This window comes from Parasutterella secunda, from assembly GCF_024733725.1.
Taxonomy (GTDB): domain Bacteria; phylum Pseudomonadota; class Gammaproteobacteria; order Burkholderiales; family Burkholderiaceae_F; genus Aphodousia; species Aphodousia faecalis.
In genome coordinates this window covers 57672-115342 of the sequence record NZ_JANRHP010000002.1, presented here as the reverse complement: position 1 = coordinate 115342, position 57671 = coordinate 57672, and the positions used below count along the sequence as shown (strand labels likewise).

The window sequence follows — 57671 nt, the reverse complement described above, 5'->3', positions numbered from 1 at the left end:
ACTGCGAAACTGGTTTTACGCCAACAAAACATAGACAGATTGACCTTCAAGGTTTACCAAGAAAGGAAACTATGATGAAGAAGATGCGCATTGCCATTACGGCCGATACGTTGCCACAAATTTCCCACGTCATCAATCACAAACTCGCTCCTTTTGCACCGCGTCAGTTGGTGGAGGTGATTGACGAGCTCGGCGCGATTCCCATCATTCTTGCTGATGTTCATAACGCTACTCCGGAAGACTTTGTTGACCTTTTTGATGGTTTGATTATTCCGGGTGGGCCTGATGTGGATCCGAGATTTTTCGGTCAGCAACCTGTTCGTGCACTCGGCCGCACAAACTACAAACGCGATGTTTTCGAGCTCGGCATGGCCAAAGCCGCCCATGCTGCAGGTAAGCCCATGCTCGGCATCTGTCGCGGTTGCCAAGTGATCAATATCGCTTTCGGAGGAACTGTTTGGCAAGATTTGACGACTCAGTGCTCCGATTCTTATATCCAACACTCACAATTAGCGCTTGGGAACTACCCAGTGCACGAAGTACGCCTGACCGAAGGTTCTTCTTTATTTGAAACGCTTGGGGAAACGGCTCAGGTTAATTCACGCCATCATCAGGCCGTCAAAGATCTGGGCAAGGGACTGAAGGTTACAGCCGTCGCCCACGATGGAGTCATTGAAGGTATAGAGGGCACGGAGGGTGCATCTATCGTTGCCGTGCAATGGCATCCAGAAAATATGTGGCCGGATCACGAAGAAATGAAGCGAATTTTCAGCGATTTCCTTGCCCGCGTCAAAGAAAGCGTTCAATAATCTGCGAGGGACGCCGTCACCCTCTTCTCAATCGGCGGCACATCGATTATTGCACTTTATTTCTGACTAATTTGGGAGTGTTGTCAAAGTCTTCTTTAGACCTATTCGACACTCCTTATTTCTTTGCAAAAAGGCCTGTTTTTTTTGAGTTAGAAATTTTTTTGTTTAAATAAAAAGGGATTACAGCGTCCCTTCTGATAACGGGACTTCTGTAACCCCTTTCTCAAACTTTGCTAACTTTAGCCGTTCTGACTAGACCATAAACAAAGCCAATACGAAAACAGCAATCGTGCAACCCGGTGCGGTGCGTTTGACGACGTCCATCGGGTTAGCCATAGCGATACCGGCGACAACAACCATAGCACCAGCGATCGGACTCATCGTACGACCCAAAGCACCCGTTAAGAAGGCTAGGGCACCTAGAGCTTTAACTTCCATGCCAAATTCAGGAGCATGCGGCGTCACAGCTTCGTTGAAGGCCATCGTGGCAGCGTCACCGGAACCAGTAATCGTACCCATGATCCACGGACCAAGGGAACCGCCCCAACGGGCGATGTCATTTGAATGCTTCAATACGTCAACGAACGTATCAATCAAACCGGTAGCACGCAAACCGGCAGCGAACACACCAGCGGCGATGATGATACCCATCACATCAGCGTAGCCTTGACCCATACCGTTGAAGAATTTCTTGGAGAATTCTTGAGGATTGGTACGGTCCATAGCATAAGCGACCAACAAAGTAATGACGGCACCCAAGACCATGGCTTGAGCCACACCCATCTTGATAGCGGGAACCCAAACGTTACCAACAACGAGGATCGTGATCGGGATGAGCGTCATGATTGCCTTTAGAACACTGGGCTTAAAGCCGTCATCATCTGTTTGAGCAACAGCTTGAGCTGTCTCAGTCTTGCTACCCTTATGGTCTCCCAAAACCAGGCAAACCAGAAGGATACCGACAACAACGATCGAAGCGGAAATAATAGACCATACAGCATGGAAGCCAATGAATTCCATGACTTCGATGTTGGCCATAGCTGCTACGAACGCATTGTGGGATGTGCCGGGAGAAAGGAAAGAGCCAATCGTACCGCCCATCACAGCGGCTGCGGCAGCGGCAGGTTTAATACCGGCTCGCAACATCACCGGAATCAAAGTAGAACCAACAGCAGCAGCACAACCGGCAGCAGACGGAAGAGCAATGTTAATGAAGAAGGTCACGATCGTGCAGATCGGGATCAGGAGAACACCCAAACCGCGGATCGGAGAAGCTAAATAGTGAACAAGACTGCGGTCGCATTGGGTGTAACTGGCAATAAAAGCAAAACCCATCGAAGAGCAGATGTTCATCACCAACGAATTGTTGGTCATAGACTTAGCAAACGAATTCAAGGCACTAATTGGATCCAAGGACACCAAGCAAAGCACAAAACCAGCGGTAAAAAGCACCAAACGCGTTTCATAGCGTTTAATCAAAGCGTAAACCGTCACAATCGTAACGGCTACAGCCAACCATTCAAGTAAAGACATGGGAAATTTCCTTGTATAGGGTTAAAAGCACGTGAGAGTACTACTCTTAATGGCAATTTTCTCACGGTGCTAAGTATCCTACTCTTTAGGCTTTCTGCCCACAGGAAAATCCCTGAACTAAAACCTGCCTCCGTTTGCCCCCTGTGATACTCTCAGCAGTCATTTGAAAGAGTCACTTATCAAAGAGGTGGAGAAAGAGGGAAAAACATGAAATAATTGAACATTTTCCAAAACTTAACAAACAAAATACAAAGGAGCACACAGTGCCCTCATTGAAAAAAATTGCATTGGCCACTTCACTCTCCCTGGCCGCTGTTGCCGCTCATGCCGGCTTTCTCGACAGTTTCGTCGAAACCCTTCCCGGTGCTGTCTCCCCCTATCCGGACGCAGGCTTTGTCGGCAATCAGTTAAATGGTATGCATGACATTATCGAACACGGTCGTACTGGTCTTTTAGTTCCGGCCTATACCAATCATCCCCGCTGGGACTACGACAACCGTGATGAAGAAAACGCCTATCCGTTTGGGGCTGGTATTTCCCGAGGCATCATCGATGAACACGGTAATGAACGCTTAATGTATATGATGCTTTTCCGCGATTCCCATTATGAGTTTGAACCCATTATGGGCTACGCTTGGGTCGCCCGTTTTCCCATTGCCAATTCCGGCTTTCATTTGGGAGCGGGTTACACTGCTGGTCTAACCTTCCGTCAAGACTACAACTGGTTGCCGATTCCAGTTCCGCTTCCTCTTGTCAGTGCCGGCACTGATTGGTTTAATGTGTACGCCACGTACATTCCGGTTTCTAACGTCTTTTTCTTCTTCTCCAAGATTGAATTTGACGATCAGTCTCGACGCTTCTCCCCGTGGCCCGATAGTGTTGCATCAGCGTGGTCTAACACAACCGAACTTTACGCACAGGGCTCTTGGGTAAAAACGGACCTCTCTGACGGAGGCGGCGACGTGCCGGGCGGATTCACATTAGACTCCGACTCCGGCTATAAGTTTGGTATTCGCCATTTCATGGATCGCCACTGGGCTTGGGATTTAAGCTATCAAAGAAGCGAACATGATTTAAATGCTCCGGGTAAAACGGTTAATAAATACCGCCTGACCAATACCAACTTAATGCTTCAGTACCACTTTGAAGTGTTGGATGCCATGCGCATGCATGTCGGCGCCGGTGCTGCTTATTCTGAATTGAAAGCAAAAGACGGCGGTGACTACAAAGAACACAGCATCAATCCTGTTGTTCAAACGGGCTTTACCTGGGCGGTTACGGATCATCTGCGTGTAATGGGTGACATGACCGTTAACTTCCCGCACTTCCACAATGTGGAAATTAATGAAAACGAAGCCCTTGACGGACGTTTCAAGCCTGCCAACACGAGCTTTAACTTAGGTGTGGGTTACGCCTTTTAAGGATTAGAAATGGATACGAATGATTCATTATTTGAACGCGCCCGTCAAAGCATTCCGGGCGGCGTGAATTCTCCCGTCAGAGCCTTTGGCTCAGTCGGCGGTTCTCCCCGATTTATGAAAAAAGCCCAGGGGCCCTACATGTGGGACGAGGACGGCAAACGCTACATTGATTACATCGGATCATGGGGCCCTATGATTTTGGGACACAACAACCCTGAAGTCATTAAAGCAGTACACGAAGCCGTCGATATGGGCCTGACATTCGGCTGCGCTACCCAACGAGAAATTTTAATTGCCGAAGAAATTAAAAAATTAATTCCCTCTATTGAGGAAGTGCGTTTAGTAAGTTCTGGCACTGAAGCGGGCATGAGCGCCATTCGCCTTGCACGCGGCTTTACGGGACGCAATAAAATTATTAAATTTGAGGGCTGCTACCACGGCCACAGCGATAGCCTTTTAGTAAAGGCCGGCTCCGGTATGCTCACGTTCGGCAACCCGAGTTCTGCGGGCGTTCCCGCCGGTGTAACGGAACACACGCTTGTTCTCGAATACAACAATCCCTCTCAGCTTGAAGATGCTTTTAAGCGTTACGGAGACGACATCGCCTGTGTAATCGTGGAGGCGGTAGCCGGCAATATGAATATGGTTCCGGGCAAACTGGAATTCATTCAAACCATGCGGAAGCTTTGTACTCAATACGGTGCGCTCTTGATTGTCGATGAGGTCATGACTGGCTTTAGAGTCGCATTGGGCGGAGCTCAAAGTCTCTACAACGTGACTCCTGATATCACAATGTTTGGTAAAGTCATTGGCGGCGGCATGCCCGTGGCAGCCTTTGGCGGCAGACGCGATGTCATGGAAAAGATTGCCCCCTGCGGTCCCGTCTATCAGGCTGGCACACTCTCCGGGAACCCTGTTGCAGTTGCGTGCGGTCTAGCCACTTTGAAACATATTCAACAGCCGGGTTTCTACGATCGGCTCTCTGCTCAGACATCTCGTTTAATTGAAGGTTTGAAAGCTGCTGCCAACCAAGTCGGCGTAACCTTCTCGGCTCGAAGTGTCGGTGGTATGTTCGGACTTTATTTCTTGGATAAGTGTCCCGAAGGTTTTGCAGACGTAATGAAGTCTGACACCAAACGCTTCAATGTGTTCTTCCATAGCATGTTGGATCAAGGGGTTTATTTCGCACCTTCTGTTTTTGAAGCAGGTTTTGTTTCCATCACCCATAGTGATGAGGTGATTGACGAAACCGTTAAAGCAGCTAAGGTGGCCTTCGAAAAAGTGGCCAGTATTTAAATTTCTTTTTCCTCTCTTATTAAGCCGAAAGACTGAAATGTTTTTCGGCTTTTTTCGTCATGCAAAAACAACTGTATCGGAGTAACCTGCTCAAAACAGCCAAGAGGACTATATGCGAAAGATTTTTCTATTTGCCTTTGTTTTTATCAGTTCATTTCTGACAAGTGTCGCCTTTGCCCACCACTATGGTTACAACCATCATAACGGTCGTTATTACGACGATAGCGGCCGTTACGAAGGACGTATCGATAACGGTCGCTTTTATGATCATAGCGGTCGATATCAAGGCAGAGTGGATGCTAATGGCCGCCGCTATGACAGCAGCGGTCGCTATCAGGGACGTATGGATTCTTCCGGACGAATTTACGACAGCTCCGGACGCTACCAGGGACGAATCGATGCCAACGGTCGCCACTATGACCACTCCGGCAGATATTTAGGTCGAGAAGACGCCAACGGTCGCTTTTATGACAACACCGGTCGTTATCAGGGACAAATTCGTTAGACACGGGAAATTTCCCACAATTGCCACTTTTTTAAGCAATGAGTTAACTCTCTGTTCCACTTGAGTTTTCTTACAAAAATATGAAAGTTATTCACAATTTCTGTGGATAACTTTCATAAATCAAAATTCTGCAAAAAGTGGGAAAGCCCTCATTGATTTTTGGCTAAAAACAATAAAACTCAAAATAATGAGGGTTATTTTTCAATATAAGTGGGACTTTATTGCACTTTTGGAAGCGGCTTGATATAGCCCTCTGTCCCAAAAAGTGGAATCGCAGAGAGGGAATGATGGAAACTGCCGCTTGTTTCTTTGGTGGAGTAAGCAACATATAGAAGCGTCTGAGATTCTGCATCATAGATACGGCGAATCTTCATATTTTTCAGCAACACGCTCTTTGAGCGCTTAAAGATTACTTCTCCCGATTTACTTTTATCAATAGCCTCAATCATCTGGCGTGTGATAGGGCCCGTTCGGTGGCATTCAATGGAATTGTTGGACGGATCGCTCAATGACAAATTTGCCTCTATGCTAGCCACATGACAGGTCACCCCTGTCACCACAGGATCGGTAAAGCGATTAATTTTGATGTCTTTAAACGTAAAAATACCTAACGAAACATCGCCGACATCCTCTTCGCCGCAACCGGTTAAACCCACCAATGCGGCGGCAAGGACCAATAAACATTTACCTTTTGTTAATTTCATTGCCATCCCCAAAAATCTACTTTTGTCGAAAAATATTACTCGAAAAAGACACAATTACCAAAAAGGCCGCAAGCATTAATAAGGCAGTAGAAAGACTAGTGACTTTTGCAATGAATCCAATAAGTGCCGGGCCTGTCAAAAGTCCTGCATAACCTAAAGTTGTCACAGCAGCAAGCGCCAAACTCATTGGCATTTTGTTTTGATCCGCTGTACTGGCAAAGGCAATCGGAATGACGTTGGCCAATCCTAGTCCCAACGCAAAAAAGAGTACGACAACAAGCCAAACGTGAGGTAATAGGACACACCCCGTTAACATGAGAGCACCAATCAGACAACCATATCGCACACAATTTCTGGGACCTGCATACGCAATTAATTTATCCCCAATGAGACGCATAAGAGTCATGGCCGTAGAGAAAGCTGCAAAGGCAAAACCAGCGTTTTCAATCGCAGCCGACTTTTCTTCGACCAAGAAAACACCACCCCAGTCAAGCACGGCCCCTTCTACCATAAAAAGCAAAAAACAAATTAACCCCAACCAAAGCACGAAACCTCTTGGCCAAACAAAAGATTGGGATACACCTTGAGCTTTACCTGCGTCAGGTAGAAGGGAATTGACCGAGAATCCCCAAATAATGATACAAATCAGCAGCCAAACGCCTGCGGCATAAAGTAATCCAATCCCGACATTGAGAAGAGTTGCCATCGCTAAAGCACCAACCACGCTTCCCAGTGAATACAGAGCGTGAAACCCGGCAATCAGGCGTTTTTCGCTTCGACGATCTACTTCAACAGCGTGTACATTCATCGAAACATCAATGGCACCAAATACCATACCAAAGACAAACAAAAGTGCCGCTGTGAGCAATGTGTTTGAAGAGAAAACGACGCCATAGAGGAGAAACGGAACGATGAAAAACGCTTTGTTTAACAAAAACTTGGCACCTCGTTTAGCAACAATGCCACCACACAGTGGCATCACAACGAGCGCGCCCAGGCCCACGCAGAGCAGTACCATTCCTAAATGAGCTTCATCCAGGCCAAGACTAACTTTCACAAAGGGGACCATGGCGGCCCAAATTGCCATCAAGAATCCGGCTAGAAAAAAGGCCACTCGCGTGGCTGTATTTTCTGGCGGAATAGCGCTTAAGTACTCTCTGATCGTTTGACTTTGCTTCATGGACAATAAGGACTCTTTTTGATAGAAAAAACAGACGAATTGTCGCCTATTTGTAGCCTTTTTACAAAAAAGGGGGTGTTACAAAAGTCCCATTATAGGAAGGGATTGAGTAAACACCTCTTAATTTGTTATAAAAATCGCTTACTCATTGAAAACTTGAGATAAAAAAGCACGCATTGAGAATCGAACTCACTACGTGCTGTGGTAAAAGTGTTCTTGCAGGAACTTTTACCATCAGTCATTTTAAAGTGATGGTGTTCAATTGTCCTATTCCTTCCCTTTACTGGTGGAGGAGTTACACAAATCTGATTCTTTCTTAGACTTTTTAGACTCATCCAGAGTATAGACCGATCATTTCCCTGACAAAATCGAATAAGTAAGAGAAGGAAATTTCAATCGAAGGGGCTAGTTGAGCGCTTTTTAAATACAAAACAAAAGAGGCGCTACTCAAGCCTGGGAATTAGACTTTGTGCCCCCCCCTAAAGTCAATCCAAACTATTTCAACCAAGACGGCTTTTTAAATTCTTCTGAAATGATCCCGTCCGACATCGTATAACCTTGCAAGCTGCCCGCCCTGCTTTGGATACAAAGGTAACGCAAAGCGCTGTCGTCTGCAGCCTTTAAACAACGCTCACCTTTGGGATCTACTCGCAAACAGTCTCCTTCAGAAATAAGGAATTCTTCACCGTCGACGAATAAGGATCCCTTTCCTGACAAAACAATATAAAGCTCCTCATTATTTGTGTGGGCATGCACAAAAGGGATGCTTACCCCAGCGGGCAGATTATTTATCGAGACTTCGGTTCCAGTCAACGATAAGAGTTCGTGAAGTTCTGTACGGCTAGCCGTCATATCCACATGTTGTAATTTTGCATTCTTCATTTTCTTCTCCTTTAGTTCGATATCGAACTTTTAATAAAAACAAAAGCTGGTATCAGTTGATCAATCCGTCAATCAACACATTTTTTAAGTAATCTTTCCAACGTCTTGATTTCTTCTTCAGTCAGATTCTCTGTTACGAGTTGGTTGAGCCCCTCAGAAATTTCCTCGAAAATAGGTTCTAACTCAAGGCCTTTTTCCGTCAGAGAAACTAAAATTCCGCGACTATCCTTAGGATCACATTCTTTTCGAACATATCCCGCTTTTTCTAACTTATCCACTAAAACTGTTACGGTGGATTTACTACGCTTGACACTGCGAGCCAAATCCCCCATGTTGCATGTGCCTTTAGTAAAAAGCTGAACCATGACATCTCCGTGACTAGGAACAATTCCCTTTAGTCCGGCTCTCTCCAGCGACGCAAGAATATAAGCGTTACCTTTGGCACGAAGCTTCGCAGCATCGGAAAAAATAGATAAATACGACTTCATAATTTTCCTTTAGTTCGATATCGAACTATATTAAATAAATCAATTGCTGTCAAACTCCTTTCTGCTCAAAAAGAAAGGACACCAACTTAAACGACTTTCCGTTTGCTTGGTGTCCTTTATGTTTTTACCGTTCTAAATTACTTCTTAGGGGTCGCAGTAATGGACGGTTCTTCGCCTTGTTCAAAAACAATATTGGCACGGCCTACGATAAGGGGATCCACGGGACCGATCACATTTTCGTTTTTGTTAGTGTAAGGCAAGAGGTGTAACACGTAACGCATCGCATTAAGACGTGCGCGTTTTTTATCATCACTCTTTACGACAATCCAGGGGCACTCCACCGTATCGGTGTTCAAGAACATCATTTCTTTAGCACGTGTGTAATCATCCCACTTTGACAATGATGCGACATCAATCGGAGACAATTTCCAGCGCTTTAACGGGTGAATTTTCCGTTCTTTGAAGCGACGGCGCTGTTCATCACGGCTCACTGAGAACCAGAACTTAATAATGTAGATGCCGTTATGAACAAGATTGCGTTCAAATTCAGGGCACTCTTTCATGAAGCGGTCATATTGCTGCTCATTACAAAAACCCATCACTCGTTCAACACCGGCGCGGTTGTACCAAGAACGGTCAAAAAGAACCATTTCTCCACGTGTCGGAAGATGTTCAACGTAGCGTTGAAAATACCATTGCCCCAATTCGCGTTCATTCGGCTTTTCCAAAGCTACAACGCGAGCGCCACGAGGATTCATGTGTTCCATGAAGCGCTTAATGGTGCCGCCTTTACCGGCTGCATCTCGGCCTTCAAAAAGAATAACCACGCGCTGCCCGGTTTCCTTAACCCAAGCCTGCAACTTCAACAATTCCACTTGAAGGGCAAACTTTTCCTTTTCGTACGTTTTGCGATTAAGACGATTTTTGTATGGATAGACTCCGGTGCGCCAATCTTTAACCAAAATATCGTCGGGATTATCCACTCGCGAACTGGTTGCCGCGTAATTTAGACGTTCTTGACGAAGCAAAAGACGTAGCAAGCGAATGCGATCTGCGGGTGCTTCGCCTTTGAGAATAGTCCCCAATGCTTCCAATTCTTTTTGATCAGCGGCTTCCGTTGTTTCATCGGTCACAATACCTTGCACTTCATCAGTCGCACGAGCGTGAGAAACATCGCCTCTGGAAACAAGTTGGCTTCGATAAGGACCACGTTTGGACTTAACTGTGTTTTTCGAATTTTCGGTCATGATTTATGATCCTAAGAAAAAAGAGAATGTCTATTTATTGTGCTCCAGGAACAAAATAGTATCAATAAATAGTATCCATAATTGCAAAGTTATCAAAACGTTTTGGGGCGGTTAAACCGCCCCAAATGAACAGAAGTGTGTAGATAGAATTAAGGAATCATTCCGACACTAAAAACAGAGCAGATGATCGTGACAACAACGATCCCGCAAACATTAAGCCAAAAGCCTGCGCGAATCATCTCAGCAATACGAATGCGCCCAGTCCCGAAAATAATGGCATTAGGCGGAGTACCGACAGGCATCATGAACGCAAGCGATGCGCCGAACGTTGTTGCCACCAAAAGCGCTTCAGGATGCATACCAATAGAATCGGCAACGGCCGCAACCAAAGGCATCATGGTTGCAGCAAGCGCTGTATTGGAGGTAAATTCGGAAGCAAAAACCGTTAGCGTTGTAAGACCGCTGATTGCAGCAACTTCAGGTAGCGATGATAAGAACGTTGCTTGCGCTCCGATAATATCCGCCAAGCCTGTCTTTTGAATCGCAGCGGCCATAGACAAACCACCGCCAAATAACAACAAGACATCCCAAGCAACTGTATCGCTCGCACTGGACCAATCCAAAGCGTGTACTCCACGCTTATAGTCAACAGGGATAATGAACAAAATAATCCCAGCTCCCATTGCGATAACCGTATCAGACAATGCTTTAAATGGTGTCATATCTCCAATCTGAATGCCGCGAATCACAGGACCAAAACACCACAGTAGAGCCGCCGTCACAAAAACCGTCAAGACAATTTTTTCACCACGAGACATTGGTCCTAATTTGGAATACTCGTGCATAACCCAATCTTTTCCACCGGGCAATTCGCTCACCAATTCCCTGAATAAAACCTTTGTCATTAACAGCTGAGTTGCAACAATCATCACAACAACAATGGGAAAAGCAATAAGCATCCAATCAATAAAGCTCACGGGGACGTTATAGGTTTGTTCAACAAAGCGCGCAAAAATACCGTTGGGCGGCGTGCCAATCAATGTTAGAACACCGCCTAAACTGGCTCCATAAGCGACAGCCAATAAGACACAGACGCCGAAATTGTGCTCGGCACGGTCTATCGGTAAGTCTTCTCGGGTTGAACGAACGACTTTCAGCACGGCCAGAGCAATCGGAACCATCATGGCTGCCGTTGCCGTATTACTCACCCAGGCGGAAATAAACGATGTTGAGAGCAAAAGTCCCAAAATGATCTGCTGAGGCTTGGTTCCGACGATGCGAATCGTTAACAATGCAATACGACGGTCCAAGTGCCAACGAGCTATGCCCGCTGCAATTAAAAACCCACCTAAAAATAAGAAAATGGTGCCGTTTGCATACTCTTTGAGCGTATCTGACGATCCCATCACGCCAAAGAGCGGGAAAAGCACTATAGGCAAAAGGGAGGTAACAGCAATCGGAACAGCTTCGGTAAACCACCAAATGGCCATCCACAACACAATAGCTGCACACGCACGCGCCGCATGAGAAAAGGTTTCAGAGACCCCCGCTGAGGTTATGTATTGCTCAGGAAGGATAAAGTAAAACAGCAATGCAACCAACGGACCGAGAATTAACGGAATAAGTTTGGATTTGTTGCTGATGGCGCCAATTTCAATACTGGATTCATGGTGCTTCATAAAGGAGCTCCTTTCTTGATTCGTCCAACGGGCGGATCACTGATGGTGCCAGAGATGCCAGTTTGATTTGTAGAAACAAGATCTTTTGTTAAGATCGTTATTAATTTTGATGTTAATCAAATTTAAAAACCAGATCAAGCGATTTTGAATATTTTTTATAATTTTTCTCAATCAAAATAAGGAATTTTTCTTAGAGGAATAAAGAAACAAATAATTGAAAATAACGACAAAAAAAGAACAAATCGGCTCCATTTAGGCGAGATACAAAATGTATTCTCATCCTAGGTTAGAATGGAATAGGTTGTGAAAGAAAGGATTTCAAATGGCAGAAAAATTAATCGTTGGTATGGCGGGATTCGGTACTGTAGGCAGTTCTGTCTACCAAGTCTTAAAACGAAACGCTGCGCTAATTCATGCGAGAGCAGGCAAACAGATTGAAATTAAACGGGTAGTTTGCAGAAAAACTGATAAGGTCATCTTACAAACACAGGGAAACGTCATTGCCAGCAACGATTTGAATTCAATCATTGATGATCCTTCAATTTCTGTTGTCATTGAAGTAATGGGAGGCATTGAACCCGCTAAAACCTTTATTTTGAATGCCTTAAAAAATGGAAAAGATGTTATTACCGCCAATAAGGCTCTTTTAGCTACTCATGGCGATGAAATCTTTGAAGAAGCTCGAAAGCAAAATCGCTCCGTTTTCTTTGAAGCCTCGGTTGCCGGTGGCATTCCTGTTATCAAAGCATTACGAGAAGGACTTGCCGGTAATCAAATTTCCAAAGTTAGCGGAATTCTTAACGGCACCGGTAACTATATTTTGAGCGCGATGCACAAAACGCCTCTTTCTTTTGCAGAAGCATTAAAAAACGCACAGCAGTTAGGTTATGCAGAGGCAGATCCGACTTTTGATATCGAAGGATTGGACACTGGGCATAAATTGTCAATTTTGACTTCATTGGCCTTCGGTGTTCCCTTTCACTTTGATATTACGGCTGTTGAAGGGATCAAAGGAATTTCTTCTTTCGACATTCAATTCGCTCAAAAGCTCGGTTTTGTCGTTAAACTACTGGCTACTGTAGAGAAAATCAATGATCGTCTCTCTTTTCAGGTTGCACCAACATTAATTTCTCAAAACAGCATTCTGGCTCAAGTCAGTGATGCTATGAACGCGGTTGAAATAGTAGGCGACGCTGTTGGCAAAACCCTCTTTTACGGAGCAGGCGCCGGAGGCGAAGCTACCGCCAGTGCGGTTCTTGCCGACGTTACAGATATTGCCAAAGGACATAAAAGCATTGTCAAACCAGACTCTGCCACTGTTGTGACTTTTCTGGATAACAATGAAAAAAGAAATAAGAACTACATTCGATTTAACTCCAGCAGCTTGAATGACTTAACAAATCATGTTTTGCCCACGCTGGAAAAACATCAAATTGTCGTTGAAAAAATTGAGGAGATTAATGAGAACCTCGTTCTTTTGACTCAAGAAATTGACGAAAAAACTTTACAAAAAGCCTTGACGGAACTTTCTCAAACATATTGCAATCAGCTTTCATTTACACGTTTTCGCTTGGCAAAAAGCGTAAATTAACTTCAATTTATCTCAAAAAGAGGCGAAACTTCATGTATCGCCTCTTTTCTGTTCTCTTTTTCTTGCTAAACAAAGTCAGTGATTTTCGTCTCATTTCTAAGCACGGATCCAAAAGGAAACTCATGTTTTTTGAGAGTCATTTATTGATGAGTCAACAAATTTTGTGCAGATATTGATTTGACCTTTTGTTGGAATAGTTCTATCCTATATCCGACATATGTCGAATATTACGGACGTGAAAAACCATGCCAAGACCCAGTCGATGCCGACGAATATGCTCAGAACCTGTTTTTAGAGCGTTTAATTCCGAAGGAAAAAGCGATCCTATTACTCTCTTTGTTGATGAGTATGAAGTGATTCGTTTAGTGGATTACGAAAAAAGAACACATGAACAATGTGCTCAGCAAATGCAAATTTCGAGAACTACCGTTACCGAAATTTATGAAAAGGCCCGATTCAAAGTCGCAGATGCGATCGTAAATGGCAGACCTTTATTGATTGGTGGCGGTCACTACAGAATTTGCAATGGATTAGCTGAACACACTTGCCCTGGTCGTTGCCGTTGTAGACATGGGAAACAACATCAAGTCAATCAATTTCTCCAAGGAGCCAATACTATGAAAATTGCGATCCCCATCAAAAACGAAAATATTTACCAACATTTCGGTATGGCAGCTGCATTTAAGATTTACGATGTAGAAAATGGTCAAGTCGCTTCAACCAAAGTTGAACAGACTAACGGACGCGGACATGGTGCCATGCTCGACATTCTTCTTGCTGAGAATGTGAATTGCGTCATTTGCGGCGGTATTGGTGATGGTGCCATGCAAGCGCTGAAACAAGCCGACATTAAGCTTTATGCCGGTATTGACGGTGTAGCTGACGAAGCCGTCACATCCCTTTTAGCCGGAAATCTTCAAAGTAATTTGGAAGCGGCCTGCAGCAAACACCAGCATGCCCATCATGGACAATGTCAGCATGACAATTGCGGTCAACATGGCGATTGTCACTGTGACTGTGGGAAATAATCAGTTTTGAAATAGTTCTTGCTTGAATCCGATCTGATGCTCAATTTTCAGATCGGATACAAAAAAAGCACGTTAAAAACGTGCCATTCTTTTAATTGGTGCCCGGGGAGAGACTCGAACTCTCACGGCTCATCACCGGTGGATTTTGAATCCACTGCGTCTACCATTCCGCCACCCGGGCATTTCAAATTGTCATCACTTACTACTGGTGCGCGATACAGGGTTCGAACCTGTGACCCCTGCCGTGTGAAGGCAGTGCTCTACCGCTGAGCTAACCGCGCGCTTGAACAAGCGAGGATTGGAATTATACCGAGCTTCTCAGGCTTGTCAAGAAAAATTACTAAAAAATTTTTCTTGATGGTGCAAAAGCCGATCAAGGCATAGCTTACCGAACTAAAGAAGTCGTTCAATTCCTTGTTCTGCAACGCTTTTCAGATAGTTTTTTGCCAACCCTTTCCCTGGAATAACAACTTCAGGAGAAATTTCACAAAGAGGAACTAAAACAAAAGCCCGCTCATGCATTCGAGGATGCGGAAGCGTTAAAAACTCGCTTTGTCTCACTTCATCCTCAAAAAGCAATAAATCCAAGTCCATTGTACGGGGAGCGTTATGAATACCTACCGGCCGTACACGCCCAAACTCTTTTTCGATTTCAAGCAATCGATGCAATAGTTGCTCAGCGGTCAACTCTGTTTTAATTTCGATGACCGCATTAATGTAATCGGGGCCGCTCGAGTCAATCGGTGTCGTTTTATAAAACGAAGACGTTTTAATCACAGCAACTTCATCTTCTTCATTGATTCGATCAATAACATCTTTTAAAGCTTGCTGAGCTTGTCCAAGATTAGCTCCCAAAGCAACATAGGCCTTTGCCATCATTAATCCTCAATCTGAATTTTCTTACGGCGAATGGCAGGACGGCGACGGCGTTTAGGCCGGGCCGCTTTAGTGTTCTGCGAGAGTTCTTCGTCATCAATGAGGTCAATCATGCCATCGCTACCGGCTGTACCGCTTAAATCGCGCACAAGCTGCCAACTATCAGCCTCGAGCAGCAATTGTTTTTTAATTTGGGCCTTACTGGGTCGCTTCGGTTCGCCTTTTCTCGGTTTTCGCGCCTGGGCGTTCGCAGTAGCTTGCTCGCGAATCATCTCTAGGCGCGTTGCTTCGTCAACCTCTTGGAATTTAGTCCACCAGTTCACAATCGCAGGATCAACGTATTCCAACTGACTTCTTAAGAGCATAAAGTCGTACCCGGCACGAAACTTTGGAATATTCAAAAGCCCCATTGCCGACTTTGTTCCACGGCGCAGCAATTTAATTTGTAGAACCCAAATTGTCAGAATGTCCTCTACAAAGCGCTTTTGAATAGCCAGCTTCTCGCACTGCTTATCAAGGACATAGCGGCCTGCTTCAATCATGGCCTGTATTTGACTCTCACCACGTGAAATACGCTCTTCAAAGTGACGATACGTTAGGGGCCACAACAATGTCGCAAAGAGAAACGACGGAGAAACCTTTTTACCGATTGCAATCCGCTCGTCGGTCCGCTTCATCGCGAGCATTAAAAAGCGTTCCCCTTTTTGCTCTTTTAGTGCCACTTCTAAGAGAGGAATTACATTACGGTATAGCCCCAACTGTCGCAATTTTTCCGTACAGTCAATGGCGCGGCCGCAAGTAAGCAATTTCACGGCTTCATCAAACAAACGAGCCTCAGGCACATTGGCTAAAAGCGGCGCCAGCCGACTGATTGGCTCAAGCGTCGCTTCATCAATTTTGAACTGCAATTTAGAGGCAATGCGAACCGCACGGAGCATGCGAACCGGATCTTCCCGATAGCGGTCTTCCGGATCTCCGATCATTCTCACGACACCATCCAAGATGTCACGCATGCCATTGTGGTAGTCAATGAGTTCTTCAGTCGTGGGGTTGTAATAAAGCGCATTAACAGTGAAGTCGCGTCTTGCCGCATCCTCCCACATTTCCCCGAAAACATTGTCGGAAATTACGCGTCCGAATTTATCTTTTCTAACTCCAGCGCCTTCTAATGCGCGAAATGTTGAGCACTCGATTTTTTCCCGGCCAAACATGACGTGCACAAGCCTAAAGCGCTTACCGATGATGATGGCACGCTTTTGACAACGCTTGACTTGTTCGGGCGTTGCATCGGTTACAACGTCGAAATCTTTCGGAGTAACGCCAAGCAAAAGATCGCGAACAGCGCCACCAACCACATAAGCTTCGTAGCCCGCCCGCTGCAGATTTCGCACCGTTCGCATTGCTTCCAGACTGACTAACCGCCTATCAATTCCGTGTTCATCACGGCCAATAATCCGCGGGGTTTTTACGTAGTGTTCTGGTTCTTTTTTTGTTTTTGAAGAAGAAAATAATTCCTTAGTGTAGGCAATAATGTTTTTAAACATTGTTCGTCCTTGAAAGGCGGCGACTTCCGAAATCAAGGGCTCAGGCTCGATCAAAGAGCTTTAAAACAGCCCAACCGCTTTTTTGCGCTTTTTCTTTTAATTGGGGATCCGGATTGGTCGCGACCACATGACCATGAAAAGATTCGACGAATTGTAGCAAGGGAAGGTCAGTTATGGAGTCAGTGTATACAACACTGTCGGAAAGTTCAGTCAAAGGCATGCCAAGCTTTTGACAAAATTCTTTTAGTCGATCAATTTTATGCTGGCCGTAACAAAAACCGCCCTCAAACTCTCCCGTGAATTCACCTCGAGAGTCAACAACCGGCCTTGTTGCCAATAAATGTTCAATTCCAAAAAGCTGAGCGACTGTCTCGGAAACAAAGGCTTGAGTGCCGGTTGCTAATACCGGAACGTAACCCTCAAGACGCATAGCCTCAACGACATTTTTAGCGGCTGAGGTGACATTAGGTTTAACGACCTCTTCAACAAATCGTTCTCTTAACCTTTCGATATTCTGACGGGAAAAACGTGATAAAAGCGCCATATGAAAGTGCATGAAGGGTTCAACTTGAAACCGGCCGCAGCGATAGTCTTCGAGATAACGTTTTGATAAAGCCAATTCTTCAGAGAGATCAGCGCCGCTTTTACTTGCCAAAAAATCAACCCACACCACACCGACATCAATGGGCATGAGTGTCCCGTCCATATCAAAAATTGCCAGTTTCAAAGGTTTTCTCCATGTTTGGTAAGCCAGGCTTTTAACGCCGGAATCGTTACCGTGGCTTTCTTCTTGGCCAACAGTTCCCGATCCATTTCATTGAGTAGTTGTGACAGCGTTTTAATATCCCGCGGCAAATAATTTTTCATCCAGTTTTCCGCCTCTGCCGTCACCTCTATTCCGCGTTCCTTGGCTTGAGCCGCGAGCGCTTTCCACATATCCCCTTCAAGAGGTTTGATATGGAAAACCGCTCCCCAAGTTAAACGTGTGCAGATATCGGGTCTCACAAATTTTTCCGCGGGCGACTTTTTACCCGTCATCACTAAAGTGGCCCCCGGATGAACTCGCACTTCGTTAATCAACGCAAAGAGACGATCCAACCCTTCCTCTGTGAGCGTATCCACATCATCAACGGCGTAGCGCAAACGATCAGTCGAAAACGCAGGGACATCATTTTCCTTTAATCCCATGGCAACAGCCAAATGGGTTTTGCCGACTCCCGACTCACCCCAAAGGTAAATCAATTGAGGTTCGCCTTTTTCCTGCATTTGCCTTAAGCACGTCAGAGCGCCGCCATTGGCTCCAACAATAAAATTGTCGAGCGTTGCGGCAGGTTCCATAACAATGTCTAACGGCAATTGTTCAAAGCGCATATTTATCTTAATGTGAAGGTTTCCTAGCCTTGCTAGAATCAACAAGTTAATTCATGCGGATACGCAAGTGTACCGCCACCTTCACCTTTTTTGGGCAAAGAACATGACACAACTTTCTTACGCTGCTGCCGGTGTGGATATTGACGCCGGTGATGAACTGGTTGAACGCATCAAACCGCTTGCTAAGCGCACGATGATTCCTGGCGTTTTAGCCAGTGTCGGCGGCTTTGGCGCAATGTTTGAAATTTCCAAAGAATACAAGAACCCCGTATTGGTCACCGGTACCGACGGCGTGGGCACAAAATTGAAACTTGCCTTCACCCTCGGCCGTCATGATACGGTGGGACAGGACTTGGTTGGCATGAGTGTCAATGACATTCTTGTGCAAGGTGCCAAGAGCCTTTTCTTCCTCGACTATTACGCCTGCGGTAAATTGGATGTGGACATTGCCGAACGCGTGGTTGCCGGTGTCGCTCATGGTTGCGAATTAGCCGGTTGTGCCTTAATTGGTGGTGAAACCGCGGAAATGCCCGGTATGTACCCGGAAGGTGAATACGATCTAGCCGGTTTTGCTGTCGGCATCGTGGAAAAAGATGAGGCTATTGACGGCAAGTCCATCAAGGCCGGCGACGTTGTTTTAGGCTTAGCCTCAAGCGGTCCCCACTCTAATGGCTTTTCACTGATCCGCAAGGTCGTGGAAGTTACCAATACCCCTTGGGACATGCCGCTTGATGGTCGCACATTGGCCGATTGCGTGATGGAACCCACGCGTATCTACGTCAAGCAGGTCTTAAATGTCATGAAGTCTGTGACAATTAAAGGCATGGCTCACATTACCGGGGGCGGCCTGATTGAAAACGTGCCCCGCGTGTTACCCGAAAACACGCAAGCTGTTATTCATGCCGACAGTTGGACGCGTCCCGCAGTCTTTGACTGGCTGCAAGAAGCCGGCAACATTGATTCCCATGAAATGCACCGAGTCTTCAATAACGGCATCGGCATGGTGGTTATCGTGGATGCGGCAGACGCTGAACGCGCCATGCAGGCGTTTAAAGCTGAAGGCGAAAAAGTGTTCCGTTTGGGCGAAATTGTTGAACGTCCGCAAGACGCCCCCGGCTGCATCGTAATCTAAATTCAATCACTATAATCAAGAGGCGATGCGCTGCATCGCCTTTTTGTTTTTCTCGGAGAATGATTCATGCGTAAAGATAACCCGGCTTTTGTTCCGGACTCCCCGTTTGCCCGTACGATGACTGCAGAACATATGGAATTTTTTAGAGCTATTCCGAAAACTGAACTGCATTGTCACTTGCTAGGCACCACTCAAAAATCCACTTTTGAAGATTTGGTGAAAGAGTCCGGCGCACCTATTACGCAAGAAGAAATTGACGGCTTCTTTACTCGCGGTGACAAACCCGTTGGCGTTCTTCGCATTTTCCGTGCTCTTGAAGAACACATTTTGATCAAGCCCGAGATGCTCAAACGCATCACGTACGAATATTTAGCTGACTGCAAAAAGCATGGCATTCGCTACACAGAATTTTTCTGGAATTACACCGGTCTTGCCCGTCACTACAGCTACAAAGACGCCCAGGCTGCCATCATTGAAGGCATTCACGAAGGTGAGCGCGACTTTGGCGTCATCGGTCGCTTGATTCCCTCGATTGACCGTGAAGATACCCCGGAAGCCGCCGTGCAATTGGCTCAAGAAATGATTGCTAATCGTGCTCCCGAAACAATTGGCATCGGCATTGACTACCGCGAAAATGACCATGAACCGGAAAACTTCTGGAAGGCTTTTTATATGGCCAAGGAAGCCGGTTTTAAAGTGACCATCCACGCGGGCGAATTCGGCTGTCACTGGAGAAACATTGAAACCGCCATGAAGCTTCTTAAGGCCGATCGACTCGATCACTGCTATACCATCATTGATAATCCGGAATTGGTGGAAGAAGTGAAAAAAGCCGGTTTAATTATCACGGTCGTTCCGACCAATTCTTACTATTTGCGTACCTTCAGCGATGAGGAATGGGCACTTAAACAACCCATTCGTAAGATGGTTCCGATGGGACTTCGCGTGCATCCGAATACGGACGATCCGACCATGCACCATGTCAACGCCACTCAAACATGGATGTTGATGTATAACTTCCTCAATTTCACAGTCAGTGACTTAAAGGCTTTCATGCTCAATGGTATTGACGGCGCTTGGATTGATGAAGAAACAAAACAAAAATGGAAGCGTGAATGGAGCGAGGAATTTGATCGTTTAGCGGAAAAATTCCCAGGCTAAAACAACAACGTTAAAGATCACCGGGCCACCTTCAAACAGGTGGTCTTTCCTTTTTCCACCTAGGCCAAAGCCACTAGTCAATAGGAAAATAATTTCGCCTATTGTTTTGTACTCTGCTACAGTAGGAACATGTTCGAACTATCGAACGGTGTTTTAGGAGAGTCATCATGCTAGTACGCATAGACCGGTATGTAGCCAAACGAAATTATTGTCAACTTTTAGACTGCAACGTTTTGCGCGCTCACGCCACCTCCTCCTCACACTCATCATCTACCTCCACTACATCAACGGGCGCTTCCTGCTAAGGATGCCCGATTGAACAAAGGCTTTGTGATAGCCCACTCGCCCAGAGTCAAAAATCACAGTTTCCAACTTTTAACAATTTAGCTTTCTCAAAAGACCAAAGTCTTTTTAGGCATTTTTGTAAGTGTCTCTAAAAGTACTTCCATTAGGGCTAAAAGTATTTAAACACTCCCCTAATCGCTGAGAAAGACACAGCAAAGACTTTTTCTCCTACGGTAAAGGGCCTTTGCAGTAAAAGAAAAGGACATATCATGCAAAAGATCGCAAACTTTAAATTGCATATATTGGCCCTCATCGTTGTGGTGATAGCCGAAGCCATCGGAACGCAGAAATTTGGACTCGTCGTGATGCTGCCTTTGCTGTTTGCATTGGTCATCGGTGGCATCATCAGTTTGCCGCGTCTGCACATTTTGAATAAATCACAAATGGACAGAGCGGCTAAATTTATGCCGATTGCCATGCTTGTTTTAATTGCCAAGATCGGTCTGGATATCGGTCCGAATCTGGAAATTTTGCTCAATTCCGGTTGGGCACTCATCATGCAGGAATTCGGCCACTTCTTCGGCACCCTTATTTTCGGTCTCCCCGTCGCCCTACTTTTGAAAATGAAGCGTGAAGCCATCGGTGCCTGCTATTCCATTGACCGGGAAGCCAATGTCGCCATCATCGGTGAAAAATTTGGATTAGACAGTGCAGAAGGTCGCGGGGTAATGGGTATGTACATCTGCGGTACCGTTTTCGGCGCATTGTGGATTTCTTTATTGGCCGGTGTTATTGCCCAATTAGACATTTTCCATCCGCACGCTTTGGCCATGGGCGCCGGTATTGGTTCGGCCAGTATGATGGCCGCAGGCGTTGGTTCGATTGTCGCCTCCTATCCGCATGAAGCGCAGCTGGTTCAAGCGTACGCCGCCGCAGCCAATCTGATGACCTCGATTCTCGGCATTTACTTCGCACTCTTTGTTTCGCTGCCGGTCACGATCAAAATCTACGAATTCTTTACCGGCGACAAGCGTGTTGAAAACAAAAATGCCCAAGCTGAAATTTAATCAGGCAACCTAACGAACGGAAAAGGAAAAGATCATGTTAGCTTATCTCGAAAAAATGAAAGACATCCTGTTTATTCTGGTTGTGACGGCTGCCTATTCTGTCATCGCACATACGGTCGGCAGCAACGGCGATTTAGCAGCCGGTTCGATCGGTGCTCTTGTCTTGGTCGTTATTACGGTTATCGGTATTGTCATCAGTTGGCTGCCGGGCTTTAAGATGCTTCCCATGGTGTTTTGGGTCTCGATTGTCGCGGTTGTTGTCTCCATGCCGCAATTTCCCCTGAGTGATTGGATTCTGGCTCAAACGAAAAATGTCGGCTTTTTATCGATTACGACGCCCATTCTTGCTTACGGCGGCCTATGCTTAGGCAAGGATTTACAAGCTTTCAAGCAACTGTCTTGGCGCATCGTTCCGGTCGCTTTGGCAGTTGCCGCCGGCAGCTTCATCTGTGCCACGGCTTTGGCTGAATTAATGCTGCATCTGGAAGGTATTTTCTAAAGAATTCTTTGACTGAAAGGAAGGTTCAAATGAATAAAGCGCAATTAAAAGAAGCGGTCTGCAAGGCCATTGATGCCCGCTTTGAAGATGTTGAAAAATTGGCAATGGACATCTTTGCTGAGCCTGAACTCGGCTTTAAGGAACAAAAGACCTCTGCTAAAGTAAAAGCTGCCTTTGATGCCCTTGGCCTAGCCCATACGGATGGCTGGGGCATCACGGGTGTGAAGGCTCGTGTCAAAGGGAAAAAGTCTCGCAAAACTGTTGCGCTTTTGGGTGAACTCGACGCCATTGTCTGCCGGGATCACCCGAACGCTGATCCTGTAACGGGCGCGGCTCACTGCTGTGGTCACAACGTACAAATCGGCAATCTTCTTGCTGTAGCCATGGCCTTTAAAGATGCCGACATCATGAAGTACCTTGACGGTGATGTCGTCTTTTTCGCAGTGCCTGCCGAAGAATACGTGGAAATTGACTATCGCAACGGTCTTCGCGAAAAAGGCCAACTGCGTTATTTAGGCGGTAAAGCGGAAATCATTGCTCAAGGCGGCTTTGATGATGTGGACATGGCCATGCAGATGCACGTGGACCCGACTGACAATCCCAATGGAGAATTCCAGGTGGGAGCAAGTTGCAACGGCTTCATCGGTAAATTAATCGAGTACCGCGGTAAGGCCGCTCACGCTGCCGGCGCTCCCGATAAGGGGGTTAACGCCTTAAATGCGGCCATGATGGGTGTGATGGGTGTCAATGCCATCCGTGAAACGTTCCGTGATGACGACTGTGTTCGTTTCCACCCGATCATTAACGCCGGTGGTGACCTGGTTAACGTCATCCCTGATCGCGTAAAGATGGAAAGCTATGTGCGCGCAGCCAAGCTTGATGCGCTCACCCGATACAACAAAGCCATCAATCGTGCGCTTAAGGCCGGGGGTGACGCGATTGGAGCCAGTTGTGAAATTCAAGATTTACCCGGCTACTTACCGTTGCGCCCTGATGAAAACTTCCACGATGTATTGAGAGCCAACGCTCAAGAAGTATTCGGAAAGGAAAATGTGGTTGAAGGCGTTCACTCCGCAGGTTCTACCGACATGGGCGATGTGTCGCATTTGATGCCCGTCGTGCATCCCTGGGTGGGCTGCGTAAAGGGGGTCTTACATGGCGCGAGCTACAACTTCGACAATAAGGAAGCGGGCTTAAAGAAGACCGCAAAAGTGTTGGCCATGACCATCATTGATTTACTGGCCGATGATGCACAAGAAGCCCAACGCATTTGCGACAACTTTAAACCTGTCTTAACGAAAGAAAGCTATTGCGAATACATGGATTCCATCTCCAAAGCCCAATAGTTCCTTCATGACAGTCACAAATGGCCGATAGTTTCCCCTGTCGGCCATTTTTTCGGAAGCAAAAGTAAAAATGTTTTAGTCCTAATTTTGAAATATTTTCTAGTGGAAACTACTCAGAAAAACTTATTAATTAGGGTTTTCAATCATTTCGACTAAACGGATATTCAGCGAAGATACGCCTTGAAAAACGTTTATCAAACGTTCCCCCTTTTTTTGTATTTGCCTTTCACGAGGAGCTTACGATGACCGGCATTGTTATCGTTATTATCTCTGTTGTGGCAGCGGCATACCTCATCGTTAAAAAATATTACGCTCCGGGTGCCCTGCTGTTTGTGGGTCTTATCACCCTTGCCGTTGTGACGCTTATTTCTCCCGATCCTATTCTCACTGGTAAGAAAGCCACTCATTTGGCCGGCTTGGATGTTATTCAGATCGTGACCAACCTCTTGCAAAGCCGCGCTGCCGGCCTTGGCATGAACATCATGATCATTGGTGGCTTTGCCTCCTATATGGATCGTATCGGTGCCGCTGGCGCTCTTGTCCGCTTGAGCGTTAAACCGCTGTCTTATATGCATTCGCCCTACTTGATCATGGTATTGGGTACGATGATCAGCATCGCCTTGAATATATTTATTCCGTCTGCAGCCGGCTTGGCGCTGTTGCTCATGGTTTCGATGTACCCGATCCTTTTAGCGGGTGGCGTCTCTCGTCAATCGGCTGCTGCCAGTATCGTCATGAGCGGTTGCGTCTGCTTGGGACCGTCCGGTGCCAACAACCTCTTGGGCTCTGAATTGACCAATATGCACGTGATGGACTTCTTCTTGAATGTCCAATGGATCATCGCCTGGCCTGCATTGATCGTGCTTTTCATTTCCCACTATTTCATCCAGCAATGGTTTGATAAGCGCGATCTCGCCAGTGGCAAGATCACGAAGGAAGACTTCCTTGCCACAGCCTCCAGCACGGAAAGTAAGCAACCCGACGCTCCCGCTTTCTATGCCTTCTTCCCGCTGATTCCGGTGATCATGCTCTTTGTATTCTCTCCATTGATGTACAAGGGCATTCGCATGGAAGTGGTGACCGCGCTCTTGTGCTCAACTCTCTTTGCTTTGGTTATTCACGGCATTCGCACTCGCAGCCTCAAGGAATGCTTGGCTTCGCTTAAGGCTTTTGCTCAAGGCATGGGCAAGGTGTTCACCTCAACCGTGTTCTTAATCGTGTGCGCCGAAGTGTTCGCTCAAGGCTTGACGAAATCCGGCGGTATCGACACGATCATTCAAGCGGTCTCCAGCATGGATGCGGGTGCTATCGCCCTTTACACCGCCATGGTCGTCATCGTCGCTTTGGCCTCTTTTGTGACGGGGTCGGGCAACGCCTCGTTCTTTAGCTTCGCTCCGATGATTCCGGATGCTGCTTTAACCGTTGGCGCCAACGCTGCCTTCATGATTTCGCCCCTGCAATTGATCAGCGGCATCATGCGTTCTTCAAGTCCTGTGGCTGGCGTCACCATTGCCGTCTCAGGTTTAAGTGGTTTGGATCCGTTCGTGGTGGTTCGCCGCTCCATCCCCGTCATGTTCTTGACTGGTATCGCGGTCTACTTCAGTGCCATGATTCATATTTAACGGTTAAAAACTTATGGAAACAAGCACCACCCGAAGAACAAATGACATCTCGGGTGGTGTTTTCGTTTTGAACATTGTTCATTGATAGGAAGTAGAAAATGGATAAAACAATTTTTGACGAAATGATCGCCACTCGTCGTCATTTGCATACCATTCCGGAAGAAGGCTGGACGGAGTTTGAAACAACCTATTTGGTTGCTCAGCGCTTAAAAGAATTGGGTTACACCGATATCCGTTTGGGCACCCAAATTATCAATCCTGAAAACGTCTTGGGCCGCAACGAAAAGACAGTCGCTGAAGCCATTAAACGCGCCGAGGGCCATGGAGTTCCTCATGAATTCATCGAAAAAATTGAAGGCTACACCGGCTGCGTTGCCGTTTTAAACACCGGTCGTCCCGGCCCTGTCACCGCCTTCCGTTTTGACATGGACTGCAATCCTGTCGAAGAAACCGACGATCCTGATCACGCTCCTAATCGTTTGGGATTCCGCTCCACTCATCCGGGTTTCATGCACGCTTGCGGCCACGATGGTCATACCGCCCTGGGCCTTGCTGTCGCTCGCTGGTTGATGGAACACAAAGACGAGCTTAAAGGTACTTTCAAACTCATCTATCAGCCTGCCGAAGAAGGTGTTCGCGGAGCCGTGGCTATCGTCGGTTCCGGTGTCTTGGATGATGTAGACATCATCGTAGGCTCTCACTGTGGCGGCAAGGTCAAGTTGGGAGAAGTCGGCTTAGTGCACAAGGGAGTCCTTGCCAGCACCAAATTTGATATCTATTTCAAAGGCACGCCCTCACATGCCGGCAACAATCCTCACAAAGGCCACAGTGCCCTGTTGGCAGCCAGTGCTACCGCCATGATGATTGTGGGCATTCCGCGCCATGGCGAAGGCGCCTCTCGTGTTGCTGTCGGCAGACTGGTTGCCGGTGAAGGCCGCAACGTCACGCCTGTTCACGCTTATATGCAAACAGAAGTACGAGGCGAAACGGCAGAGATCAACGATTACCTTTGCCAAAAAATTGAACATATCGTCAAAGGTAATGCCGAGTCTTATGAAGTTGAAGGTCGGATTGAGAAAGTGGGCGAAGCCACAACGATTATCGAGTGCCCGGAAGTACTCAATGATCTCAAAGAAATTGCCAAGGGCATTCCTGAAGTCAGCAACGTGGTTGATCTCTGCTCGCCCGCCGGCAGTGAAGACTTCACCATGATGTTGCGCCGAGTGGTAGAACGAGGCGGCGTTGGCGGCATGTTCCGCTGGGGCTGCAACCATCACGGCCACCATCGCTCAGACTTCGATTTGCAAGACACGCAATCCATGCCGATTGGCTTTGAGGTCTTTACCCGTTACGCAAAGAAAGTTAACGGAATCTAACGCTCCTTTTCTTTGACCAGCTCCCAGAAAATGAATTTTTCTGGGAGCTTTTTAGTCGTCAGAAAAAATAAACGCCTAAAACGCGCGGATGCGAGACAGGCGTTTTTAACAAAATAGACAAACTTACTTTCCTGCTGGCGCCTTTTCGTCCAAGTGGCACTTGCTTTCTACAAAGCACTTGCGTTCATAGAATTCGCCCTTTTTACCGGTATTGAAGGAAGACACCGGGCGGTGATAGCCCATCACACGCGTCCAAACTTCGCAGGGTTGGCGTTCGCTATCCTTTAATTGCACTTGTTCAGCCATAATTCTCTCCATTCGTTTCAATCTTTCGGTCAGATCAATATAGCACAATAGATAGTGTTCTGTTTAATACTTTTTATCAATATGTTCCATAGTTTATTGACATCATCGCGTTTCAATTAAGAGGTGTCCGGCTATTTTTTTCTTTAATTCTTCCGAGTAATGTCTATTTTCTCGCGAATCATAATTGTGACGATATACAATTACGGTATTCACAACACCGTTCGAATTCTTCGATCGGTTATTTTCTTTTTTCCCGCGGGTGAGACATGAAATACTTTGATTTTGAACTTCTGGGTATCAAGCGCAAGTTGCCTTTCGTTAAAGTCGCAGGCAGACTCGCTTTGGCCAGTTTTGTCGTTATTTCCGACACTGAGCTTGTAAAGGCAGCTGCCCCCGAACTTGTTAAGCGCTTGCCTGAAGTGGATCTTTTACTCACAGCGGAAGCCAAAGGCATTATTCTTGCCTACGAAATGAGCCGCATCATGGGAATGGAAAATTTTGTTGTCGCCCGCAAGAGCTACAAACCCTACATGCAAAATGCACTTTCCCATACCTTACGTTCCGTCACCACGCAAAAAGAACAAACGCTTTGGCTTGACGGACACGAAGCAGAACGTATCCGCGGCAAACGGGTCGCCATCATTGATGACGTTTTTGCAACGGGTGAATCACTTGCTGCTGTTGAAGCGCTCGCCACAGCCGCCGGTGCCAAGGTCGTTGCCCGCGCTGCCATTTTGGCTGAATTGGAATCTGTCGGCAGACCGGATTTGATTTACCTGAAAGAACACTATGTGTTCCGTGCGGAAGATGATGGCACGTTTACACCGATCAAAACACTAAAAGAAATGGAAGAGGCAAAGAACGCCAAATAAAATAAAACCGGTCCAAAATTCAATCGAATTCGGACCGGTTTTTTAGCACCTACAATTAGTGATCGCGAGCCTCTTTATGACGCAAGTGACGTTGCAGGCCTTCGGGCGTGTGCTTGGCTTCTTCCAAAGCACGTTGTTTTTCTTGACGAGTGAAGTAACTGGCCAAAATACCGGCCACCACAATCATCACCATACCGCCGATAACAGCCATGCTGACACTGTCACCAAAAACGAAAACACCCATTAGTGTCGAGAACAAAATAACGGTGTACTGCAGTGCGCCACTTAGGACAAGATTGCCTCGGCTAAAGGCAATTGTCAGGAAGAACTGGGCACAGGTCGAGCAAATCACAAACCCTGCGATAGCCACTGCTGCAACCCACGTCGGCATAGTAAATCCTCCATCGATCAAGGTTCCGACAAGGCCGCAAAGCGTGCCGACTAAAACAAAATAAAAGAGAATTCTTAGCTCAGGCTCTTTCATTAGACCCAAGCGTTTTACGTAAGTCGTAGCCACTGCCGTGCAGAAACCGGCCGCCAAACCCACACCGGCCGCAAAGTATTCATCTGGCGTAATGGTTGGTGAGAGCATCACAACCACACCGAAAAAGCCTAATAAGAGCGTTGAAAGCAACTTCCAGTTAATTCCTTTGTGCTGCGACATCATGATGCCAATCGTAAAACAGCCGATAAACAAAGGAGAGGTGTAGTTCAGCGTCATCGCCAAACCGACATTGAGGTGTGAAATGGAATAAATCCCAGCCATCACGGCGCCGGCCCCCACAAATGAGCGGATCATGTGATCAATCGGGTGGGCCGTATGCACGGTGATATGCTGTATGCGCATCATCGTGTAAAAAATGATTAAACCAAAAATGGAGCGGTAGAAAAGAACTTCAAAAGAACCTATCCCCTCAATGCTAGCGAATTTAATACAAACCGCATAGAGGGCAAAAAACATAGCCGCGACAACCATCCACAATGACTGCATGATTAGACTTTTTCGTAAGGGTTAACGATCAATAAAGTGTAGTCCTAAAAAAAGAGGCCCTCAAGCCTCCTTTTTTAACTAAACTCAAAAATCCTTTAACGGATTTCCCTATTGATGACTTCATTACTTGTCACAAACTTCACTCCCTTGGCCTTCAAAAGGCCAATGCCCGTGTCATCCTCTGCAGTTAAACCGGCAACCGCATCCGTCACCCAATAGAGTTGATGTTCGTAGTGCAAGGCATCTAAGGCTGTTCTGACCAAAGAACCGTCTCGCGACAATCCGCACAGATAAATACGATTGACGAAACGATCTTCGCAGTACGATTGTAACCCTGTCTGCGTTTTGCGATCTGCTTCTAAAAATGCCGAATAAGTGTCAATTTGTGCATTTGTTCCTTTCAAGATGGCAATCACTCGAGACATGGGTAAGCGCAGTCCCCGAGCAAAGTCTGCTCCTGTGGAACCTTCCACACAAAACTTTGGCGTCAAAACGATCTTCTGACCATCGCAGTCAATATGCTCGCCGGGTTTCATTCCTGCGTGAGAGTCAGCAAAAACAACATGATTGTCTGGTCTGAATTCTTGAGTGGCGATGACACGATCAAAAGTTGCCGCCATCTTCGAGATCGGTTCCAATACCGCTTCAGCTCCCGCAACCGGTAAGGCCCCATCTTTCATAAAATCATTTTGCACATCTTGAACCAAAAGGGCCGTGAAAATCTTAATCGGCATGCTACTCACTCCAACAATCTTTTAAATCATTGAATAATTTCGTCACTATAGCGCAAGTCATTCCCTTGGGAGCAGTCTGCGCGGCTTGCCCTAAAGCCATTTCCAATAAATCTGGGCGATTTTGAGCAATAGCCGCAGCAAAAATCGGAGCCAGTACACGCAGTTGACCAGGATAAGAACTTACAGCCAAACCCGCTTGGGACAAGGCTTCGATGATTCCAGTTGGTATTAGACGCGTTGCACGCCCAGTACCGACGTCTGACAAACGAGTAGCCGTATCATCACACCAGGGAATCTGATCTTTGAGCGACAGCGGCCACGCCGATTCTTCACTTCTTAGTAAAAGAGAACCCAATTGCGCCCCACACGCTCCCAGCATCATCGCTGCGCAAACTTGCTGCGCGCTCATCATGGCACCAGCGGCCACAACAGGCGTGTCCCCACAAACACGAACCACGGGCGGCAAGAGTGCCATCAAGCCGATTTGAGAACCTTCCAAAGGATTTTCGAAGTACTGTCTTGGACCTCCCGCTTCAATTCCCTGAGCGATGATGACAGAACAGCCGGCTGTTTTTAAAACCTTCGCTTCTCTAGTCGAATTGACCGCCCCCATCATGGGAATCTGTCGAGCTTCCAGAGCCTCTGCATAAATTTCACGAGGGCCGCCGAAGCTAAAACTTACGACTGGCACGTCCGCTGACAATATGGCCTCAAACTGCTCGTCAAAAGCAGGAATATCCGCCATTTGATGCGCCACTCCCAACTCTTCTCTTAAGGGTTCAAGCGCATCAAAAAGATTTTTTGTAGCAACTTTGTCTTCCGGTGCCCGGGGAGAGACTCGAATATTTAAAGCAAAAGGTTTTGAAGTAAGCGTTTTAATTCTTTTAACAGCGCTCACAATTTCATCGGCATTCATTAAGCCGCATGGCATCACACCTAGCCCCCCAGCCTCACTTATCCCCGCCACCATTTCCGGCGTCGTTGCTCCCATCATCGGCGCTCCGATGAACGGCGCTTCAATTCCTAATAGTGAAGTGAGTCGTTGAGCTTGTTCGCTCAATTTCTTTTGCATTGACATCAGAAAATCCTAAAAAACTTCATGTGCATTGCCAAAATTAACTTCGCTATTTTACAGGTTGCCATCGCAACCTATAATTGCACTCATCGCAATTCAATTTTTAGGATTATCGGCATGGGAAAGCGTGTTGTGGTCGGTCTGTCCGGCGGCGTTGACTCTTCTGTTTCCGCTTATTTACTGAAAAAACAGGGCTACGATGTAATCGGTCTTTTCATGAAAAATTGGGAAGATGACGATGATAGTGAATATTGTTCTTCACGTCAGGATTTCATCGATGCCACAAGCGTAGCGGATGTGATCGGCATTGATATTGAAGCCGTTAACTTTGCCAAAGAATACAAAGAACGTGTGTTTGCTGATTTCCTGCGCGAATATTCAGCAGGCCGTACACCGAATCCAGATGTGCTTTGCAATGCTGAAATTAAATTCAGAGCTTTCCTTGATTATGCAATGGATATGGGGGCCGAGTGCATTGCCACCGGTCACTATGCCAGAACTCGCCTGACCGCTGATGGAAAAACACAGCTTCTTCGTGGTTTAGACGAAACCAAAGATCAAAGTTATTTTTTGCATCGACTCACCCAAGAACAAATTTCCAAAGTGATTTTCCCTGTGGGTGAATTGCGCAAAACGGAAGTTCGCCGTATCGCAGAAGAAATCGGACTGCCTAATGCCAAAAAGAAAGACTCCACCGGCATTTGTTTTATCGGTGAGCGGCCGTTCCGGGAATTTCTAAATCGTTACTTGCCGACACACCCCGGTCCCATGAAAACAACGGATGGCCGCGTGGTCGGTGAACACATGGGCCTGGCTTTCTACACTTTGGGACAGCGCAAAGGAATTGGCGTTGGCGGCAGTCGCGAGGGCAACGGTGAGCCTTGGTTTGTCGCAAAAAAAGACATGGCAACCAATACGCTTTGGATTGCCCAGGGACATGATCATCCTTGGCTTTTGAGCCATCACTTAACCGCTGTCATGCCCAGTTGGGTTAGCGGAAATGCTCCGCTTGAAGGCAGTCAGCTCACCGTGAAAACCCGTTATCGGCAAAAAGATGGGAATTGCACTGTCAGCCAAATCTCAGAAAATGCGTTCACTCTGAACTTTGACGAACCCCAATGGGCCGTCACCCCTGGACAAAGCGCGGTTATTTATGACGGAGAGGTTTGTCTTGGCGGCGGCTTCATTGACGTAATTGATCAACACTAGGTTTTCACAATATCCATTTCCCCCACAGATTCCTTCAACTTTCAAAACTAAAAGTTGGAGGAATCGTGTTTTATACTTTTTCTGTTGAGGCTTAATTTTTTCGGACACAAAAATGCTGGCATGGTTGAGTGGATTAAATCCTGAGCAACAGAAAGCGGTTATGTCCACTGAAGGTTATGTTCGTGTGTTAGCAGGCCCCGGCACCGGTAAAACACGAGCTCTGACCGCTCGCTACTGCTACCTCACAGAAACATTAGGCGTGTCCGCTAAAAATATTTTGTGCGTCACTTTTACCAACAAGGCCGCCAACGAAATGAAGCAACGCATTCGTCAATGGCTAGGCGACTTGGATTTGGGCTATATCTGTACGTTGCATGCTTTCTGTGTTCAATTTTTAAAAGAAGAAATTCACGTTCTGCATTATCCGAAGAATTTCATCATTTTGGATGTAGAAGATCAGCGAGTATTACTATTAAAAATTTTTGAAGAAATGAGCCTAACGCTCAAAGAGGCCACGATTAAACAGAAAATTGACGAAGTACTGGAAGCCAGAAAACTCACGGCCGGTAGCTACATCGATGAAATCTTTACGTTGAGTAACTCCGAACTTGAAAAACGAATTCAATTGGCAACTGACGTTAACGATGGCATATTTTTGCGCTATCTCTATGAGCAAAAGAAAAACTATGCCTGTGACTTTAACGATTTAATCAACTTCACCGCCTACATTCTTAAACACTATCCCGACATTCTCCAAAAATGGCAGGACCGCATGCAGTACGTGATGGTTGATGAATTCCAAGATGTCAGCGCCAAACAATATTCCATCGCTCAAATGCTTTCAGGCAAGCACCATAATCTTTTCATTGTCGGCGATCCTGACCAAACGATTTACACTTGGAGAAACGCTCACGTTAAACTCTTCTTGGATTTCGATAAACAATATCCGGATGCCCAAACCATCGTTCTGCAAACAAATTACCGCTCAAGCCCAGAAATTTTAAAAGCTGCCGACACGCTCATTCAGAAAAATGTTCTTCGTTATCCAAAGGTATTGAAGGCCACCAAACCGAATGGTCCCAAGCCCCTCTTTTTCCACGCACAAAGTGAAAAAGAAGAAGCCGATTGGATTAGCCAAGAAATAAAAAAATTAATCAATGCCGGCAACCGATATGATCAGATTGCAGTTTTATATCGTTCTCACTTTTTGAGTCGGTCAATTGAAGAAAGTTTTGTCAAAAACGTCATTCCTTACAAGATTTATAGCGGAATCGAATTCTATGCACGGGCAGAAATTAAAGACTGTCTCTCTTACTTGCGTATGCTAACGACAGCCGATGATATTGCCTTTCTGCGAACGATCAACACTCCGGCTAGAAAAATCGGCAAGAAAAAACTGGAATTTCTAAAGACTGTGGCAGAGACAGAACATTGCTCTCTCTACGAAGCTCTAAGGAAGACTTTAGAGCAGGATTTATTCCGATCAACCGGAGCTAAGCAGTACGTCTACGCCATTGAAACAGTGAAAAAAGATGGGCACACCTTATCGCTAGGTTCTGTTTTACAACGAATTCTTGATATGAGTGGCTATGAAAACTATTTGAGGCTTCAGTCTGATCAAGAACGTTTGGATAACGTAGCAGAACTTAAACGAGCCATTGAAGAAGAAGGACAGGATCCCGACGCAACACTTCAGGAGTTTTTAAATAAGACCGCTCTACTTAGTAATTTAGATCGAAAAGAAAAGCATGAAGCCGTTAAGGTGATGACGATCCACTCCGCAAAAGGCATGGAGTTCCCTTACGTCTTTATTTGCGGACTCAATGAAGGTGTTTTTCCTTCTAAAAAAATTTCCACGCCTGAAGAAATGGATGAAGAAAGACGAATTGCCTATGTTGCCATGACCCGTGCTATCAAAGCCCTGTATTTAAGCGACAGTGAAGGGTTTTCTAATGACAACGTTTTCAAACTTCCTTCTCGATTCATTTTTGATGCCGGGCGTGAAAATTTAACTTATGTCCGTGAATTGCCGGCGAGCTTTGAGGGACGGGTCAATCGAATAGCCAGCCCCAACATGATTCAACGGTTTCAAAATGGAGACCGTGTTGTGCACCCGGTATTCGGTTGTGGAACCATTATGGATGTGGATACCCAAACGCAGTCCTACAAAATTCAATTTGATCAGTTAAAAACGGAACGCAATATTCAATTCAAAGTGCCGCTAAAGCATTTCCAATGAAAAAGGCGGTTCGCCATTGAACCGCCCCACCGTAGTCGCATCTATTTCCTAGGTTCTGGTTTTGACCTTAAAACAATTTCTGTGATCTCCGAGGGATCCATGACGCGAAGCGCCATTCCGGTCCAAAGACCGGTTCCTGGAGAAACATAAAGTTGCGTTGTTTTATTGGCTTGATAGAGACCTGAGACAAAACCGTCGTTAAAGAAAGCAACAACCGGCTGCATCAGGGCATAAAGACCGCCATGCGTATGCCCGGAAAGCTGTAAATCCACGCCTTCCAAAGTCTTGGCACCCTTAGGTTGGTGAGCAAGCAAAATGGTCGCCGCATCCGGAGCTCCCTGCAGGGCTTTCTTCAAATCGGGGCCCGTAGCTCCGTAACGCACCGCCGAGCGGTCAGTGGTTCCAGCCAAAACCAATTGAGCGCTTCCACGGGTAATAACGTGGTGGCGATTTTCAAGCATCGTCACACCGCTGTCCTCGAAAAATCTCACCCATGCAGCCGCACCATGATGCCACTCATGATTTCCCGTTACACCATAGACGCCATCTTTGGATTTAATCCTGCCGTAGGCCTGTACCTCTTGTGCCAAAGAAGCTTCAGTTCCCTCAATCATGTCGCCAACCAGAACCACTGCGTCAGCATCCAATTCGTTGGCAGTATCAATGACAGCCTCTAGCCACGGACGTTTTAAGAGTTGTCCGACATGCAAGTCGGCCATCTGCACAATTCGATAACCATCAAATTCAGGAGCGAGGCGATCCAGTGTAATTTCCACACGATGCACCGTCGGCACTGTCAGAGCATAGTGAGTACCAGATATGGCAGCTGCTACTGAAAAAATTAAAAGAAGCCAACGATTTTTTGCTTCTTTTAATGGCCAAGGCACATGAGAACCGGTTGCCTTATTGACAACGGTCACCAATACAAAAAGAAGGTCTTTGACCACTAACAAAGGTACCAAGACCAGCAAAATGTTAAAAAGCGACTCCCAAACAATCAGCGTTGTCTCTGAAAGTTGGGGATTAAACATGTGCCCGCCGAAATAGTAGTAATAGGAAAATTTCTGACTGATGGCGAGGAAAAAGACCGTCAAGCCCAGCTTGACCTTCCAAGAAGCTTTAAATGGCAGCACATAACTTAGAAAAACATAGGCCACCAAAACCAATGAAATAATCATTAAAACATTAATCACGAAAAATTCCTTCCGTATCATCGACTTCAGACGGCGTATTTTAGCCGCCTGAAGTCAAAAGTACCGAACTATTGCATAGACATGAACGACTCTCTTCCCAACCCCCGTTGCTGTTTAATGTCTCGATAGGGTGGCAGACCGAACTGTCGTTTGTATTCCCGATTAAATTGACTGGGGCTTTCGTATCCCACTGCGTAGCAAGCCGTGGTGGCATCCATTTTCTGAGTCAACATCAGCCGCTTGGCTTCGTGCAAACGCAGACTCTTATGAAATTGAAGCGGTGTCATACAGGTGACTTCTTTGAAATGACGGTGAAAGGTTGAAACACCCATATGCACGTTATCGGCCAATTCCGACACACTCAAAGGAGAGGCGTAATTTTCACGCAACCAAGCGATAGCCTTAGCAATCTGGGCGCTAGCTCCCTGCTTGGCATTAAATTCTCGAAGACTCGTACCCAGTGGACTTTGCAGAACACGGAAATAAATTTCCCGAATAATCATTGGAGCCAACACCTTGGCCTCAACCGGTTTATCCAATAGCCGCATCAGGCGCAGCACCGCTTCCCACACATCATCATCCACCTGTCCCACGCAAAGCGCTTCATTAACCGGCTTTTCTGGCAAACCGTGAATTTCTTCCAATTGCATAATGAGATCTGACAACACCGAACGGTCAATCTCCACTGCAAGAGACAAAAACGGATGTTCGTGAGTGGCACCAATTGTGCAAAACGTTGCCGGGACATCGACCCCAACCACTAAGCAGTGATTTTTTCCATAAACGTATTCTTTATCACCAATAACAGAACGCTTTTGCCCATCAACGATAAAGGCCAAACTCGTCGAATAAATACTGGCCCCTTCACAGTTACCCTGCTCACGTCTGGATAGACTTAAACCCGGAATAATCGTGGGAAAGGTTCCCAGTTCCGGCGTATGCTCAAGCGTGATGGCTCTGAGCTCTTCGTTCATTTTCTCTAATCTTTCACTTTGCATAATGACACCTCACTAGTGTCTATTATTGGCAAAAATCGTTTTCTCAAACAAGACAAAATTGATCACGTTTTTGCCTAATCCTCTCAAATTACATATTTTTACTTTATTTCACAATGAATTATTGACCAAAACCCTCATTGACCAATTCATTTCTAAAAAAGCTCTTTTTCAGTTTTAGGCAAAAATTCGCCCTTTTTGTAGAGGTTCAGTCAAGTCCTAATTTTTAGACTTAACGCATAACCCTCCAAACAAGGAGAATACGAATGAAAAGAAGGACTTTATTGATGAGCAGTTCCATTATTCCCGCGGCTTTTGCCGCCGACGCCCTCGCAACACCGAGTGCACAAGATAGTCAATTGTCTAAGATGGATCCGGATTTCTCAGCGATTGAAGACTACTTGCTTAAAAAAGAAATGTCGAAAGCCGGTGAAATGTCAGTTAAAAATCGCACCATGATCACTTTGGCTGCGCTGACAACCATCAGTGGCGTAACCCGTCTTCATCAGGCTACGGCGGATGCACTCAATGCTGGTATGTCTGTGGTGGAAATCAAAGAAACGCTTTATCAGTGCGCCCCCTACATCGGTATTACCCGGGTTGAAAGTGCTCTCGCGGAAGTCAACGACGCCTTGCAAAAGCTGGGACAAAATCCAATCCCAACTTCGCAAAGCACGGTCAATGAAACTACGCGCTTTGAAAAGGGACTCGCAGTGCAAAAGGGCATTTTTGGTAACGCCATTGACAAAATGCATGCGTCAACCCCCGAAAATCAAGCCTATATCAGCAAACAGGCATTGACCGCCTACTGCTTCGGTGATTTCTACACACGCACAGGTCTTGACTTGAAAGCCCGCGAACTGATCACTTTCACCGCCATTATGTGTTTGGGCGGTTGTGAGCCACAGTTAAAAGCACACACGGCCGCCAACCTTTCTGTCGGCAACTCCAAACAGGATCTTATTGATACCATTATGGTCGCCATGCCGTATATCGGTTTTCCAAGAACGCTAAACGCATTGGCTGTTGTTAACGAAATCGCCAAATAGTTTTCTTTTCGAGCTAGCGCCGGTACTCTGTGCCGGCGTTTGTGCAAATCTTTGTGTCATTTCTCAAATATTTGAAAATTTCATCTCAATTGAAATGGTTTATCCATTTGATTCCATTGAATAAATTTCAGTTAACCAGGTATTCCTTAAAATTTTTTAACAAGTTGAGAGAAGTATTTCCTAGTAACTTGAGATACTGAAAAGCAGAAGAAATGAGGAAAAAGAATCATGCCATTTCAGTTCAAAAGCGAAGAAGTCCATTGCATTATGAAAGCGTGCGAGAACCACACTTTTAGCGGTCCGAAGCCTGCTTGTTTAGCAAACTTAACTCAACGGTTGACTCTTTCGGCGAAAGAATTCCGAGACCTTGTCCGTTATCTCAAGAGCGTTGCGATGGCTGGTATTCACAATGGCACTGTTGGTTGCGGTTTGGCCTACCGCCAATACTTGATGAGTTCCTACAACGCCATGCGAGCGTTGGATATCTGCAATACGGTCAAAATGGCAAGCCTTCCTAGTCGCTAACTTTGTTATACTGCCAGGCAGCGGACGACCGCTCTTTGCACCATTGGGGACGGCCCCGGCTAAAGGAATGACTTATGGCCTGGCTGTCTTTATTTTTCGCCGGTTTAACTGAAATCGGCTGGGCAATCGCCCTGAAATACTCCCACGGTTTCACACGTCTCATCCCTTCAATCCTTGCGATTGGCGTGATGATTTTGAGTTTTTTCCTTCTTGCCCATTCCCTCAAAACGATCCCCATTGGTACGGCCTATGCAGTTTGGACCGGTATCGGCATCATGGGTACTGTCATTTTGGGAATTCTTTTATTTAACGAACCGGTGAGTTTTTGCCGGATTCTGTTCTTATCCATGATTTTGATCGGCATTGTCGGTCTTAAAGTCACTCAATAAGGAGCATATCCATGTTTCCCAACATGCGTCGCCACTTACAGCAAATCTCTCAGGAACGATCAATTGATATTTTGAGAAAAACCACCAATGCAGTGTTGGCTATTTTTGACAACATCACGGGCTATACGTACGCGGTACCTGTCAGTCCGGTCTACGACGAAGGGCACCTCTACATCCACAGTGCTCCGATGGGCCATAAAATTACGGCTCTTAAAGCCAATCCCAAAGTATCGTTATGCGTCATTGAAAAAGACGAAATCCATCCTGAAACGCTCACAAGTTACTTTCGAAGCGTTATTGTTTTCGGCACCGCACGATTCGTTACCGATCCTAAGGAAAAACTCGCCGTTTTAGAAAAACTCGTCGATAAGTTTGCTCCGGATTACCGAAAAGAGGGAGAAGCCGAAGCCCATCAAAAACTTGCCTACGTTGCCATCATCGATATTGCCATCGAACACATAACCGGCAAAGAGGCTATTGAACTCGTAGAACATTAACTCAAAAGATAAAAGGCCGAGAAAGGAATCTCCCCTCTCGGCCTCTGTCATTAAGCGACGTTTTCTTTAGAGCACTTTCGACAAGAATGCTTTCGTACGATTGTGCTGTGGATTACTGAAGATCTGCTCTGGCGTTCCTTCTTCCACAACGCTGCCGCCATCCATGAAGATCACACGGTCACCCACTTCACGGGCAAAACCCATTTCGTGCGTAACGACCACCATGGTCATACCTTCTTTGGCCAACTGCTTCATCACATCAAGCACTTCTTTGACCATTTCCGGGTCCAAAGCAGAGGTCGGTTCATCGAACAGTAAAGCCTTCGGACGCATCGCCAATGCGCGGGCAATAGCCACACGCTGTTTCTGACCGCCGGAGAGCTGAGAGGGGTATTGATCAGCCTTATTGCGCAAGCCCACCTTATCCAAAAGGCGGAACGCGATTTCTTCGGCTTTCTCTTTACTCATCTTACGAACCTGAATCGGAGCGAGTGTCAGATTTTGCAGCACCGTCATATTTTCAAACAAATTGAAGTGCTGGAACACCATTCCGACTTCCGCGCGGATGTGGTCAATATTGGTTTTATCATCGACTTCTTCACCGGCGATAAAAATCTTGCCTGCAGTCGGCTGCTCCAAATGCGTGATGCTACGCAAAAGCGTACTCTTACCAGAACCCGACGGACCGATGATCACCACCACTTCGCGCTCTTTGATCTCCATGTTCACACAAGGCAGAACGACATGATCGCCGAAGGCCTTTTTTAAGTCTTTAATTACGATCATTTGACTTAAACCTCTTTTCCAAATAAGCGACCAAACGGGTAATCGGCATGGTCATCAGTAAGTAAATCAATGCAACGGCAGTCCAAATTTCCATGGCACCGTACGTGCTGGCAATCACCAACTGACCTTGACGAGTCAATTCTTCGAAACCAATCACGGACACCAAAGAAGAGTCCTTCAACATGGCGATAAATTCATTGCCAAGCGGCGGGATGATTCGCTTAAACGCTTGGGGAATGATGATAAAGCGCATCGTCTGAGACCAATTCAAGCCTAAAGAACGACCGGCTTCCATCTGACCCTTATCAATCGACTGAATACCGGCACGGAAGATTTCGGCAATGTAAGCGCTGCTGTTGATACTGCAAGCCACAATTGCCGCAATGAAGGGATCAATACGCGTCCCGATCAAAAGCGGCAATGCAAAGTAGATCATAAAGATCTGAACCAAGAGTGGCGTGCCGCGCAAAAAGTCCACATAGACTTTTGCAGGAACTCTGAAAAAGGCTACACGGGAAATCTGGGCGATACCGATAAAAAGACCGAAGAATAACCCCAGGCCCACGCTGATCGCCGTAATCTGAACCGTGACGCACGCCCCTTGGAATAGCAAGGGAAGCGAGTCAATGATAAGTTGAAAGTCAAACATTTTTTATTGTGTATTCTCTATGAATTAATGAGCGCCAAACCACTTGGTGAAGATCTTGTCATAGACACCGTTGGCGCGAATGCGCTTAAGACCTTCGTTGAGTTTTTCAATGAGGGCCTTGTTGCCTTTTTTAACAGCCATGCCGTAATGCTCTGCATCGAAGACCTGAGGCACAGTCGTGACTGTCTCATCACCGCGGCGGACCAAGTAATAGTCCACCACCGGCTTATCGTTAATCACAGCCGTACAGCCCTTTGTCTTTAATTCCATAAAGGCTTCCGTGATGCTGTTAAATTCGGTCACCTTGGCGTTTTTCACGCGCTTGGCCATCATGGCTCCGGTCGTACCGATCTGTGCACACAAACGTTGGCCTTCAAGGCTTTCAAAATTTGTGTACTTTTTGGCATCTTCCTTGCGCACCATGATCACAAGGCCGGACTGATAGTAGGGATCGGTGAAATCCACCCTCTTTTGGCGCTCCGGCGTAATCGTCATGGCGGCAACCGTCACATCGATGATTCCGGTTTGAAGCGACGGAATCAAGGCATCGAAACCCATGTTGTGCACACGCACGTCATCGCCCATTTCCTTAGCAACCGCTTCAATGATTTCCATGTCAAAACCGGTCAATTGCTTCGTTTGTTCATCCATGAATTCAAACGGTGCAAACGTTGCTTCGGTTCCAACACTGATTGTTGCCGCTTGAGCGCTTGTAGCCAAAGCAGCTCCGACAGCCAACGAGAGTAAAAATTTCTTCATCATTTTCTAATCCTTTCTACCATCCGGCCGGCTCTCAGCCTTCTTTATTTTTGGGCGCCGAACCACTTGGTATAGATCTTATCGTACTCGCCACTGGCCTTGATCTTTTCAAGACCGGTGTTTACCCAATCGGCAAGCTTCTGGTTGTTCTTTGCCACTGCGATACCATAATCTTCAGCCGACAAGGTTTCAGGCAAACGGAACACACCTTTAGTGCCGCGACGAGCCATATAGTAATCCATAACAGGCTTGTCATGCACAACCGCATCACATCCGCCCGATTGCAATTCCATGAAAGTTTCCGGAGCGTTATTGAATTCCTTCACGTTCTTGCCGGAGAATTTGCGAGCGGTGATCGCACCGGTCGTACCGATTTGAGCACACAGGGTCTTGCCCTTGACACTATCAATCGTGGTGTACTTACCTTTATCGGCTTCACGAACCATCACCGCCAAACCCGATTGATAATAAGGCGTTGAGAAAAGAACTCGACGCTTGCGTTGATCGGTAATGGTGATGCCGGACATGGCGATATCAATGGCTCCTGTTTGAAGAGAGGGAATCAGACCATCAAAGGGAACGTTGTGTAATTTCACCTCTGCGCCCTGAGCTTTGGCAATCGCCACAATCAATTCCATTTCAAAGCCGGCCGGCTGATTGTTTTCGTCCACGTATTCAAACGGAGCAAAAGCCATGTTTGAGCCCACGTTGTAAACTTCGGCAGCCTGTGCCTGAGCCATCACACCGGCAGCAGCCAAAATAGCCGCCATCGCAGTCATTTTTGCTTTAAAGGTCATTTTCTATCTCCTATGAGCATTTACCGGTGATTCGGTCTTATCGTTTTTGTCGCGCGCCGTCACCGCCAGTCCGTTTATTCGGTACAAAAAGAGCCACCGCTCAAGTTGTGAGGAGACAGTTTATTGATTCAATCTATTTAAACAAACCCCTTCAATTAATTCTGCCTTTTATCAATAGTCGAAAACACTCAACAAAAAGCCGACAATAAACATGATTAAAACAACATTCTTCGGCAATACCTTGAAAAAATCAGCATTCATTTTCAATTGCGATTCAAGAGCAAGGATATCGCTAAAGAAACTTGTTTCCCGTTTTTGAGAGTTATCGCTTCCAATTACTTAATTTTCCTTAGAAAATTATCGGATATTTTCTTTAAAAGAACCTTGTATAGCTTAAATATCCTTTAAATATCATATAGTTAGTTAAGTTTCAATTTTTTATCACCTACATTTTTTTGCTTTATTTTTGTCGACTAATTTTTTCTTTGAGTTAGCTCAAAGTTTCTGTTTTTCTGAAAAAAGGAACCTAGGTCAAACGAACTATGCACAGTCAAAGAAATCCGATTAGACTCTACTGCTCATTACTACAAATAAATAGCATCCCTCAATGTCAAGGAGTTTTTCCATGGCTACAAAAAGAGTTTTGGCAATTCACGATCTTTGTTCATTCGGTCGCTGCTCACTGACGGCAGCCATCCCGGTGATTTCTGCAATGGGCGCTCAAGTTTGTCCCTTTCCCACTGCCATTTTCAGCAATAACTTTACGTATGGCGACTTCACCTTCTCCGATTTCAGCTCAAAAATGAGCACTTTTATGGATAAGTGGCAAAAACTCGGCCTTACCTATGACTGTATTTACAGCGGTTTTTTAGCCGATATTGGTCAAATTGAAATCGTCAAAGAAGCAATCGCCCGCTTCGCCCGTTTAAATTCAAAAAACGTTCTTGTCGTTGTGGATCCTGCAATGGGCGATGATGGCGCTCTTTACCCAACATTAAATTCTGAATTTGTCACGCACATGCGCGCTTTGACAAAAGAAGCCGATGTCATCACCCCCAATTACACGGAAGCCTGTTTATTGCTTGATCAACCCTACAATTCGACGGCTCCCGACCATGACACCTTGCAAAACATTTGTCGCACGCTTGCCAGTGGTCATCAAAAACAAAAAGTTGTCATCACCAGTGTTCCGGCTGAAGAAGGACAAATTAAGGTGGCGTGCTACGACGCAGAGACCGATGCTTATCACGACTTCAGTACGCCGCGCATTCCTTTTGCGACCTGCGGAACAGGCGATTTATTCACAAGTGTTTTAACCGGAGCCATGCTTCAAGGGAAATCCTTAAACGAAGCCGTGTTACTCGCCATGAAGTTTGTGAGTCTTGCAATTGACTACACCTACAAGTCCGGCAGCGACTATCGGGAAGGCGTTCAGGTTGAACCCTGCTTGAAGCACTTGTTTGACTAAATTGGTTGGTCTTTTTAACCGTTGAAATAAATCCATTCGATCAAGCGATCAATGGGAGCATCCGTCTTGGTGGCATTTTTCCCCTGGACAACGGCGTAAAGCGCGTATCGCTTACCGCTTCTTGCCTGCACCATGCCACCGGCGGATTTCACATTATTAAGTAACCCCGTTTTGATGTAGGCATGGCCAGGAGCCACCTGACGCTTAGACATCGTGCCATCCGTTGCCGATATGGGAAATGATGAAATCCACTCCGGCATTCTGGCGCTCCTCCAACCATAGGCAATCAGTTTAGTCATCGCATGCGCCGTTACCCGACTTTTGCGAGATAGTCCCGATCCGTTATCTAGAGTGATTTCACCTGGCGCCGTTTTAACAGCCAACGTTAACCACTGCTCAACGATTTTTCGTGCGTGAGAATAGCTCGCCGGCCTTTGTGGACTGTCCTTAGCGGCCATTGTCAGCAAAAGATGTTTGGCAAAAACATTATTGCTGAACTTGTTGGTGAGTTTTACAAGCGTGCCTAAATCGTCCGACCAGGCATCAAATAAGAGCTGTGCCGCTTCAGGAACTCCTCCTTCAATGACCTTTCCATCCCAGGCTAATCCGACTTGACGAGAAACGCTCTTCATATAAACCTGCCAATACGAATTGGCATCCGGCACGAGATAAGCCAGGATTTTTTCATCACACCCCGCGGGCAAAGCCCCTTCAAATTGGGGAGACCAAGGATTTTCTATATCCAATTCCAAAGCCTGACGCCATTGCACACAGGCTTTGCGTCGAGCTAGCGGAACCGATACCGGAACTTCAAGTCCATCCACTTGAGGCGAGACGGTAACAAGCGCTCGCCTTTGCTCTTTTTGAGGCTTCAGGGTCAGCGCAATGGAACGGTAGTTTAAAAGCGCAGCATCCGCCGGCGCGGTATAAGGGCGATCCCAATCCTCTTCAAATTCAGGATCTTGCTTATCTTTTTCAAAGTACGAGCGATCAATAACAACGTCTCCTGCGATATGGTTAATCCCCATGGACTTTAGACGCGATAGGTCTCTCCACAAATTTTCAACCACATATTTAGGATCGCCCCCTCCCTTAATAAAAAGGGTTCCGATTAAAACGCCGTCTGAAATTTCCCCTGTGTAATAAAACGAGGTTTTCCAACGCCAATCCGGCCCCAAAAATTCCAAAGCCGCCAACGTTGTTACCATTTTTTCAGTTGAGGCGGGAATAACCTTGACTCGATCTCGCCAATTTAAAGAAAGCCGCCCCCCGTCCAAAGCTACCACGCTGGCAGCCATCTGATTCTTCTCTAGATTCTCAGACCGCAAAGCATCTGAAACTGTAGGTGGCAAAAAATTTTGCGCCCAAGCCATTTCCATTACAAAACAACAAGTTAACAATGAAATACAGCTTGAGAAAGTAAAATTTTTCATCTTTTTTAGCCTATCCCCTTGAAATCGAAAAAAGCATCCCCATATGAAGCATTAGTTTCAAGGGGTAAATGGTTCGGTTGCGCATATTGTCCCGCAATCGAAAAGAAATTTCCCAAAAATCGACCCAGAGTGGGTCTTTTTAGAATCGATTTTGAATTTAATAGTTAGGAGACATTCCAAATGCAAATTCGTCCTCTGCACGACCGTGTGATCGTCAAGCGCCTGGAAAGTGAACGTACGACCGCTGCCGGTATCGTTATTCCGGATAGCGCTGGTGAAAAGCCCGACCAAGGTGAAGTCTTGGCTGTTGGCCCTGGCAAGCGTGACGACGCCGGCAAGATCATCCCGATGGATGTGAAAGTGGGCGACCGCGTGCTCTTTGGTAAGTACGCCGGCCAAACCGTTAAGGTTGAAGGTGAAGAATTGCTCGTGATGCGTGAAGAAGACATCATGGGCGTGTTGGAATAATTTTCCGCCGGTACTGATTTATTAGTTGGAGTATTAACCCATGACTGCTAAACAAGTTCTTTTTGGTGATGACGCCCGCGTGCGCATGGTTCGCGGCATCAACATTTTGGCTAACGCCGTTAAAGTGACGTTGGGTCCGAAGGGTCGTAATGTTGTGTTGGATCGCAACTTCGGTAGCCCCTTGGTCACCAAGGACGGTGTGACGGTTGCCCGCGAAATCGAACTCAAGGATAAGTTCGAAAACATGGGCGCTCAAATGGTTCGTGAAGTGGCCTCCAAGACCAACGACAATGCCGGTGACGGTACAACGACCGCTACAGTTTTGGCTCAAGCCATCGTTGTTGAAGGTATGAAGTTTGTGGCCGCCGGCATGAATCCGATGGATTTGAAGCGCGGTATCGACAAGGCTGTTGAATGCGCCATTGCTGAATTGAAGAAGATCAGCAAGCCCGTGACCACCACGAAGGAAATCGCTCAAGTCGGTTCTATTTCTGCCAACAGCGACCACGAAATCGGTGAAATCATCGCTGAAGCCATGGAAAAGGTCGGCAAGGAAGGCGTGATCACGGTTGAAGACGGCAAGTCCTTGAAGAACGAATTGGATGTGGTCGAAGGTATGCAATTTGACCGCGGCTACCTCTCCCCGTACTTCATCACGAATCCGGACAAGCAAGTGGCTGTTCTTGAAAACCCGTACATCTTGTTGCACGACCAAAAGATCAGCAACATCCGTGATTTGCTCCCGATTCTTGAACAAGTGGCCAAGGCCGGTCGTCCGCTCTTGATCATTTGCGAAGACTTGGAAGGCGAAGCCCTCGCTACGCTCGTTGTGAACAGCTTGCGCGGTATCTTGAAGGTCTGCGCTGTTAAGGCTCCGGGCTTCGGTGATCGCCGTAAGGCTACCTTGGAAGATATCGCCATCTTGACGGGCGGCACGCTTGTCACGAAGGATATCGGTTTGTCTCTCGACAAGGCTACGCTTGAACACTTGGGTCAAGCCAAGCGCGTTGAAGTCAACAAGGAAAACACCACGATCATCAACGGCGCCGGTAACCCCGAAATGATCGAAGCACGTGTCAAGAACATCCGCACGCAAATCGAAAGCGTAACGAGCGACTATGACCGTGAAAAGCTTCAAGAACGTGTTGCCAAGTTGGCCGGTGGCGTTGCCTTGATCAAGGTCGGTGCTGCCACCGAAGTTGAAATGAAGGAAAAGAAGGCTCGTGTTGATGACGCCTTGCATGCTACCCGCGCTGCCGTTGAAGAAGGTGTGGTGCCGGGAGGCGGTGTTGCTCTCGTTCGTGCTCAGAAGGCTGTTGCTCAATTGAAGGGTGACAACGAAGAACAAACGGCTGGCATCAAGATCGTCTTGCGCGCCATGGAAGAACCGATGCGCCAAATCGTCGGTAACGCCGGTCTCGAACCGAGCGTGGTCGTGAACGCTGTGGCCAACGGTGAAGGCAACTACGGCTTTAACGCTCAAACGAGCGAATACGGCGACATGGTTGCCATGGGTGTCTTGGATCCGACCAAGGTAACCCGTACGGCCTTGCAAAATGCCGCTTCTGTTGCCAGCTTGATCCTCACCACCGACTGCATGATCGGTGACATCCCTGAAGACAAGCAACCTGTGGCCCCGGCTATGGGCGGTATGGACGGCATGCCGATGATGTAATCGGTATCAACCGAATGATCTGATACCTGGCCCGAGAAGGATTACTCTTTCCCGGGCCATTTCTTGCATAGACAATGGCTGACCGTTATAACGTTCCGAACCTTGCGGCCGGAGAAATTCACCGGGCGGAAGAAACGATTCACCGCTCTCGTTTCATCGTGACAATGGCTCGAGTGAGTTCTCCAGAAGAAGCTAAGGCATTTATCGACTCTGTCCGAGCCGAGCACGACCAGGCAACTCACAATTGTTGGGCGTACGTGGCAGGCGAACCTGGCAGTACGGCTCAAATCGGTGCCAGTGACGACGGAGAACCGAAAGGTACGGCAGGCCGTCCCATGCTTACAGTATTACTTCATTGCGGAGTGGGAGAGATCGCTGCGGTTGTCACCCGCTATTTCGGCGGCATTTTGCTGGGAACAGGCGGTTTGGTTCGTGCCTATCAGGGATTGGTTAAGTTAGGATTGGAAACTCTTCCAGTAACCGAACGCGTTCCATCCGATCTTTTGAAATTCACACTGGAACATCCTTTTGTCAATATTGCTCTTCGAGAATTTGAAAACCATCAGGTAAGAATTCTCGGAAAAGACTTCGCAATGGATGCCACCTTCACGGTTTCAGTTCCACAGTCACAAGCAGAAAACCTGATTAACACCCTCACTGAAAAAACATCAGGTGGTTTGCTTATTGAAAAAATACAGGGATAACCCGTACAATACCCGACGTGCGTCAAATTTTGGTGCTCTCTTTACAACTCTTGTGGGCTTCAGATCTCTGCCTAACTGTTTTCGAGATCGAGGTACCCGCCCTTACAGAAAGGACGGATATGAAAAAACCTATTTATAAAGTTCTGTACTTCCAGGTGATCTGCGCGATCATCATCGGTGTTCTTCTCGGCTATTTTTACCCGGACCTCGGCGCTTCCATGAAGCCTCTCGGAGACGGCTTCATCAAATTAATCAAAATGATTATCGCCCCGGTGATCTTCTGTACGGTTGTGACCGGTATTGCCGGCATGGAAGACATGAAAAAAGTGGGCAAAACCGGCGGCTTGGCCATTTTGTACTTTGAAGTCGTCAGTACCATTGCCTTGGTGGTCGGTCTTATCCTGGTTAACACCCTGGGGCCTGGCCGCGGCATGCACATTGATCCGGCTACGCTTGATGCCGGTTCTGTTGCCGTTTACACCTCGGGCGACAAGATGGAGTCAACGGCGCAATTCCTGATGAACATCATCCCGAACACGGTGGTGAGCGCTTTTGCTGAAGGCAACATTTTGCAAGTACTCTTTTTCTCCATCCTTTTCGGGATCGCTTTACACCAATTCGGTGGCCGCGGCACCTTGGTCTTTGACGTGATTGAAAAGAGCTCGCAAATCCTTTTCCAAATCGTCAACATGATCATGAAGGTCGCCCCGATCGGTGCGTTTGGTGCCATGGCCTTTACGATCGGCAAATACGGTGTCCAATCGCTTCTGCCTTTGGCCGAACTGATGGGTACGTTCTATCTCACCTGCCTGCTCTTTATCTTCGTTGTGTTGGGTGCCATTTGCCGCTACGCAGGTTTTTCCGTATGGAAATACATCTGCTACATCAAGGAAGAGCTTCTCATTGTGTTGGGCACGTCTTCTTCTGAATCCGCGCTGCCCAAGATCATGGATAAGCTTGAAAAAGCCGGTGTGAGCAAATCGGTCGTAGGTCTTGTTGTTCCGACCGGTTACTCCTTTAACTTGGACGGCACAGCGATTTACCTCACGATGGCAGCCGTTTTCATCGCGCAAGCTTGTGACGTTGACATGACGCTGACCCAAGAACTCACTCTTTTGGCCGTGCTGCTTTTAACAAGTAAAGGCGCTGCCGGTGTCACGGGTTCTGGCTTCATTGTTCTGGCCGCTACCCTCTCAGCCGTGGGTCACGTCCCCGTGGCAGGCCTCGCTTTGATTCTCGGCATCGACCGCTTCATGTCTGAAGCCCGCGCTTTGACCAACATCATCGGCAACGGTATCGCCACGATTGTGGTTGGCAAATGGTGTAAGGAACTCGATGAAGAAAAATTACACAGCGTCTTAGGTAAATCCGATGCGAAGATTCCTGAAATGCCAGAATTGCCGGAACCCAAAGTTTTCCGCGATACGCAGGAATTGAAATATATCCCTATCGACGACTACACTAACCGCTAATTTAAGGTAACCGCAATCCCCATCTCTCAACGATTTGGGGATTGTTTTTTAGGAACGTTCATATGCTAAGAGCTCTTTTTCTTTCCTCACTGACTATCTTGGCGATTTCCAACGCACATGCCTTGGAACCGGTAGAACCTCAACCAGCCGTTCCACTAACTTTTACTAACCAAGCCTACCAAAAAGTGGTTCTGGCAGAAGCCTTAAAGATGATCAAAGAAGGCGTGGTTGTAATTGATGTGAGAAATCCGATTGAACGATTGACAGAAGGCTACATCAAAGGATCGGTTAATGTACCGCTATCTTCACTTAAATCCGGTGCAAAATTAACCGCTGTCCCCGATTTTGATCAAAAGGTCCTTGTGCATTGCCGCTCAGGCGTTCGTGCTGAAAACGCCGCACGAATCCTCATTTCGACCGGCTACAAACATGTCTACAACATGTACGGAACCTTGCAATGGCCCTACAAACTTGAAAACGCCATCTTGTCAAAATAAATTTCAAAAAGGACGATCTCAGTCGTCCTTTTTGTCGTCCTCTTTTAAATGAGATGATATTTTTCCTGAAACGCCGCCAGAGACTCTGTACTGAGATGTCCGTCGGTCAAAATGCCCTCAGCTTTTAGGCGATCGTAAACTTGGAAAATATCCTTATCTCCTCTCCCCGATAAATTCACGATAACTTTTTGCTCTCTCATAGGATCAGCCTTCGCCATTTTTAGGGCATAGGCCAAAGCGTGAGAACTTTCCAACGCCGGAATAATGCCTTCTTGCAGGCTCAAAAGCATGAAAGCCTCAAGCGCCTCAACATCCGTAATCCCCACATATTGAGCTCGGCCGATAGACTGCAAATAGCAATGTTGAGGCCCAACGGAAGGGAAATCCAAGCCAGCAGCAATGGAATAGGACTCTTCAATTTCCCCTTTTTCGTTTTGCATATTGAGAGCATTAGCCCCAAAGAAGATTCCTTCTATCCCCGTCTGCAAAACGCATCCGTGCTTTCCGCTTGAGATACCGAAACCAGCAGGTTCCACTCCGATTAACTTCACATTTTCTTCATCAATGAAATCATTAAAAAGACCAATTGCATTGGAGCCTCCGCCTACACAAGCGATTACTGCATCGGGTAAGCTCTGCTCTGCAAAGAGAAACTGTTTTTTTGCCTCTTCACCAATCACCTTTTGGAATTCTCTAACAATTGTTGGGAAGGGATGGGCGCCGGCTGCTGTTCCTAACAAATAATGGGTAGTGTCTAAATTCTCAACCCAATCATCAAGAGCCGCCTCGCAGGCTTCTTTTAAAGTTGCAGAACCTTTTGTTACGGCGATGACCTTGGCCCCCATCAACTCCATACGAAAGACATTGGGCTTTTGTCGTTCAATATCCTTAGCCCCCATATAAATCACGCATTCAAAACCCATTAATGCGCAAGCCAAAGCCGTTGCCACTCCATGCTGACCAGCTCCAGTCTCTGCAATAATGCGTGTTTTTCCCATACGTTTCGCTAAAAGAGCCTGCCCCAATACCTGATTAGTCTTGTGGGCGCCGCCGTGCACCAAATCTTCGCGTTTGAGGTAAATTTTTGTCTTTGTCCCCCGTGTCAAATTACGACACGGCGTCAACGGAGTCGGACGGCCGGCATAATCACACAACAAAGACTTTAATTCCTTCCTGAAGTCCGGATCCTTTTGTGCTTTACAAAATTCCGTTTCCAATTGATTTAACGCAGGAATAAGTTCAGCAGGTACATATTGACCACCGTACTGACCAAAGAAAGCATTCATAGTAGACATAAGTCACTCCTAATAGTTCTTAATCAGGCGGACTTATATGGATGGATTGGGATTCAAACAATAAACCCGCTCAGATTAAGGCGGGTTTTGAAAATCGTTGCAACAACCTCAGGCACCCGCTTTAGGAGTGCCAACGCCAAGAAAGGGAGGTTTGATATACAACGCTCATAGAAAAAACTTTTCACCAAGTGTCTTTGAGTCTAACACATAACAAAAGATTTCTTTGATGGCTTCTAAGCGATTTTTACTAGAAAAACTCGATTTTAGTACACCTCTCATGCATTCGGTCAAGTGGTATTAACGATAATGGGGCGCTAAATTTTTCGGGCGTATTCTCCTAGACATATGTGTTGATAGAGGGGGATAAGTCTATGAATAAGCTATTTAAAACTCTTTGGAGCGAAAGCCGTCAAACCTATGTTGTCACAAATGAGACACAACGCACTCATGGGAAACCAAAGACATGTATTTTGGCTGTTGCTGTCACTTTGAGTGCGCTTTTAGCTTTGCCTGCCCAAGCGTATGTTGAAAAAGGTCAAGTGGCAGACAGTCCGTCAACAATGAGCCAAGCCGTTGCTTCGTGGCAAAGCAAAGAATTCAAAAAAGATTGGGGCTTGACTGCTATGAAGGCTGCCAACGCTTATGCATTAGGTTTTCACGGTCAGGGTGTGAAGCTCGGCGTGATGGATTCCGGTGCACTTTTGCAATCGCATCCTGATTTAAGAGGAGAACGTTTCCACGCCACCACCGCTCAAGGCACATACAGCCGAACCGGCAATCGTTATCCCCAAGGGGCTGCAAAGCAATTTGACGCCACCTATGAGAAAGGAGAACCTTTTGACGTTTCCGGTGATTGGATGGTCAATGTCAACGATTCTCACGGCACTCACGTCGCCGGCACCATTGCTGGTAATCGAGATGGGTCTGTTTTCCACGGTGTTGCCTGGGGAGCTGAACTTTATTCGGGCAATACCGGTGGCACGGACTCGAGCAACTACGGTCCATTCCTTGACTACGAATTCTTCTATCAGGGGTGGGGTGCCTTGGTAAAAGATGGAGCACAAGTCATCAACAACAGCTTCGGTACCAACACTCGTATCGTTCCCAACGGTAAAGTGAACGGCGCTGACGGTTTTGATATTTCCGACATGCTGCCCGTCAACACCACTCAGGAAACAGAGTACGAATATTTCCTATTCCAAAAGGTTTATGACGAGGGGAAAAACTTCGTCGACGCCGCCTATGATGCCGTTAAAAACAGCAACACGGTCCAGGTGATGACAACGGGTAATCGGGATATGAAGCATCCCTACTATCGTGCTTTGTATCCGTACTTTAATCCTGAAGCTGAAAGTCACTGGATCGCCGCTGCCGGCCTTCAAAAGTTATCGGGTGAAGGTGCCAAGGCTAAATACGGCTTAATCACTAAGTTCGATGAGGCGGGTAATGGTAAATGGTGGGCTGTTGCCGGTACAGGCGCTCATATTTATAGCTCCTCTGTCGTTGACGGAGACTATTTCATCCCCGGTCAAACCGACGATGAAGGGAATTTCGTCAAAGAAGGAACGCCATTGGGCACCCCCTACTATTCGTACTTAACCGGCACCTCTATGGCCGCGCCACACATTACAGGGGCCATGGGCGTTATTCTTTCCCGTTATCCGGACATGACTGCCGTTCAAGCCCGAACTGTGCTCTTTTCAACAGCCAATCACCGTAATCCGGATGGTTCTTTAATGGATGGTTGGGACAAGAACCTCAAAGAGGGTCAAGTATCTGACCGCTTGGGTTGGGGAACGCCCGATTTAAGTAAGGCGATGTATGGCCCGTCTCAACTCTTGGGTACGCTTGAGTACACACAAAACCAAAGAAAGCTTGACGTGTGGACCAATGACATTTCTCAGGTCGGTTGGGATCAACGCCGCAAAGAAGATAAAGAGTGGATGGCCATCACCAACAATGGCAAAGATACGGAAAATGCAGGCGTTATATACGAGGCCGGCACTGAACCGGAAAAAATTGGCGGCGCCTATCTTGTCGGCAACCACGTCACTGTTGTCGGTATAGATGACGATTCCATTGCTGTTTCAGATGCCAGAAAGTGGCGCGCTCAATACTATCAAAAACGTGCCAAGGCAATCAGCGATCATCTGCAAAAGACTGAAACAGGTACAGACGGCTACGATGGTCAACTCATTAAAGACGGTAGCGGTACATTAGTTTTAACCGGCCACAACGTTTACCGTGGCGGTACCATCGTTAAGGGCGGTAAGCTTTTGGGCTTTATCGACTCCTTTGGGACAAGCGGAAATGATCACAGCAACGGTAAAGTAGTGGTTGAAAACGGCCAATTTGGCATCATTAATTCGTTTGTTGATAACGTCACACAAACGGGGAAACATGTCGCCCACTCCAAGGCCGATCACTCTGTGGATATTACGGTGCAAGAAGACGGTACCTATCTGTTGGTTCCCGGCCAAACGGTTCAGTTAGGCAACGGAAGCCTGAATTTTGTTGATGGTCAAGTCGGTATTGATCTAATGGATCCTGCGATTCAACAGGCTTTGGATGCCGGTCAAACGATAACAGCCAAGGTCACCGCGGCTTCCATCAAAGGTGACTATCGAGCAATGGAAGTTGACGAATCCATTAAGGTGACAATCTCTCAAGATGGAAATTCTTTAGAGGTAAGCGTTTCAAAATAAAACTTATTTAAAAGTTTCTAGCTAATCACTTGACTCCCCTGAAAGGTAGACTTTTCAGGGGATTTTTTTAATACCAATCATGTTTTTCTTTTCGATCTAAACTTTCTATCTTCTGCATATCCTCTTGCGACAATTGAAAATCGAAAATAGCTAAATTCTCTTTAATGTGTTCTTGATTACAAGAACCAGGAATAACAGTTACGCCCCGCTGCAAATGCCAACGAAGAATAACCTGTGCCACCGTTTTTCCATAAGTGCGAGCAATAGTCAGCAAAACAGAATTCTGAAAAAGTTCTTGAGCGTGACCTCTTCCTCCAAACGGATACCAACTCTGAACAGCAATTCCCAAAGACTGGAGATGTTTCACCACGGCCTTGTCTTGGTAGAAAGGATGGATTTCGTTTTGAATCAAAACCGGTTGAATATCCACTTGTGGCAAAAATGCGTCCGTTTCCTGAATATAGTAACAAGACAGACCTGCCGCCCTTACCTTTCGTTTTGCAATAGCTTGCTCAATCGCTCGGTATGCACTCACATCATTTTCGGCAGGATGATGCAACATCATGATGTCAATGTAGTCTAAGTTAAGTTTTTTTAGTGCATCATCAATAGCCTTAGAGGCTTGGTCGTACTGATCAGGGTAAAGCTTTGTTTGAATGATGACTTTTTCACGCGACAGTCCTGAGCGTCGAACTGCTTCTCCAACTTCCTTCTCGTTTCCATAAAAAGAGGCCGTATCAATTAACCGGTAACCGCATTGAAGTGCACAACAAACCGCATTAACACATTGCTCGCCTCTTAAACTCCATGTTCCAAGGCCAATCCTTGGCAACTGAAAATCGCGCACGGTATCTATCTGAGAGGTAAATGACACTTCTAAGCTCCTGAAAAAAAAGGCCCCTTTTATACGATTCAGGGACCTATCAATCTCGCTTTTATTTCTTAGAAATATCTGTACCGAAAAACTGTGTTGAAAGCTTGGATAGTTCCCCTGATGCTCTTAAATCATTGAGAATTTTATTGAGTTCGGCTTGCAATTTTTCCGTTCCTTCTTTTTTCAGAGGGATACCGACAGAAGTTGTTTCATCAGCAATAGCGGCGATTTTTACAGCAGCCTGTGGATGGACTTTTTTGTAGTCGTAATAGACCACCTCGGCATTTAATGTTGCATCAATTCGACCGCTCAACAGCAATTCAAAAGTTTGGTTCAAATCGTCAACACCATCCACTTTTGCACCGTATTTTTCTGCAATTTCTGCATAGGTACTCGAAATAGTATTCGCGGTCTGTTTACCTTTTAAATCTTGCATGGATTTAATTTCAGTATTTTGATCGGAAACGATAACGACCGTACGGTTATAGGCATAAGGTTCTGTAAAACGATAGGCTTTTTCTCGCTCAGGCGTCATGTCCACACCGTTAATCATGATGTCATAGCGACCGGCTGAAATACCTGCCAACAGTCCGTCCCATTTTCCTTCCACAAATTGCGGCTCAACTCCCAACCTTTGAGCAATTAAACGACCGACTTCAATGTCGTAACCAGTGAGTTTGCCTGACTGATCATGAAAGGTCCATGGCGACCAAGTCCCTTCCGTCGCAATCACAATTTTTCCTTTGGTACGAATTTGATCCAAAAGATCTTGACCGGATTGAGTTGCCGACGTTTGCGCATCGACAGGTTCTTCTTTAGAACAGCCGCTTATTCCAAGCACAATAGATAACAAAGCGACGGGCAAAACCAATTGAAAAGTACGACGATTCAGCATTTTCATATCCTTTGAAATTATTCTTTAGCGCTTTCTTCTTCGGTCATTTGCAAAAACGCTTTTGTACGAGAATCCTTCGGATGCTCAAAAAACTCTTTGGCGCTTCCCGATTCCACCATAACGCCCCCATCCATAAACCAAACTTTATTGGATACGTTGCGAGCAAAACTCATTTCGTGCGTAACCACGAGCATTGTCATTCCGTCATCGGCCATTTCACGCATCAGAGTCAAAATACCCTGCGTTAATTCCGGATCGAGAGCTGAAGTCGGTTCATCGAAATAAATGATTTCTGGTTCAGCCGCTAAGGCTCTAGCAATGGCTACCCGCTGTTGCTGTCCACCGGACAATTCCGAAGGGTAATAGTCCTGTCGGTCTTCAAGACCCACTCGTTTTAATAGTGCTCGTCCTATATCCAATGCTTTCGCTTTCGAAACCCCTCGTCCGACAATGAGTCCTTCGGTTACGTTTTCCAATGCCGTTTTATTGAAAAACAGGTTGTAATTTTGAAAAACAAAAGCCGTCTTTTTGCGAATAGCCAAAATATCCTGGCGGTGCATCCGACTCATATCGTATGTTTTTTCATTAAAGGTCATCACTCCGGCATCGGCCTTTTCTAAAAAATTCATACAACGCAAAAGCGTCGTTTTTCCCGATCCGCTTGGACCGATAATGGAGATGACGTCACCTTTATTGATATTCAGATCCACCCCTTTAATTACTTCCAGGTCGCCGAACGATTTTCGTAAATTTTTCACTTCAATCATTTGAGCTCCCACGCATTAACGGCGACCGTACTTTTGCAAACGCTTTTCTCCACTCGTTTGCAGTTTGGTCAATACCGTGCAAAAAATTAGATAGATCAAACCTACTTCAACATAAAGCAGTAAAGGTTCGTACGTTCTGGCCACAATACGCTGCGTGGTCATAAACATTTCTGTCACCGTGATGTTGGCTGCCAAAGACGTATCCTTCACCATGGAAATAAGGGAATTACCCAGTGTGGGGAATGCTGTTCGAAAGGCTTGTGGCAAAACAATGCGGCGAATGGTTTGCCCCCAACTCATACCGGCGCAAAGACCTGCTTCAAGCTGACCTTTAGGAACCGATTCCAATGCCGCACGCATCGTCTCTGAACAATAGGCTCCCTCATTAATTGAAAAAACAACAACGGCCGCGACAAAAGGATCAATCAAAATACCAACGTGAGGTAAGCCGTAAAAAACGATAAAGAGTTGAACCAGAAGCGGCGTGCCGCGAATAATCCAAATATAAAAACGGGCAAGTTGGGTAAGAATCGGGACATTGGCAAACTGAATCAAGGCCACAATAACCGCGATGATCAGTGCAAACGTAAACGATAGGGCTGTAAGCGGAATCGTTACCAACAGTCCCGGCAATAAAATATCCCAAAATGAATCCAGAAAAAGTTCCATCGCCTCGTTCACGAATCAACCCTCAATAAAACCAAACATTTTCTCAAAATGGGAAACAAAAGAATTCGTCGGATCAAGATTTCTTACCGACGGATCAGAAGTGTTTCTGAGTATAAAAAGCAATTCTTTTGGGCGTCAAATACTTTTTCTCTATTGGCAAAAAATTGCTTCAAGTAGGCAACTTTGCAACACTCCAGTACAATTTTCAGAATATGTTTGGTGGGAGAAATCATGACCTTTATCGAAAAACTTAAAAACCGTTGGATTGAAAGTCAATCACTTTTGTGTGTTGGATTGGATCCGGACAAAAACCGCTTCCCCGACAGCATCAAAGAAAAGAAAGATTGTTACTACGAGTTCTGTACAGCCATCGTAGATGCAACCGCCTCTTTTGCCTGTGCTTTTAAGCCTCAGATTGCTTACTTTGCCTCCTGTGGAGCCGAGGCAGAACTCAAAGCCATTATTGAATACATCCACCAACACTACCCGAGCATTCCGGTTGTTTTGGATTCTAAGCGCGGTGACATTGGCTCTACCGCAAAACACTATGCCAAAGAGGCGTTTGTGCGTTATGCAGCAGATGCCGTAACGCTCTCCCCTTACATGGGTTTTGACTCCGTTCAACCGTATCTTGAGTATGAAGACCGGGGAGCCATCTTGTTGTGCCGAACATCCAATCCAGGCGGCAACGACATTCAAATGCTGAAAGTGGACGGTAAACCGATTTACCAAAGAGTGGCTGAATTAGCTGCGGGTCCTTGGAACTTAAACGGCCAGTTAGGGTTAGTGGTCGGCGCCACCTATCCCAATGAAATTGCCGCGGTTCGTTCCATTGTTGGTGACCTTCCCCTTCTCGTACCCGGAGTCGGCGCTCAAGGCGGAGATATTCAAGCTTGTGTGAATGCCGGCGCAACGACTGATAAATGCGGCATGATGATTAATTCAAGCCGCGCGATTTTATATGCTTCTAAAAAAGAAGATTTCAAAGAAGCCGCCGCACGTGTTGCTAAGGAAACTCGAGACAAAATCAATCAGGCTCGAG

55 protein-coding genes, 2 tRNA genes and 1 pseudogene (1 of these 58 only partly in view) are annotated in these 57671 nt (G+C 46.4%); 29 read left to right on the top strand and 29 right to left on the bottom strand.

What is annotated here, in order from left to right; genetic code table 11:
* Positions 1–71 precede the first annotated feature (71 nt).
* Entirely contained in the window at positions 72–809 is a 738-nt protein-coding gene (locus NW199_RS02425; RefSeq protein WP_258333531.1) for a gamma-glutamyl-gamma-aminobutyrate hydrolase family protein, read from the top strand.
* 252 nt (positions 810–1061) lie between these two features.
* Here NW199_RS02425 and dcuC (NW199_RS02420) read toward each other — a convergent pair whose 3' ends face one another.
* Complete coding sequence (gene dcuC, locus NW199_RS02420) at positions 1062–2342, bottom strand: C4-dicarboxylate transporter DcuC (protein ID WP_258333530.1); 1281 nt, start codon at positions 2340–2342, stop codon at positions 1062–1064.
* 263 nt (positions 2343–2605) lie between these two features.
* Here dcuC (NW199_RS02420) and NW199_RS02415 point away from each other — a divergent pair, with 263 nt between their 5' ends.
* From NW199_RS02415 to NW199_RS02405, 3 genes are all read left to right on the top strand, one after another.
* The gene (locus NW199_RS02415; protein ID WP_022473215.1) at positions 2606–3763 is read left to right on the top strand and encodes an outer membrane beta-barrel protein; all 1158 of its coding nucleotides are present in this window, start codon (positions 2606–2608) and stop codon (positions 3761–3763) included.
* Between the two features lie 9 nt (positions 3764–3772).
* Positions 3773–5059, top strand: a complete 1287-nt coding sequence (hemL, locus tag NW199_RS02410) for a glutamate-1-semialdehyde 2,1-aminomutase (protein ID WP_258333529.1) — start codon at positions 3773–3775, stop codon at positions 5057–5059.
* 112 nt (positions 5060–5171) lie between these two features.
* Entirely contained in the window at positions 5172–5564 is a 393-nt protein-coding gene (locus NW199_RS02405) for a transcriptional initiation protein Tat (RefSeq protein WP_258333528.1), read from the top strand.
* A gap of 218 nt (positions 5565–5782) precedes the next feature.
* Here NW199_RS02405 and NW199_RS02400 read toward each other — a convergent pair whose 3' ends face one another.
* From NW199_RS02400 to NW199_RS02375, 6 genes are all read right to left on the bottom strand, one after another.
* On the bottom strand, positions 5783–6268 hold the full coding sequence (locus tag NW199_RS02400; RefSeq protein ID WP_022473212.1) for a CreA family protein: 486 nt from the start codon (positions 6266–6268) through the stop codon (positions 5783–5785).
* A gap of 16 nt (positions 6269–6284) precedes the next feature.
* A complete protein-coding gene (locus NW199_RS02395; RefSeq protein WP_258333527.1) occupies positions 6285–7448 on the bottom strand; it encodes an MFS transporter in 1164 nt (387 codons plus the stop codon).
* A 495-nt stretch (positions 7449–7943) separates the two neighbouring features.
* Positions 7944–8330 (bottom strand): cupin domain-containing protein, encoded by a 387-nt coding sequence (locus tag NW199_RS02390; RefSeq protein ID WP_258333526.1) that lies wholly within the window; start codon positions 8328–8330, stop codon positions 7944–7946.
* A 68-nt stretch (positions 8331–8398) separates the two neighbouring features.
* Positions 8399–8818, bottom strand: coding sequence for a MarR family winged helix-turn-helix transcriptional regulator (locus NW199_RS02385; RefSeq protein WP_022473209.1), 420 nt, complete (start codon positions 8816–8818; stop codon positions 8399–8401).
* A 137-nt stretch (positions 8819–8955) separates the two neighbouring features.
* Positions 8956–10065 carry a polyphosphate kinase 2 gene (ppk2, locus tag NW199_RS02380; protein ID WP_258333525.1) on the bottom strand — a complete coding sequence of 370 codons (1110 nt, stop codon included), beginning with the start codon at positions 10063–10065 and terminating at the stop codon, positions 8956–8958.
* Between the two features lie 149 nt (positions 10066–10214).
* On the bottom strand, positions 10215–11744 hold the full coding sequence (locus tag NW199_RS02375) for an SLC13 family permease (RefSeq protein WP_258333524.1): 1530 nt from the start codon (positions 11742–11744) through the stop codon (positions 10215–10217).
* Positions 11745–12066: 322 nt separating this feature from the next.
* Here NW199_RS02375 and NW199_RS02370 point away from each other — a divergent pair, with 322 nt between their 5' ends.
* The 3 genes and pseudogenes from NW199_RS02370 (at position 12067) to NW199_RS02365 (ending at position 14363) form a co-directional block, all read left to right on the top strand.
* The gene (locus tag NW199_RS02370) at positions 12067–13335 is read left to right on the top strand and encodes a homoserine dehydrogenase (protein WP_258333523.1); all 1269 of its coding nucleotides are present in this window, start codon (positions 12067–12069) and stop codon (positions 13333–13335) included.
* A gap of 245 nt (positions 13336–13580) precedes the next feature.
* A pseudogene (locus NW199_RS08785) lies at positions 13581–13844 on the top strand (DUF134 domain-containing protein); the annotation flags it as partial.
* A 108-nt stretch (positions 13845–13952) separates the two neighbouring features.
* Positions 13953–14363 carry a NifB/NifX family molybdenum-iron cluster-binding protein gene (locus NW199_RS02365; protein ID WP_258333522.1) on the top strand — a complete coding sequence of 137 codons (411 nt, stop codon included), beginning with the start codon at positions 13953–13955 and terminating at the stop codon, positions 14361–14363.
* Positions 14364–14459: 96 nt separating this feature from the next.
* Here NW199_RS02365 and NW199_RS02360 read toward each other — a convergent pair.
* The 6 genes from NW199_RS02360 to NW199_RS02335 form a co-directional block, all read right to left on the bottom strand.
* Positions 14460–14544 (bottom strand) — tRNA-Leu (locus NW199_RS02360).
* A gap of 25 nt (positions 14545–14569) precedes the next feature.
* Positions 14570–14644 (bottom strand) — tRNA-Val (locus NW199_RS02355).
* A 112-nt stretch (positions 14645–14756) separates the two neighbouring features.
* Positions 14757–15239, bottom strand: a complete 483-nt coding sequence (gene folK, locus NW199_RS02350; RefSeq protein ID WP_022473203.1) for a 2-amino-4-hydroxy-6-hydroxymethyldihydropteridine diphosphokinase — start codon at positions 15237–15239, stop codon at positions 14757–14759.
* A 2-nt stretch (positions 15240–15241) separates the two neighbouring features.
* Entirely contained in the window at positions 15242–16783 is a 1542-nt protein-coding gene (gene pcnB / locus NW199_RS02345; RefSeq protein ID WP_258333521.1) for a polynucleotide adenylyltransferase PcnB, read from the bottom strand.
* 40 nt (positions 16784–16823) lie between these two features.
* A complete protein-coding gene (locus tag NW199_RS02340; RefSeq protein WP_258333520.1) occupies positions 16824–17510 on the bottom strand; it encodes an HAD family hydrolase in 687 nt (228 codons plus the stop codon).
* Positions 17507–18154 (bottom strand): HdaA/DnaA family protein, encoded by a 648-nt coding sequence (locus tag NW199_RS02335; RefSeq protein WP_258333519.1) that lies wholly within the window; start codon positions 18152–18154, stop codon positions 17507–17509. Before NW199_RS02335 ends, NW199_RS02340 begins: the two co-directional genes overlap by 4 nt.
* Positions 18155–18257: 103 nt before the next feature.
* Here NW199_RS02335 and purM point away from each other — a divergent pair, with 103 nt between their 5' ends.
* The 7 genes from purM to NW199_RS02300 all read left to right on the top strand — a co-directional run bounded on the left by purM (position 18258) and on the right by NW199_RS02300 (position 26642).
* On the top strand, positions 18258–19286 hold the full coding sequence (gene purM / locus NW199_RS02330) for a phosphoribosylformylglycinamidine cyclo-ligase (RefSeq protein WP_022473199.1): 1029 nt from the start codon (positions 18258–18260) through the stop codon (positions 19284–19286).
* A 66-nt stretch (positions 19287–19352) separates the two neighbouring features.
* Positions 19353–20447, top strand: coding sequence for an adenosine deaminase family protein (locus tag NW199_RS02325; protein WP_258333518.1), 1095 nt, complete (start codon positions 19353–19355; stop codon positions 20445–20447).
* Between the two features lie 554 nt (positions 20448–21001).
* Positions 21002–21799 (top strand): DUF3100 domain-containing protein, encoded by a 798-nt coding sequence (locus tag NW199_RS02320; protein ID WP_022473197.1) that lies wholly within the window; start codon positions 21002–21004, stop codon positions 21797–21799.
* Positions 21800–21833: 34 nt separating this feature from the next.
* Positions 21834–22298 (top strand): hypothetical protein, encoded by a 465-nt coding sequence (locus NW199_RS02315; protein ID WP_022473196.1) that lies wholly within the window; start codon positions 21834–21836, stop codon positions 22296–22298.
* Between the two features lie 29 nt (positions 22299–22327).
* Positions 22328–23644, top strand: coding sequence for an amidohydrolase (locus tag NW199_RS02310; RefSeq protein WP_258333517.1), 1317 nt, complete (start codon positions 22328–22330; stop codon positions 23642–23644).
* Positions 23645–23886: 242 nt separating this feature from the next.
* Entirely contained in the window at positions 23887–25266 is a 1380-nt protein-coding gene (gene dcuC / locus NW199_RS02305) for a C4-dicarboxylate transporter DcuC (protein WP_258333516.1), read from the top strand.
* Positions 25267–25364: 98 nt separating this feature from the next.
* On the top strand, positions 25365–26642 hold the full coding sequence (locus NW199_RS02300) for an amidohydrolase (RefSeq protein WP_022473193.1): 1278 nt from the start codon (positions 25365–25367) through the stop codon (positions 26640–26642).
* Between the two features lie 123 nt (positions 26643–26765).
* Here the strand turns inward: NW199_RS02300 and nrdD are convergent, their stop codons facing one another.
* A complete protein-coding gene (nrdD, locus tag NW199_RS02295) occupies positions 26766–26948 on the bottom strand; it encodes an anaerobic ribonucleoside-triphosphate reductase (protein WP_249092204.1) in 183 nt (60 codons plus the stop codon).
* A gap of 266 nt (positions 26949–27214) precedes the next feature.
* On the opposite strand from nrdD, the gene NW199_RS02290 reads away from it, so the two are divergent.
* Positions 27215–27820, top strand: coding sequence for a phosphoribosyltransferase family protein (locus NW199_RS02290; RefSeq protein WP_022473191.1), 606 nt, complete (start codon positions 27215–27217; stop codon positions 27818–27820).
* 55 nt (positions 27821–27875) lie between these two features.
* Here NW199_RS02290 and NW199_RS02285 read toward each other — a convergent pair whose 3' ends face one another.
* The 3 genes from NW199_RS02285 to NW199_RS02275 all read right to left on the bottom strand — a co-directional run bounded on the left by NW199_RS02285 (position 27876) and on the right by NW199_RS02275 (position 30623).
* The gene (locus tag NW199_RS02285) at positions 27876–28811 is read right to left on the bottom strand and encodes a DMT family transporter (protein WP_258333515.1); all 936 of its coding nucleotides are present in this window, start codon (positions 28809–28811) and stop codon (positions 27876–27878) included.
* A 95-nt stretch (positions 28812–28906) separates the two neighbouring features.
* Positions 28907–29545 (bottom strand): isochorismatase family protein, encoded by a 639-nt coding sequence (locus tag NW199_RS02280; protein WP_258333514.1) that lies wholly within the window; start codon positions 29543–29545, stop codon positions 28907–28909.
* Between the two features lies 1 nt (position 29546).
* Positions 29547–30623, bottom strand: a complete 1077-nt coding sequence (locus tag NW199_RS02275; protein ID WP_258333513.1) for an NAD(P)H-dependent flavin oxidoreductase — start codon at positions 30621–30623, stop codon at positions 29547–29549.
* 114 nt (positions 30624–30737) lie between these two features.
* Between NW199_RS02275 and mnmA the strand changes: the two genes are divergently transcribed.
* Positions 30738–31829 carry a tRNA 2-thiouridine(34) synthase MnmA gene (gene mnmA, locus NW199_RS02270; protein ID WP_249092200.1) on the top strand — a complete coding sequence of 364 codons (1092 nt, stop codon included), beginning with the start codon at positions 30738–30740 and terminating at the stop codon, positions 31827–31829.
* Positions 31830–31941: 112 nt separating this feature from the next.
* Positions 31942–34068 (top strand): ATP-dependent helicase, encoded by a 2127-nt coding sequence (locus tag NW199_RS02265; protein ID WP_258333512.1) that lies wholly within the window; start codon positions 31942–31944, stop codon positions 34066–34068.
* Between the two features lie 41 nt (positions 34069–34109).
* Here the strand turns inward: NW199_RS02265 and NW199_RS02260 are convergent, their stop codons facing one another.
* Entirely contained in the window at positions 34110–35261 is a 1152-nt protein-coding gene (locus tag NW199_RS02260; protein WP_022473184.1) for a metallophosphoesterase, read from the bottom strand.
* Positions 35262–35329: 68 nt separating this feature from the next.
* Positions 35330–36259, bottom strand: coding sequence for an AraC family transcriptional regulator (locus tag NW199_RS02255; RefSeq protein ID WP_258333511.1), 930 nt, complete (start codon positions 36257–36259; stop codon positions 35330–35332).
* 284 nt (positions 36260–36543) lie between these two features.
* Here NW199_RS02255 and NW199_RS02250 point away from each other — a divergent pair, with 284 nt between their 5' ends.
* The 4 genes from NW199_RS02250 to NW199_RS02235 all read left to right on the top strand — a co-directional run bounded on the left by NW199_RS02250 (position 36544) and on the right by NW199_RS02235 (position 38716).
* Complete coding sequence (locus NW199_RS02250; RefSeq protein WP_258333510.1) at positions 36544–37305, top strand: carboxymuconolactone decarboxylase family protein; 762 nt, start codon at positions 36544–36546, stop codon at positions 37303–37305.
* A 228-nt stretch (positions 37306–37533) separates the two neighbouring features.
* Positions 37534–37830, top strand: a complete 297-nt coding sequence (locus tag NW199_RS02245) for a hypothetical protein (RefSeq protein ID WP_022473181.1) — start codon at positions 37534–37536, stop codon at positions 37828–37830.
* Positions 37831–37904: 74 nt separating this feature from the next.
* Complete coding sequence (gene sugE / locus NW199_RS02240; RefSeq protein ID WP_022473180.1) at positions 37905–38219, top strand: quaternary ammonium compound efflux SMR transporter SugE; 315 nt, start codon at positions 37905–37907, stop codon at positions 38217–38219.
* A gap of 11 nt (positions 38220–38230) precedes the next feature.
* The gene (locus tag NW199_RS02235) at positions 38231–38716 is read left to right on the top strand and encodes a pyridoxamine 5'-phosphate oxidase family protein (protein ID WP_258333509.1); all 486 of its coding nucleotides are present in this window, start codon (positions 38231–38233) and stop codon (positions 38714–38716) included.
* Between the two features lie 66 nt (positions 38717–38782).
* On the opposite strand, the gene NW199_RS02230 is transcribed toward NW199_RS02235, so the two are convergent.
* Genes NW199_RS02230 through NW199_RS02215 form a run of 4 tightly spaced genes read right to left on the bottom strand, consistent with a single transcriptional unit; the run spans position 38783 to position 41707 of the window.
* Complete coding sequence (locus NW199_RS02230; RefSeq protein WP_022473178.1) at positions 38783–39502, bottom strand: amino acid ABC transporter ATP-binding protein; 720 nt, start codon at positions 39500–39502, stop codon at positions 38783–38785.
* A complete protein-coding gene (locus NW199_RS02225; RefSeq protein ID WP_022473177.1) occupies positions 39489–40151 on the bottom strand; it encodes an amino acid ABC transporter permease in 663 nt (220 codons plus the stop codon). The genes NW199_RS02230 and NW199_RS02225 overlap by 14 nt, the downstream gene beginning before the upstream one ends.
* A gap of 24 nt (positions 40152–40175) precedes the next feature.
* Positions 40176–40913, bottom strand: a complete 738-nt coding sequence (locus NW199_RS02220; RefSeq protein WP_258333508.1) for a basic amino acid ABC transporter substrate-binding protein — start codon at positions 40911–40913, stop codon at positions 40176–40178.
* Between the two features lie 41 nt (positions 40914–40954).
* On the bottom strand, positions 40955–41707 hold the full coding sequence (locus tag NW199_RS02215) for a basic amino acid ABC transporter substrate-binding protein (protein ID WP_022473175.1): 753 nt from the start codon (positions 41705–41707) through the stop codon (positions 40955–40957).
* Between the two features lie 625 nt (positions 41708–42332).
* Here NW199_RS02215 and NW199_RS02210 point away from each other — a divergent pair.
* Complete coding sequence (locus tag NW199_RS02210) at positions 42333–43175, top strand: pyridoxamine kinase (protein ID WP_258333507.1); 843 nt, start codon at positions 42333–42335, stop codon at positions 43173–43175.
* Positions 43176–43189: 14 nt separating this feature from the next.
* On the opposite strand, the gene dacB is transcribed toward NW199_RS02210, so the two are convergent.
* Positions 43190–44548: a D-alanyl-D-alanine carboxypeptidase/D-alanyl-D-alanine endopeptidase gene (gene dacB / locus NW199_RS02205; RefSeq protein ID WP_258333506.1), complete on the bottom strand. Its 1359-nt coding sequence runs from the start codon at positions 44546–44548 to the stop codon at positions 43190–43192.
* Between the two features lie 240 nt (positions 44549–44788).
* On the opposite strand from dacB, the gene NW199_RS02200 reads away from it, so the two are divergent.
* The 5 genes from NW199_RS02200 to NW199_RS02180 all read left to right on the top strand — a co-directional run bounded on the left by NW199_RS02200 (position 44789) and on the right by NW199_RS02180 (position 49424).
* The gene (locus NW199_RS02200) at positions 44789–45076 is read left to right on the top strand and encodes a co-chaperone GroES (RefSeq protein ID WP_022473172.1); all 288 of its coding nucleotides are present in this window, start codon (positions 44789–44791) and stop codon (positions 45074–45076) included.
* 40 nt (positions 45077–45116) lie between these two features.
* Positions 45117–46751 (top strand): chaperonin GroEL, encoded by a 1635-nt coding sequence (groL, locus tag NW199_RS02195; protein ID WP_022473171.1) that lies wholly within the window; start codon positions 45117–45119, stop codon positions 46749–46751.
* Between the two features lie 74 nt (positions 46752–46825).
* Entirely contained in the window at positions 46826–47455 is a 630-nt protein-coding gene (locus tag NW199_RS02190; RefSeq protein WP_258333505.1) for a YigZ family protein, read from the top strand.
* Positions 47456–47574: 119 nt separating this feature from the next.
* Positions 47575–48927, top strand: a complete 1353-nt coding sequence (locus NW199_RS02185) for a dicarboxylate/amino acid:cation symporter (RefSeq protein WP_022473169.1) — start codon at positions 47575–47577, stop codon at positions 48925–48927.
* Positions 48928–48989: 62 nt separating this feature from the next.
* Positions 48990–49424, top strand: a complete 435-nt coding sequence (locus NW199_RS02180; RefSeq protein ID WP_258333504.1) for a rhodanese-like domain-containing protein — start codon at positions 48990–48992, stop codon at positions 49422–49424.
* A 44-nt stretch (positions 49425–49468) separates the two neighbouring features.
* Here the strand turns inward: NW199_RS02180 and trpB are convergent, their stop codons facing one another.
* Positions 49469–50719, bottom strand: coding sequence for a tryptophan synthase subunit beta (gene trpB / locus NW199_RS02175; protein WP_258333503.1), 1251 nt, complete (start codon positions 50717–50719; stop codon positions 49469–49471).
* A 371-nt stretch (positions 50720–51090) separates the two neighbouring features.
* On the opposite strand from trpB, the gene NW199_RS02170 reads away from it, so the two are divergent.
* On the top strand, positions 51091–53424 hold the full coding sequence (locus NW199_RS02170) for a S8 family serine peptidase (RefSeq protein ID WP_258333502.1): 2334 nt from the start codon (positions 51091–51093) through the stop codon (positions 53422–53424).
* 67 nt (positions 53425–53491) lie between these two features.
* Here NW199_RS02170 and NW199_RS02165 read toward each other — a convergent pair whose 3' ends face one another.
* The 4 genes from NW199_RS02165 to NW199_RS02150 all read right to left on the bottom strand — a co-directional run bounded on the left by NW199_RS02165 (position 53492) and on the right by NW199_RS02150 (position 56629).
* Positions 53492–54298, bottom strand: coding sequence for an aldo/keto reductase (locus NW199_RS02165; protein ID WP_258333501.1), 807 nt, complete (start codon positions 54296–54298; stop codon positions 53492–53494).
* 61 nt (positions 54299–54359) lie between these two features.
* Entirely contained in the window at positions 54360–55193 is an 834-nt protein-coding gene (locus NW199_RS02160; protein ID WP_249092593.1) for a transporter substrate-binding domain-containing protein, read from the bottom strand.
* Between the two features lie 17 nt (positions 55194–55210).
* Complete coding sequence (locus tag NW199_RS02155; protein ID WP_249092592.1) at positions 55211–55960, bottom strand: amino acid ABC transporter ATP-binding protein; 750 nt, start codon at positions 55958–55960, stop codon at positions 55211–55213.
* 15 nt (positions 55961–55975) lie between these two features.
* Entirely contained in the window at positions 55976–56629 is a 654-nt protein-coding gene (locus NW199_RS02150; RefSeq protein ID WP_283162572.1) for an amino acid ABC transporter permease, read from the bottom strand.
* 231 nt (positions 56630–56860) lie between these two features.
* On the opposite strand from NW199_RS02150, the gene pyrF reads away from it, so the two are divergent.
* Positions 56861–57671, top strand: partial view of an orotidine-5'-phosphate decarboxylase gene (gene pyrF, locus NW199_RS02145; protein ID WP_258333499.1) — the 5' portion only. Its footprint extends 8 nt past the window's final position; only the first 811 of its 819 coding nucleotides appear in the window; the start codon lies at positions 56861–56863; its stop codon lies beyond the right edge, outside the window.

Coding starts and splice junctions, on each gene's coding strand:
- NW199_RS02425 (WP_258333531.1), top strand. CDS start 72: ATGATGAAGAAGATGCGCATTGCCATTACGGCCGATACGTTGCCACAA.
- dcuC (WP_258333530.1), bottom strand. CDS start 2,342: ATGTCTTTACTTGAATGGTTGGCTGTAGCCGTTACGATTGTGACGGTT.
- hemL (WP_258333529.1), top strand. CDS start 3,773: ATGGATACGAATGATTCATTATTTGAACGCGCCCGTCAAAGCATTCCG.
- NW199_RS02405 (WP_258333528.1), top strand. CDS start 5,172: ATGCGAAAGATTTTTCTATTTGCCTTTGTTTTTATCAGTTCATTTCTG.
- NW199_RS02400 (WP_022473212.1), bottom strand. CDS start 6,268: ATGAAATTAACAAAAGGTAAATGTTTATTGGTCCTTGCCGCCGCATTG.
- NW199_RS02395 (WP_258333527.1), bottom strand. CDS start 7,448: ATGAAGCAAAGTCAAACGATCAGAGAGTACTTAAGCGCTATTCCGCCA.
- NW199_RS02390 (WP_258333526.1), bottom strand. CDS start 8,330: ATGAAGAATGCAAAATTACAACATGTGGATATGACGGCTAGCCGTACA.
- NW199_RS02385 (WP_022473209.1), bottom strand. CDS start 8,818: ATGAAGTCGTATTTATCTATTTTTTCCGATGCTGCGAAGCTTCGTGCC.
- ppk2 (WP_258333525.1), bottom strand. CDS start 10,065: ATGACCGAAAATTCGAAAAACACAGTTAAGTCCAAACGTGGTCCTTAT.
- NW199_RS02375 (WP_258333524.1), bottom strand. CDS start 11,744: ATGAAGCACCATGAATCCAGTATTGAAATTGGCGCCATCAGCAACAAA.
- NW199_RS02370 (WP_258333523.1), top strand. CDS start 12,067: ATGGCAGAAAAATTAATCGTTGGTATGGCGGGATTCGGTACTGTAGGC.
- NW199_RS02365 (WP_258333522.1), top strand. CDS start 13,953: ATGAAAATTGCGATCCCCATCAAAAACGAAAATATTTACCAACATTTC.
- folK (WP_022473203.1), bottom strand. CDS start 15,239: ATGGCAAAGGCCTATGTTGCTTTGGGAGCTAATCTTGGACAAGCTCAG.
- pcnB (WP_258333521.1), bottom strand. CDS start 16,783: ATGTTTAAAAACATTATTGCCTACACTAAGGAATTATTTTCTTCTTCA.
- NW199_RS02335 (WP_258333519.1), bottom strand. CDS start 18,154: ATGCGCTTTGAACAATTGCCGTTAGACATTGTTATGGAACCTGCCGCA.
- purM (WP_022473199.1), top strand. CDS start 18,258: ATGACACAACTTTCTTACGCTGCTGCCGGTGTGGATATTGACGCCGGT.
- NW199_RS02325 (WP_258333518.1), top strand. CDS start 19,353: ATGCGTAAAGATAACCCGGCTTTTGTTCCGGACTCCCCGTTTGCCCGT.
- NW199_RS02320 (WP_022473197.1), top strand. CDS start 21,002: ATGCAAAAGATCGCAAACTTTAAATTGCATATATTGGCCCTCATCGTT.
- NW199_RS02315 (WP_022473196.1), top strand. CDS start 21,834: ATGTTAGCTTATCTCGAAAAAATGAAAGACATCCTGTTTATTCTGGTT.
- NW199_RS02310 (WP_258333517.1), top strand. CDS start 22,328: ATGAATAAAGCGCAATTAAAAGAAGCGGTCTGCAAGGCCATTGATGCC.
- dcuC (WP_258333516.1), top strand. CDS start 23,887: ATGACCGGCATTGTTATCGTTATTATCTCTGTTGTGGCAGCGGCATAC.
- NW199_RS02300 (WP_022473193.1), top strand. CDS start 25,365: ATGGATAAAACAATTTTTGACGAAATGATCGCCACTCGTCGTCATTTG.
- nrdD (WP_249092204.1), bottom strand. CDS start 26,948: ATGGCTGAACAAGTGCAATTAAAGGATAGCGAACGCCAACCCTGCGAA.
- NW199_RS02290 (WP_022473191.1), top strand. CDS start 27,215: ATGAAATACTTTGATTTTGAACTTCTGGGTATCAAGCGCAAGTTGCCT.
- NW199_RS02285 (WP_258333515.1), bottom strand. CDS start 28,811: ATGCAGTCATTGTGGATGGTTGTCGCGGCTATGTTTTTTGCCCTCTAT.
- NW199_RS02280 (WP_258333514.1), bottom strand. CDS start 29,545: ATGCCGATTAAGATTTTCACGGCCCTTTTGGTTCAAGATGTGCAAAAT.
- NW199_RS02275 (WP_258333513.1), bottom strand. CDS start 30,623: ATGTCAATGCAAAAGAAATTGAGCGAACAAGCTCAACGACTCACTTCA.
- mnmA (WP_249092200.1), top strand. CDS start 30,738: ATGGGAAAGCGTGTTGTGGTCGGTCTGTCCGGCGGCGTTGACTCTTCT.
- NW199_RS02265 (WP_258333512.1), top strand. CDS start 31,942: ATGCTGGCATGGTTGAGTGGATTAAATCCTGAGCAACAGAAAGCGGTT.
- NW199_RS02255 (WP_258333511.1), bottom strand. CDS start 36,259: ATGCAAAGTGAAAGATTAGAGAAAATGAACGAAGAGCTCAGAGCCATC.
- NW199_RS02250 (WP_258333510.1), top strand. CDS start 36,544: ATGAGCAGTTCCATTATTCCCGCGGCTTTTGCCGCCGACGCCCTCGCA.
- NW199_RS02245 (WP_022473181.1), top strand. CDS start 37,534: ATGCCATTTCAGTTCAAAAGCGAAGAAGTCCATTGCATTATGAAAGCG.
- sugE (WP_022473180.1), top strand. CDS start 37,905: ATGGCCTGGCTGTCTTTATTTTTCGCCGGTTTAACTGAAATCGGCTGG.
- NW199_RS02235 (WP_258333509.1), top strand. CDS start 38,231: ATGTTTCCCAACATGCGTCGCCACTTACAGCAAATCTCTCAGGAACGA.
- NW199_RS02230 (WP_022473178.1), bottom strand. CDS start 39,502: ATGATCGTAATTAAAGACTTAAAAAAGGCCTTCGGCGATCATGTCGTT.
- NW199_RS02225 (WP_022473177.1), bottom strand. CDS start 40,151: ATGTTTGACTTTCAACTTATCATTGACTCGCTTCCCTTGCTATTCCAA.
- NW199_RS02220 (WP_258333508.1), bottom strand. CDS start 40,913: ATGATGAAGAAATTTTTACTCTCGTTGGCTGTCGGAGCTGCTTTGGCT.
- NW199_RS02215 (WP_022473175.1), bottom strand. CDS start 41,707: ATGACCTTTAAAGCAAAAATGACTGCGATGGCGGCTATTTTGGCTGCT.
- NW199_RS02210 (WP_258333507.1), top strand. CDS start 42,333: ATGGCTACAAAAAGAGTTTTGGCAATTCACGATCTTTGTTCATTCGGT.
- dacB (WP_258333506.1), bottom strand. CDS start 44,548: ATGGCTTGGGCGCAAAATTTTTTGCCACCTACAGTTTCAGATGCTTTG.
- NW199_RS02200 (WP_022473172.1), top strand. CDS start 44,789: ATGCAAATTCGTCCTCTGCACGACCGTGTGATCGTCAAGCGCCTGGAA.
- groL (WP_022473171.1), top strand. CDS start 45,117: ATGACTGCTAAACAAGTTCTTTTTGGTGATGACGCCCGCGTGCGCATG.
- NW199_RS02190 (WP_258333505.1), top strand. CDS start 46,826: ATGGCTGACCGTTATAACGTTCCGAACCTTGCGGCCGGAGAAATTCAC.
- NW199_RS02185 (WP_022473169.1), top strand. CDS start 47,575: ATGAAAAAACCTATTTATAAAGTTCTGTACTTCCAGGTGATCTGCGCG.
- NW199_RS02180 (WP_258333504.1), top strand. CDS start 48,990: ATGCTAAGAGCTCTTTTTCTTTCCTCACTGACTATCTTGGCGATTTCC.
- trpB (WP_258333503.1), bottom strand. CDS start 50,719: ATGTCTACTATGAATGCTTTCTTTGGTCAGTACGGTGGTCAATATGTA.
- NW199_RS02170 (WP_258333502.1), top strand. CDS start 51,091: ATGAATAAGCTATTTAAAACTCTTTGGAGCGAAAGCCGTCAAACCTAT.
- NW199_RS02160 (WP_249092593.1), bottom strand. CDS start 55,193: ATGCTGAATCGTCGTACTTTTCAATTGGTTTTGCCCGTCGCTTTGTTA.
- NW199_RS02155 (WP_249092592.1), bottom strand. CDS start 55,960: ATGATTGAAGTGAAAAATTTACGAAAATCGTTCGGCGACCTGGAAGTA.
- NW199_RS02150 (WP_283162572.1), bottom strand. CDS start 56,629: ATGGAACTTTTTCTGGATTCATTTTGGGATATTTTATTGCCGGGACTG.